The organism is Bradyrhizobium guangdongense, from assembly GCF_006483445.1.
GTDB lineage: Bacteria > Pseudomonadota > Alphaproteobacteria > Rhizobiales > Xanthobacteraceae > Bradyrhizobium > Bradyrhizobium guangdongense_A.
This window is the reverse complement of the sequence record NZ_PPPT01000103.1, coordinates 1-43,333: the sequence shown is the minus strand read 5'-3', so window position 1 is coordinate 43,333 and position 43,333 is coordinate 1. Positions and strand designations below refer to the sequence as shown.

Annotated in this window: 53 protein-coding genes and 1 pseudogene; 23 read left to right on the top strand and 31 right to left on the bottom strand. The window is 64.1% G+C overall.

Features of this window, described 5'->3' with window-relative positions; all coding sequences use genetic code 11:
• The 3 genes from C2U70_RS15250 to C2U70_RS33020 form a co-directional block, all read left to right on the top strand.
• A partial coding sequence (locus C2U70_RS15250; RefSeq protein WP_186294277.1) for a dienelactone hydrolase family protein occupies positions 1-318 on the top strand: 318 nt, incomplete at its 5' end.
• A gap of 91 nt (positions 319-409) precedes the next feature.
• Entirely contained in the window at positions 410-658 is a 249-nt protein-coding gene (locus tag C2U70_RS15245) for a hypothetical protein (RefSeq protein ID WP_140979161.1), read from the top strand.
• Positions 659-743: 85 nt separating this feature from the next.
• Positions 744-884, top strand: coding sequence for a hypothetical protein (locus tag C2U70_RS33020; protein WP_186294276.1), 141 nt, complete (start codon positions 744-746; stop codon positions 882-884).
• 7 nt (positions 885-891) lie between these two features.
• On the opposite strand, the gene C2U70_RS15240 is transcribed toward C2U70_RS33020, so the two are convergent.
• Genes C2U70_RS15240 through C2U70_RS15230 form a run of 3 tightly spaced genes read right to left on the bottom strand, consistent with a single transcriptional unit; the run spans position 892 to position 4,211 of the window.
• Complete coding sequence (locus C2U70_RS15240; protein WP_140979159.1) at positions 892-1,767, bottom strand: MBL fold metallo-hydrolase; 876 nt, start codon at positions 1,765-1,767, stop codon at positions 892-894.
• An 18-nt stretch (positions 1,768-1,785) separates the two neighbouring features.
• Positions 1,786-2,715 carry a CobW family GTP-binding protein gene (locus C2U70_RS15235; protein WP_140979157.1) on the bottom strand — a complete coding sequence of 310 codons (930 nt, stop codon included), beginning with the start codon at positions 2,713-2,715 and terminating at the stop codon, positions 1,786-1,788.
• Positions 2,716-2,720: 5 nt separating this feature from the next.
• A complete protein-coding gene (locus C2U70_RS15230; protein WP_140979155.1) occupies positions 2,721-4,211 on the bottom strand; it encodes an amidohydrolase family protein in 1,491 nt (496 codons plus the stop codon).
• Between the two features lie 185 nt (positions 4,212-4,396).
• On the opposite strand from C2U70_RS15230, the gene C2U70_RS15225 reads away from it, so the two are divergent.
• A complete protein-coding gene (locus C2U70_RS15225) occupies positions 4,397-4,666 on the top strand; it encodes a DUF3551 domain-containing protein (RefSeq protein WP_140979153.1) in 270 nt (89 codons plus the stop codon).
• A gap of 110 nt (positions 4,667-4,776) precedes the next feature.
• On the opposite strand, the gene C2U70_RS15220 is transcribed toward C2U70_RS15225, so the two are convergent.
• Both C2U70_RS15220 and C2U70_RS15215 read right to left on the bottom strand, forming a co-directional pair.
• Positions 4,777-6,399, bottom strand: coding sequence for an ABC-F family ATP-binding cassette domain-containing protein (locus tag C2U70_RS15220; RefSeq protein ID WP_140979151.1), 1,623 nt, complete (start codon positions 6,397-6,399; stop codon positions 4,777-4,779).
• 140 nt (positions 6,400-6,539) lie between these two features.
• A complete protein-coding gene (locus C2U70_RS15215; RefSeq protein ID WP_140979149.1) occupies positions 6,540-6,953 on the bottom strand; it encodes a bleomycin resistance protein in 414 nt (137 codons plus the stop codon).
• A gap of 251 nt (positions 6,954-7,204) precedes the next feature.
• Between C2U70_RS15215 and C2U70_RS15210 the strand changes: the two genes are divergently transcribed.
• A complete protein-coding gene (locus tag C2U70_RS15210) occupies positions 7,205-7,654 on the top strand; it encodes a c-type cytochrome (RefSeq protein ID WP_140979175.1) in 450 nt (149 codons plus the stop codon).
• 304 nt (positions 7,655-7,958) lie between these two features.
• Here C2U70_RS15210 and C2U70_RS15205 read toward each other — a convergent pair whose 3' ends face one another.
• A complete protein-coding gene (locus C2U70_RS15205) occupies positions 7,959-8,882 on the bottom strand; it encodes a transcriptional regulator GcvA (RefSeq protein WP_140979147.1) in 924 nt (307 codons plus the stop codon).
• 117 nt (positions 8,883-8,999) lie between these two features.
• Here C2U70_RS15205 and C2U70_RS33330 point away from each other — a divergent pair, with 117 nt between their 5' ends.
• The 3 genes from C2U70_RS33330 to plsY all read left to right on the top strand — a co-directional run bounded on the left by C2U70_RS33330 (position 9,000) and on the right by plsY (position 10,749).
• The gene (locus C2U70_RS33330) at positions 9,000-9,248 is read left to right on the top strand and encodes a DUF1127 domain-containing protein (protein WP_210243909.1); all 249 of its coding nucleotides are present in this window, start codon (positions 9,000-9,002) and stop codon (positions 9,246-9,248) included.
• Positions 9,249-9,273: 25 nt separating this feature from the next.
• Positions 9,274-9,963: a glutathione S-transferase family protein gene (locus C2U70_RS15195; RefSeq protein WP_140979145.1), complete on the top strand. Its 690-nt coding sequence runs from the start codon at positions 9,274-9,276 to the stop codon at positions 9,961-9,963.
• Between the two features lie 99 nt (positions 9,964-10,062).
• A complete protein-coding gene (gene plsY, locus C2U70_RS15190; RefSeq protein ID WP_140979143.1) occupies positions 10,063-10,749 on the top strand; it encodes a glycerol-3-phosphate 1-O-acyltransferase PlsY in 687 nt (228 codons plus the stop codon).
• Positions 10,750-11,102: 353 nt separating this feature from the next.
• Here plsY and C2U70_RS15185 read toward each other — a convergent pair whose 3' ends face one another.
• The 3 genes from C2U70_RS15185 to C2U70_RS15175 all read right to left on the bottom strand — a co-directional run bounded on the left by C2U70_RS15185 (position 11,103) and on the right by C2U70_RS15175 (position 12,975).
• The gene (locus C2U70_RS15185) at positions 11,103-11,978 is read right to left on the bottom strand and encodes an alpha/beta fold hydrolase (RefSeq protein WP_140979140.1); all 876 of its coding nucleotides are present in this window, start codon (positions 11,976-11,978) and stop codon (positions 11,103-11,105) included.
• A 101-nt stretch (positions 11,979-12,079) separates the two neighbouring features.
• Positions 12,080-12,535, bottom strand: a complete 456-nt coding sequence (locus C2U70_RS15180; RefSeq protein WP_140979137.1) for a carboxymuconolactone decarboxylase family protein — start codon at positions 12,533-12,535, stop codon at positions 12,080-12,082.
• Between the two features lie 23 nt (positions 12,536-12,558).
• A complete protein-coding gene (locus tag C2U70_RS15175; RefSeq protein WP_140979134.1) occupies positions 12,559-12,975 on the bottom strand; it encodes a cupin domain-containing protein in 417 nt (138 codons plus the stop codon).
• An 86-nt stretch (positions 12,976-13,061) separates the two neighbouring features.
• Between C2U70_RS15175 and C2U70_RS15170 the strand changes: the two genes are divergently transcribed.
• The gene (locus tag C2U70_RS15170; RefSeq protein WP_140979131.1) at positions 13,062-14,468 is read left to right on the top strand and encodes a PLP-dependent aminotransferase family protein; all 1,407 of its coding nucleotides are present in this window, start codon (positions 13,062-13,064) and stop codon (positions 14,466-14,468) included.
• A gap of 50 nt (positions 14,469-14,518) precedes the next feature.
• On the opposite strand, the gene C2U70_RS15165 is transcribed toward C2U70_RS15170, so the two are convergent.
• From C2U70_RS15165 to C2U70_RS15125, 9 genes are all read right to left on the bottom strand, one after another.
• A complete protein-coding gene (locus C2U70_RS15165) occupies positions 14,519-14,761 on the bottom strand; it encodes a hypothetical protein (protein ID WP_140979128.1) in 243 nt (80 codons plus the stop codon).
• Positions 14,762-14,797: 36 nt separating this feature from the next.
• Positions 14,798-16,345 carry a winged helix-turn-helix domain-containing tetratricopeptide repeat protein gene (locus C2U70_RS15160; RefSeq protein WP_140979125.1) on the bottom strand — a complete coding sequence of 516 codons (1,548 nt, stop codon included), beginning with the start codon at positions 16,343-16,345 and terminating at the stop codon, positions 14,798-14,800.
• A 130-nt stretch (positions 16,346-16,475) separates the two neighbouring features.
• On the bottom strand, positions 16,476-17,180 hold the full coding sequence (locus C2U70_RS15155; RefSeq protein ID WP_140979123.1) for a GrlR family regulatory protein: 705 nt from the start codon (positions 17,178-17,180) through the stop codon (positions 16,476-16,478).
• Between the two features lie 433 nt (positions 17,181-17,613).
• On the bottom strand, positions 17,614-17,763 hold the full coding sequence (locus tag C2U70_RS15150; RefSeq protein WP_007609497.1) for a hypothetical protein: 150 nt from the start codon (positions 17,761-17,763) through the stop codon (positions 17,614-17,616).
• A 59-nt stretch (positions 17,764-17,822) separates the two neighbouring features.
• Positions 17,823-18,293: a hypothetical protein gene (locus C2U70_RS15145; RefSeq protein ID WP_140979121.1), complete on the bottom strand. Its 471-nt coding sequence runs from the start codon at positions 18,291-18,293 to the stop codon at positions 17,823-17,825.
• A gap of 97 nt (positions 18,294-18,390) precedes the next feature.
• Entirely contained in the window at positions 18,391-19,212 is an 822-nt protein-coding gene (locus C2U70_RS15140; RefSeq protein WP_140979171.1) for a tetratricopeptide repeat protein, read from the bottom strand.
• Between the two features lie 32 nt (positions 19,213-19,244).
• Entirely contained in the window at positions 19,245-19,931 is a 687-nt protein-coding gene (locus C2U70_RS15135; RefSeq protein ID WP_140979119.1) for a substrate-binding domain-containing protein, read from the bottom strand.
• 12 nt (positions 19,932-19,943) lie between these two features.
• Positions 19,944-20,648 carry a GrlR family regulatory protein gene (locus tag C2U70_RS15130; protein WP_186294274.1) on the bottom strand — a complete coding sequence of 235 codons (705 nt, stop codon included), beginning with the start codon at positions 20,646-20,648 and terminating at the stop codon, positions 19,944-19,946.
• 198 nt (positions 20,649-20,846) lie between these two features.
• Positions 20,847-21,881 carry a glutamine synthetase beta-grasp domain-containing protein gene (locus C2U70_RS15125; protein ID WP_140979118.1) on the bottom strand — a complete coding sequence of 345 codons (1,035 nt, stop codon included), beginning with the start codon at positions 21,879-21,881 and terminating at the stop codon, positions 20,847-20,849.
• 539 nt (positions 21,882-22,420) lie between these two features.
• Here C2U70_RS15125 and C2U70_RS15115 point away from each other — a divergent pair.
• Positions 22,421-22,624 carry a DUF2735 domain-containing protein gene (locus C2U70_RS15115; RefSeq protein ID WP_140979117.1) on the top strand — a complete coding sequence of 68 codons (204 nt, stop codon included), beginning with the start codon at positions 22,421-22,423 and terminating at the stop codon, positions 22,622-22,624.
• A gap of 94 nt (positions 22,625-22,718) precedes the next feature.
• Here the strand turns inward: C2U70_RS15115 and C2U70_RS15110 are convergent, their stop codons facing one another.
• Positions 22,719-23,036: an MliC family protein gene (locus C2U70_RS15110; protein ID WP_140979167.1), complete on the bottom strand. Its 318-nt coding sequence runs from the start codon at positions 23,034-23,036 to the stop codon at positions 22,719-22,721.
• Positions 23,037-23,114: 78 nt separating this feature from the next.
• Here C2U70_RS15110 and C2U70_RS15105 point away from each other — a divergent pair, with 78 nt between their 5' ends.
• Complete coding sequence (locus tag C2U70_RS15105; protein ID WP_140979116.1) at positions 23,115-23,858, top strand: tyrosine-protein phosphatase; 744 nt, start codon at positions 23,115-23,117, stop codon at positions 23,856-23,858.
• On the opposite strand, the gene C2U70_RS15100 is transcribed toward C2U70_RS15105, so the two are convergent.
• Positions 23,803-24,594, bottom strand: a complete 792-nt coding sequence (locus C2U70_RS15100; RefSeq protein ID WP_140979115.1) for an SGNH/GDSL hydrolase family protein — start codon at positions 24,592-24,594, stop codon at positions 23,803-23,805. The two genes, C2U70_RS15105 and C2U70_RS15100, sit on opposite strands and share 56 nt — an antisense overlap.
• A 119-nt stretch (positions 24,595-24,713) precedes the next feature.
• Here C2U70_RS15100 and fabG point away from each other — a divergent pair, with 119 nt between their 5' ends.
• The 4 genes from fabG (at position 24,714) to C2U70_RS15080 (ending at position 26,867) form a co-directional block, all read left to right on the top strand.
• Entirely contained in the window at positions 24,714-25,394 is a 681-nt protein-coding gene (gene fabG / locus C2U70_RS15095; protein ID WP_140979114.1) for a 3-oxoacyl-ACP reductase FabG, read from the top strand.
• 85 nt (positions 25,395-25,479) lie between these two features.
• Positions 25,480-26,166: a DUF2161 domain-containing phosphodiesterase gene (locus tag C2U70_RS15090; RefSeq protein WP_140979113.1), complete on the top strand. Its 687-nt coding sequence runs from the start codon at positions 25,480-25,482 to the stop codon at positions 26,164-26,166.
• Positions 26,167-26,177: 11 nt separating this feature from the next.
• Positions 26,178-26,477, top strand: a complete 300-nt coding sequence (locus C2U70_RS15085; protein WP_140979111.1) for a putative quinol monooxygenase — start codon at positions 26,178-26,180, stop codon at positions 26,475-26,477.
• An 84-nt stretch (positions 26,478-26,561) separates the two neighbouring features.
• Positions 26,562-26,867 carry a hypothetical protein gene (locus C2U70_RS15080; protein ID WP_140979109.1) on the top strand — a complete coding sequence of 102 codons (306 nt, stop codon included), beginning with the start codon at positions 26,562-26,564 and terminating at the stop codon, positions 26,865-26,867.
• A 61-nt stretch (positions 26,868-26,928) separates the two neighbouring features.
• On the opposite strand, the gene C2U70_RS15075 is transcribed toward C2U70_RS15080, so the two are convergent.
• Together C2U70_RS15075 and C2U70_RS15070 are read right to left on the bottom strand one after the other, a co-directional pair.
• On the bottom strand, positions 26,929-27,549 hold the full coding sequence (locus tag C2U70_RS15075; protein WP_140979165.1) for a GNAT family N-acetyltransferase: 621 nt from the start codon (positions 27,547-27,549) through the stop codon (positions 26,929-26,931).
• A 164-nt stretch (positions 27,550-27,713) separates the two neighbouring features.
• The gene (locus C2U70_RS15070) at positions 27,714-28,112 is read right to left on the bottom strand and encodes a PaaI family thioesterase (protein ID WP_140979107.1); all 399 of its coding nucleotides are present in this window, start codon (positions 28,110-28,112) and stop codon (positions 27,714-27,716) included.
• 118 nt (positions 28,113-28,230) lie between these two features.
• On the opposite strand from C2U70_RS15070, the gene C2U70_RS15065 reads away from it, so the two are divergent.
• On the top strand, positions 28,231-29,016 hold the full coding sequence (locus C2U70_RS15065) for a cobalamin-binding protein (protein WP_140979105.1): 786 nt from the start codon (positions 28,231-28,233) through the stop codon (positions 29,014-29,016).
• A 9-nt stretch (positions 29,017-29,025) separates the two neighbouring features.
• On the opposite strand, the gene kynU is transcribed toward C2U70_RS15065, so the two are convergent.
• From kynU to C2U70_RS15040, 5 genes are all read right to left on the bottom strand, one after another.
• Positions 29,026-30,234 (bottom strand): kynureninase, encoded by a 1,209-nt coding sequence (kynU, locus tag C2U70_RS15060; protein ID WP_140979103.1) that lies wholly within the window; start codon positions 30,232-30,234, stop codon positions 29,026-29,028.
• Positions 30,235-30,243: 9 nt separating this feature from the next.
• Positions 30,244-31,083 carry a tryptophan 2,3-dioxygenase gene (gene kynA, locus C2U70_RS15055; protein WP_140979101.1) on the bottom strand — a complete coding sequence of 280 codons (840 nt, stop codon included), beginning with the start codon at positions 31,081-31,083 and terminating at the stop codon, positions 30,244-30,246.
• Positions 31,084-31,112: 29 nt separating this feature from the next.
• A complete protein-coding gene (locus C2U70_RS15050) occupies positions 31,113-31,922 on the bottom strand; it encodes an alpha/beta hydrolase (protein WP_140979099.1) in 810 nt (269 codons plus the stop codon).
• A gap of 231 nt (positions 31,923-32,153) precedes the next feature.
• The gene (locus tag C2U70_RS15045) at positions 32,154-33,431 is read right to left on the bottom strand and encodes an ArgE/DapE family deacylase (protein ID WP_140979097.1); all 1,278 of its coding nucleotides are present in this window, start codon (positions 33,429-33,431) and stop codon (positions 32,154-32,156) included.
• Between the two features lie 55 nt (positions 33,432-33,486).
• Complete coding sequence (locus C2U70_RS15040) at positions 33,487-34,212, bottom strand: pyridoxamine 5'-phosphate oxidase family protein (protein WP_140979095.1); 726 nt, start codon at positions 34,210-34,212, stop codon at positions 33,487-33,489.
• A 75-nt stretch (positions 34,213-34,287) separates the two neighbouring features.
• On the opposite strand from C2U70_RS15040, the gene C2U70_RS15035 reads away from it, so the two are divergent.
• Both C2U70_RS15035 and C2U70_RS15030 read left to right on the top strand, forming a co-directional pair.
• Entirely contained in the window at positions 34,288-35,742 is a 1,455-nt protein-coding gene (locus C2U70_RS15035) for a PLP-dependent aminotransferase family protein (protein WP_140979093.1), read from the top strand.
• Positions 35,743-35,809: 67 nt separating this feature from the next.
• Complete coding sequence (locus C2U70_RS15030) at positions 35,810-36,055, top strand: DUF6719 family protein (protein ID WP_140979091.1); 246 nt, start codon at positions 35,810-35,812, stop codon at positions 36,053-36,055.
• A 7-nt stretch (positions 36,056-36,062) separates the two neighbouring features.
• Here the strand turns inward: C2U70_RS15030 and C2U70_RS15025 are convergent, their stop codons facing one another.
• Both C2U70_RS15025 and C2U70_RS33015 read right to left on the bottom strand, forming a co-directional pair.
• Positions 36,063-36,428 carry a hypothetical protein gene (locus C2U70_RS15025; RefSeq protein ID WP_140979089.1) on the bottom strand — a complete coding sequence of 122 codons (366 nt, stop codon included), beginning with the start codon at positions 36,426-36,428 and terminating at the stop codon, positions 36,063-36,065.
• A 24-nt stretch (positions 36,429-36,452) separates the two neighbouring features.
• Positions 36,453-36,611 carry a hypothetical protein gene (locus tag C2U70_RS33015; RefSeq protein ID WP_186294273.1) on the bottom strand — a complete coding sequence of 53 codons (159 nt, stop codon included), beginning with the start codon at positions 36,609-36,611 and terminating at the stop codon, positions 36,453-36,455.
• 413 nt (positions 36,612-37,024) lie between these two features.
• Here C2U70_RS33015 and C2U70_RS15020 point away from each other — a divergent pair, with 413 nt between their 5' ends.
• A complete protein-coding gene (locus C2U70_RS15020; protein ID WP_140979087.1) occupies positions 37,025-37,231 on the top strand; it encodes a hypothetical protein in 207 nt (68 codons plus the stop codon).
• A gap of 3 nt (positions 37,232-37,234) precedes the next feature.
• Here C2U70_RS15020 and C2U70_RS15015 read toward each other — a convergent pair whose 3' ends face one another.
• The gene (locus C2U70_RS15015) at positions 37,235-37,783 is read right to left on the bottom strand and encodes a CreA family protein (RefSeq protein WP_140979085.1); all 549 of its coding nucleotides are present in this window, start codon (positions 37,781-37,783) and stop codon (positions 37,235-37,237) included.
• A 209-nt stretch (positions 37,784-37,992) separates the two neighbouring features.
• Here C2U70_RS15015 and C2U70_RS15010 point away from each other — a divergent pair, with 209 nt between their 5' ends.
• The 4 genes from C2U70_RS15010 to C2U70_RS14995 all read left to right on the top strand — a co-directional run bounded on the left by C2U70_RS15010 (position 37,993) and on the right by C2U70_RS14995 (position 42,088).
• Positions 37,993-39,717 (top strand): L,D-transpeptidase, encoded by a 1,725-nt coding sequence (locus C2U70_RS15010; protein ID WP_186294272.1) that lies wholly within the window; start codon positions 37,993-37,995, stop codon positions 39,715-39,717.
• Positions 39,718-39,810: 93 nt separating this feature from the next.
• Positions 39,811-40,377, top strand: a complete 567-nt coding sequence (locus C2U70_RS15005) for a glutathione peroxidase (protein ID WP_140979081.1) — start codon at positions 39,811-39,813, stop codon at positions 40,375-40,377.
• 183 nt (positions 40,378-40,560) lie between these two features.
• A complete protein-coding gene (locus C2U70_RS15000; RefSeq protein ID WP_140979079.1) occupies positions 40,561-41,529 on the top strand; it encodes a polysaccharide deacetylase family protein in 969 nt (322 codons plus the stop codon).
• A 7-nt stretch (positions 41,530-41,536) separates the two neighbouring features.
• Entirely contained in the window at positions 41,537-42,088 is a 552-nt protein-coding gene (locus C2U70_RS14995) for a dihydrofolate reductase (protein ID WP_186294271.1), read from the top strand.
• 316 nt (positions 42,089-42,404) lie between these two features.
• On the opposite strand, the pseudogene C2U70_RS14990 reads toward C2U70_RS14995, so the two are convergent.
• Positions 42,405-43,333, bottom strand: a pseudogene (locus C2U70_RS14990) (caspase family protein); the annotation flags it as partial.

Genomic DNA, 43,333 nt, shown 5'->3' with positions numbered 1-43,333 from the left:
GCCGCGGGCTTTCGCGGCGCGCTGGTAATCTATCCCGGTTGCGGCGTGAAGGCGCTGCTTCAGCAGACCATCGTCACGACCACGCCCATCGCGATCTTCCACGGCAGCAGTGACGAGGAGGTGTCGGCGGTGAAATGCCAGGACGTCGCCGGGCGCTCGCGGGCGGCCGGCACGCCGATCGACCTCACGCTCTATCCCGGCGCGACCCATGATTTCGATGATCCCGGCGCGCGGCGGCAGGCCGTCTCCGCCAACCAGGCAGCATTCGCCGACGTGCGGCCCAAGGCGCTTGCGACCGTCGAGCGCTGGAAGAAGTGAATATGAACGGCGCATTCATCCGATCCTGCTTGATTGCGCCACGATTCGGCGTTCCAATTCGCAACGCCAATTCTGGTTTAGGGAGACACCCATGATGAAGCGGATTTTCCTGGCTGCGGTCCTCGCCACCTTCGCGGCCGGCTCGGCATTCGCGGACGACACCTGCGAAAGCAAGGCAGTCGGCAAGGACGGCAAGACGCTGGCGGGCGCGGCAAAGACCTCGTTCCTGAAGAAGTGCAAGGAAGACGCCTGCACGCCGAAGGCCGTCGGCTCCGACGGCAAGCCGCTCGCCGGCGCTGCCAAGAACAGTTTTATGAAGAAGTGCGAGACCAGCGCGTAAGCACTGCGCGGATATTGCAACAACCGATAAGCCCGCCCCTGGCGGGCTTATCCTTGCCGGCTCATCGCGCCGACGAGGTGATGACATGAAGCCAACCGAACGTGACCGCCGGCCGATCCATCATTCGCCGATCTTCTGGATCGGCATTGCCCTGTGCCTTGCAGCCATCGCGATCTATCTCTGGTCCGACGATCTCTCATGGCGACCGATGCCCGCCAAGCGATGAACGCGCCCTAACCCCGCTTGAAGCGATAGTCGAAGGCGGCGCCCAGCGGCTTGATCAAGCCCACCGTCGGCGCGGGAAAATGCACCGGGAGGATCAGCGTGTCGGTGTCGGCGACGGAAGCGAAGAATTTTCGCCGCGACACCGCCGACTGCTTTGGATCCCAGTCCGGCTTTGCCGACCAGTCCGGCTCGCGGCACTGGATCTGGTGATGCATGAGATCGCCGGCGACCACCGCGCGTTGGCCTTTTGAGAAGATGTTGACGCAGCAATGGCAGGGCGAATGGCCCGGCGTCGGCGTCAGTGTGACGGTGTCGTCGAGCGCGTAGTCGTCGTCGACCAGCAGCGCCTGGCCGGCCTCGACGATCGGCAGGCAGTTGTCACGAAACACCGTGCCGGGCGGGTTGTTGCCCTTGGCGTGCTCGGCTTCCCAGGCGGCATATTCGCCCTTGTGAAAAATGTATTTCGCGTTCGGGAACGTCGGGACCCAGCGGCCGTCGCGCAAGCTCGTATTCCAGCCGGTGTGATCGATGTGCAGGTGGGTGCAGAAGACGTAGTCGATCTGCTCGAAGCTGACGCCGAGCGCGAACAGCTCCTTGCGCCAGCGCTCCTTGCCGGGAAAGTCGAACGGCGGCGGATGGCCCTTGTCTTCGCCGGTGCAGGTATCGACCAGGATGGTGTAGCGCGGCGTTCGCACCACAAAAGTCTGGTAGGTGATCACCATCATGCCGCGCGCGGCATCGAAAACTTCCGGCTCCATCGTCGGCAAATGACGTTTGAAGACTTCATCATCATAGGCCGGGAAAAAATCCTGCGGCCGGCGCCATGGCCCCTCCCGCTCGATCACGGCATCAATGGTGATATCGCCGATCCTGATCTGCTTCATCGTCGTTTCGCTCCCGTCTCACGGTGCACCTTGTTCGATGCATCCTTGCATGATCCCGTCGACCTCCTCGCGCGTGAGCGCGCCGAGCTCCGCGATGAAGACGATCCGCGTTCGCGGCACCCCGTCGGCTCGCGTCCCACCGGCGGCGAGCGTCGCCCGCCCGCCGGCGAGCTGAAACACCATTGCGCGGCCCGGCTGCTCGACCGCCTCGAAAATCCCCTTGGCCCGCGCGAGTTTTGGCGCGAGCCGGCCGATCGCCGCCTGCAGCCGCGACAGCGACAGCGGCCTGTCCGACGTCCAGCTCAACGTCTCGAACCGCTCCACAGCCGGCCGGCGCGGCCCCGGCTCGCGCAGCACGCGATCGATTTCGGGCGCAAACAGCAGCGCCGCGGGCACCTCGCCATTGACGGCATCGATCACCACCGCCGACGGGCGCAGCGCGCGGACCGCATCGCGTATCAGCGCGGCGCCGGCCGCATCAACCAGATCGACCTTGCTCAGCGCAATGATATCGGCGGCGCGCACCTGGGAGCGCAGCAGCGCATCATCCAGCCTGGCGACCGGCATCGACGCATCGACCACGCACAGCACCGTCTCCAGCGGCGCTTCGCGAAAGATCACGGGATCCATCAGATTGCGCACGATGTCGGCGGGATCGGCGACGCCGCTGGTCTCGATCACGATGACATCAGGCCGCGGATCACGCTGCAACAGCGTCGCGAGCGTGCGCAAGAGATCGCCCTCCAGGGTGCAGCAGATGCAGCCATTGGCGAGGCTCACCACGCCGTCGGCGGTGTCAGCGATCAGCTCGGCATCGATATTGACGGCGCCGAAATCGTTGACCACGGCGGCGATCCGCCGTCCCTCGGCATGCTGCAGCAGATGGTTCACGACCGTGGTCTTGCCCGCCCCGAGGAAGCCCGCAACGAGCAGAACCGGGACGGCCACGCGCTTCAGGCCTCGGCGAAAGGCCGGCGCACCGGCTTGCCTGGGCGCGCGGCGAGATCCAGCACGCCGTCGGATATCAGCGGATGGCCGCTGACCACGAGATGGCGCACGCCTTCCGACGGCCGGTTCATCGCCGAGAACTCGGCACGGTCCGTCAGCGTGTTGTAGTCGAACACCACGATGTCGGCGTCGGCACCGGTCGCGAGCCGTCCCTTGGCACGCATCGCGGGCGTCGAGTGCTCGAGGATTTGCGCCGGGATCAGCGTGCATTTGCGGATGCCTTCGAGCAGCGAGATCTTTCGCCGCTCGCGCACCCATTCGCGGATGAAGCGCGTGAAGCAGCCGGCCGAGCGCGGATGGGACGTCGCATCCTTCGGCAGCGGCCACGCGTCTCCGGTATAGGGTTTTCCGTCCGATAGCGTCCACGGCATTGCGTCGGAGGCGATCGCGCCGCCGGGATACAGCACCGCCATATCGAGGAGATCGCGATGATGCGCGTTGTTCTCGATGTCGAGCACGTGCCACAGCACCAGCGTGGAGGGTTCGGCCGCCTGCGCCGCCAGCAGCTCCTCACGGTCGCGAAAGCGCCGTCCGTCGGTGACACGCTGCACGCTGTCATAGCCCGTGCCGTTGCGCTCCTCGAATTTGGGGTCGCTGAAGAACGCCGCGGCGAGCACGGTCGAACCGGTGCCGTAAGGATAGGACTCCACCGTGATCGGAAGCCCCTGCGCCTGTGCCTTCGCCACCAGCGCGATGCAGCGCTCGATGTCGGTCTTGCTCGACGAGTTGAAGTGGCAGATATGCATATGCGCGCCGGTGGCGCCGGCATAGCCGATCAGGCGGATATAGGCCTCCGCCGCGCTCTCGGGATCGATGCGCGACATGAAGGCGACGTGGGTGAAGGTCGGCACGTCGTGGCTGGCCGCGAGCTGGCACACCGCGGTCAGCTCCTGCACGCCGGCGCCCGGCGCATAGGCGTTGAGGATGCCGATCCCGATGCCGCCCTCGTTCAACCCGCCGGCGAGACGGTCGAGGATGCCGGCGACTTCGGTCTCGCTGGCCACGTTCTCGATCCAGCGCCGGTCGCGCATGGCATTGCCAAAAGCTTCCAGCGAGCTCTCGGAGTTGGAGCCGGTCATCGCACCGATGCGCGCAAAGGCCCAGTTGACCGCCGAGCCGTAGTTGAGCGCGCGTCCCCGGCTCGCCTGCTTGCGATACCAGGTGGCGACCGGCAGCACGCCGGCTTCGAGATCGAGCGTCGTCGTCACGCCGTCAAAGGCCTGCATGCGGTCGGCGGGCAGCGACTGGCCATGCGCGTGCAGATCGATGAAGCCGGGCGTCACCACCAGCCCGGTCGCGTCGATGGTCCGCTCGGCGCCGCCGAGGGCCGTGCCGACGGCCGCGATCTTGCCGTCCATCACGGCGACATCGCCGACGGCATCCATTCCGCTGGCCGGATCAACCACCCGGCCACCCGCGATCACCATGCCGCCCATCCAAACACTCCCGCATTCCCAAAAGCCGGGCGAGGGTAACGGCGCGCGTCAACGCGTCAAGGCGCGGCTCCGCATGGCATCTCAAACGCCGGCGCATCGGCGGACCTCTCGTCACCGTGACAATCGAACGCCTTGCGCAGGCCAACGACGTCCCCACCTACCCCACGGGTTAGAACGAGGTCGCGATGCGCACGCTTGGTTTGATTCTTATAGCGATCACCACAACGCTGGCCGCCGCCCCGGCCACGGCCCAGCGCTATGATCCGCGATATCCGGTTTGCCTGCAGAAATGGGGAGAGGCCGGCGCCACCGGCATAGACTGCAGCTATACATCCCTGGAACAATGCAAGGCGACGGCGTCGGGACTCTCTGCGTCGTGCTTCGCCAACCCCTATTCGCCGCCGCCGCATCAGACACCGCCGGGGCCCGTTAGCAGGCAACGTACTCGACCGTAGCCCGGATGAAGCGCAGCGCAATCCGGGGCAGGACTAACCACATCGCCAGACTGCCGACGTGGCACGAGCCCGGATTTCGCTTTCGCTCCATCCGGGCTACGGATCGCCGGCTACGACCGCAACCCCGGCGCTTCCTGCCCGGTGCGCGCGACGTATTCGGTGTAGCCGCCGCCATATTGGTGGATGCCATCAGGCGTCAGCTCGAGCACGCGGTTGGACAGCGTCGCCAGAAAATGCCGGTCGTGCGAGACGAACAGCATGGTGCCCTCGAAATCCGACAGCGCCGTGATCAGCATCTCCTTGGTGGCGAGGTCGAGATGGTTGGTCGGCTCGTCCAGCACCAGAAAGTTCGGCGGGTCGAACAGCATCTTGGCCATCACGAGGCGTGCCTTCTCGCCGCCCGAGAGCACGCGGCAGCGCTTTTCGACATCGTCGCCGGAGAAGCCGAAGCAGCCGGCGAGCGCGCGCAAAGAACCCTGCCCGGCGGTCGGGAATGCGTATTCGAGCGATTCGAACACCGTCTGCTCGCCGTCGAGCAGGTCCATCGCGTGCTGAGCAAAGTAGCCCATCTTGACGCTGCCCCCCAACGCCACCGTGCCCTCGTCCGGCTCGCTGGCGCCCGCGACGAGTTTTAGCAGCGTCGACTTGCCGGCGCCGTTGACGCCCATCACGCACCAGCGCTCGCGCCGGCGGATCATGAAATCGAGCCCGTCATAGATCCGCTTGGTCCCATAACCCTTGAAGACGTTCTTCAGCGCCACGACGTCCTCGCCGGAGCGCGGCGCCGGCGGAAAATCGAACGCAACGGTCTGGCGTCTCCGCGGCGGCTCGACCCGCTCGATCTTGTCGAGCTTTTTCACCCGGCTCTGCACCTGAGCCGCATGCGAAGCGCGCGCCTTGAAACGCTCGATGAACTTGATCTCCTTGGCGAGCATGGCCTGCTGGCGCTCGAACTGCGCCTGCTGCTGCTTCTCGTTCTGCGCGCGCTGCTGCTCGTAGAACTCGTAATCGCCGGTATAGGTCGTGAGCGAGCCGGAATCGATTTCGATCACTTTTGAGATTACGCGGTTGATGAACTCGCGATCATGCGAGGTCATCAGCAGCGTGCCTTCGTAATCGTGCAAAAACTTTTCCAGCCAGATCAGGCTTTCGAGATCGAGATGGTTGCTCGGCTCGTCGAGCAGCATCACGTCGGGCCGCATCAAGAGGATACGCGCCAGCGCCACGCGCATCTTCCAGCCGCCGGAGAGCGCGCCGACGTCGCCCTCCATCATCTCCTGGCTGAAGCCGAGGCCGTTGAGCGCCTCGCGCGCGCGGCCGTCGAGCGCATAGCCGTCGAGCTCCTCGAAGCGGTGCTGCACCTCGCCATAGCGCGTGATGATCTCGTCCATCTCGTCGGCTTTTTCGGGGTCGGCCATCGCGGCCTCGAGCTCGCGCAGCTCGGCCGCGACCTCGCTGACCGGGCCCGCGCCGTTCATGACCTCGGCAACCGCGCTGTGGCCAGACATCTCGCCGACGTCCTGGCTGAAATAGCCGATGGTGATGCCGCGATCGGTCGAGACCTGGCCCTCATCGGGCAGCTCTTCGCCCGCGATCATCCGGAACAGCGTGGTCTTGCCGGCGCCGTTGGGGCCGACCAGCCCGATCTTCTCGCCCTTGTTGAGGGCCGCGGAGGCTTCAATGAATAGGATCTGGTGGCCAGCCTGCTTGCTGACGTTATCAAGGCGGATCATGAGGTCTTTTCGGGGGAATTTTTAAGTTGCCGCCTCTTAATCCATATGGGCGGCAAGGGGAAGCCCGGCAAGATCCTGGGTTCGCGCCCGGGTCAGGCGTCCCTGGCGCACGGATGCGCCCGGGAAGCAGCAGCCTGCGATCACCTGCTGCCGAGATCCTCCGCAAAGCGCAGCAGGTAACCATCGGGGTCCTGCACCAGAAACTGCCTGTTGCCCCGCTCCTCGCCCGCAATCCTGTACCAGGCCACGTGACATTCCCTGAACAGCGGCCAATTCGCCCGCCCGAGGACTTCGAGCAGCGGGTCCACGGAATTGACGAACATCTGAAAATTGATCCCGCGCCCCAGCGGGCGTTCGAGGGGCCCCGTCTCCCAATTGCCGTTGCGCTGGCACAGCATGACCTGGGCGCCCCTTAGCTCCAGATACACAAAGCGGCTTTCGGGCCGCTGATAGGCGATCTGGAAACCCAGGATCCCGCACCAGAATGCAACACTGTGCTCCAGGTCGAACACGTCGAGCTCGGGGACCAGCCGCGCGAAGCCGCCGGTCGGCAATCGATTTCCCGGTGTTTCCATGCCCCGCCCGCTCTCTATCCCGCGCTGTCTTGCGCAGCGATCTCCTTACCATCGCCGCCGCGCGGTGACGAACGCGCCTCAAGCCCGGGAGGCCGGCGCGGCGGCTGACCGACCAGTGACCCCATCCTCTTGATCTCAATCAACACCGGGGGATCGCGATCGTGATCCCAATGGCCCGGCAAGACCGAGACCGTTCGCATGATCCCAAAACCTGCCGCCGGGGAATTGAAATGATCGCAGATGTCCTGAAGCGGTTGATGATTGCCGCTCTCGCTGCCGGGTTTGCATCCGCGGTCCAGGCCGAGGACCTCGACATCGGCAAAGCGGAATTTCAGTCGTCCTGCGCGAGCTGTCACGGTGCGGATGGACGCGGCAAGGGACCGGTCAGCGGCCAGCTCAAGGTCCCGCCTTCCGATTTGACGGTTTTGGCGAAAACCAATGGCGGGGTTTTTCCCACCAACGCCGTCTTTGAAGTCATCCACGGCGCGAAAGCGGTTGCCGCTCACGGCACGCGCGACATGCCGATCTGGGGGGAGCGCTTCAACCCCATCGTCGGCTTGCCCCACACTGTCGATCCCTCCTATTGGAAGCTGGCCGGACCGGACAAGGCCCCCGAAGTCGTGGTGCGCATGCGCATTCTCGCCGTCGTCGATTATCTCAGCCGCATTCAGCAGAAATAGCGAGTGTCCGGCTGCCATATTTTGCCGGTGCCCGGCTTTTCTCGAGTGCGAGTTTGATCTCGCTCAACATGGGCAGCAATCCCAGGCCTAAAAGAGGCAATGCGTAGTCCCCCCACTACGCAAGTGACCCCAAACCAAAGCCGCTAGCTTGCCCCAAGTTAGCGGCTTCCTTTTTGGAGCCGACATGAGCACCGATGTCGTCTTTGCAGCCGTCGTCGTCACTCTTGGCGCCATGACCGTCACCTTGTCGGCGATGGTGATCTTCTTGTACTAAAGCCGGCGCGGCCGGCACCCGACGACTTCGTCAGGTTTTCCGCCCGCCCTTCTTCTGGAGCTGCCGCAGGTCGCGTGCGGCCTCAGCCAGCAGCCAGTCGCGAAAGGTGACGATCTTGGGCAGGTTCGCCGTCGCCTTCGGACACACGATCCAGTAGGTCTTCTTCAGCGGCAGCGACAGCGCGAACGGCCGCACGAGGCGGCCGTTGAGGAGATCCCACGCCGCAAGCGTGGTCCGCGCCAGCGCAATCCCCTGCCCGTTGATCGCCGCATCGATCACCATGCTGGCGCGGTTGAGCACCGGCCCATGCGTGACCGCCTCACCATCGAACCCGGCCTCCTGCAGCCAGCTGGTCCATTCCGCCCGGCTGTCCATGTGGATCAGCGGAAACTTCAGAAGATCTGCGGGCCTCGCGAGGCGCTTGCGGCTGGACAGCAGCTTTGGGCTACAGACGGCAAAGAGCTGCTCCGGGCTCAGCCGCACCGCATCCAGCCCCGGCCAGTTGCCGTCGCCATGACGCACGGCGAGGTCGACGTCCTCGCGGGCGAAGTCGACATGATGCAGCGTCGCGGAGACCCGCAGGTCGATCCCGGTATGCGCCTCGACGAAATGGCCGAGCCGGTGCACCAGCCATTTGGCGGCGAAGTCCGGCGAGGTCGACACCGTCAGCACGCCGGAGTTCTGCCGCTGCAACAGCCGGTCGGTCCCGATCGCGATCCGATCCAGCGCATCGCGCACGACGGCGAGATATTCGCGGCCGGCCTCGGTGATGATCAGGCGCTGCCGCTCGCGGTTGAACAGTTTTAACGCAAGCTCGGCCTCGAGCGCCTTGACCTGGTGGCTGACCGCGCCTTGCGTGACGCAGAGCTCCTCCGCGGCGCGCGTAAAACTTTCGTGCCGCGCGGCGGCTTCAAAGGCCTTCAGGGCGTTGAGCGGCGGCAGGCGCGGGCGCATCTGACGACTTCATGAGAAAAACTAGGGCAGGCAAGAGAAACGATGCTTTGCGGGACGGCGGCCCGCGGCACTATTGAACAGCTCCAGCAGCCATTTTCAAGCCATTTGGAGCCTTCGATGTCCATCCTGTTAACTGACGCTTTTTCGATCCCGCCACCCCAGTCTGCCGACCCGACCGTCCGGAGTCATCAATCCGGCTCAGGACCGTCAGCCGCCGTTCGCCGGCCGGCATGGTGGAACTGGCTCGACCGGCCGTTTCAACGCATGGCGCTGCGCGACATCGCTGACAACCCGCATCTGCTCAGGGACATCGGCCTGACGCGCGACGAGGCGCTCCGCGAAGCCGAAAAGCCGTTCTGGCGCTGAGACAAGATTCAAGAGGAGGAAATCGATGTCCGAGCCGATCGTCTACGGCTTTCCACGCAGCACGTTCGTCAACATCATCAGGTTGATCCTGACGCACAAGGGCGTCGCCTATCGCTTTCACGACCTCGAGCCCGTGATGGGCAAGCCGGAGCATCTGGCGCTGCATCCGTTCGACCGGGTGCCGATCCTCAAGCACGGCGACTTCACCGTCTACGAGACGAGCGCAATCGCAGCTTACGTCGACGAAGCCTTCGACGGCCCGCGCCTGACGCCCCAGGACATTCGTGTGCGCGCGCGCATGAACCAATGGATCGGCGCGGTCAATTCCTACTACTACCCCTACATGATCTACCACGTCACCCATGAGCGTCTGGTGTTTCCCGAGCTCGGCATCGCATCCGACGAAAAGGTCGTCGCGCATGCGCTCCCCAAGGTCGAGACCGCGCTTGGCGTTGTCGAGCGCGAGCTCGCTCACGGCAAGAACTATCTGCTGGGCGACCAGCTCTCGATCGCCGATTTCTATCTGCTGCCGAGCACCTTTGCGTTCAGCCTGACCGCGGAAGGACAGGCGATGTATCCAAAATTTCCCGCATTCTGCCGCTGGCGGGAGCGGATGGACAATCTGCCCGCGACGCAGAAGGTCCGCGCCGCCGTTCCGCGCATCCCGATCGAGCACGCACGGGAATGGGCCAGCTCGCACCGGCCGAAATACTGAGGGCGAAACTTCCTGCGGCGGGCAACGTCAGTTTCTGACCGGTAGCCGCCGAACGAAGTCAGCGATAAAAGACCAGATGCGAAACTGGTAACTGGATCGATGGCTTTCTGGATAACGGGCACAGTGGGACTGGTGATCGCCTATCTCCTGGGGTCAGTGCCCACCGGGTATCTGGCAGGAAAGTTGCTCAGGGGCATCGACATTCGAGAGCACGGCTCCAAATCGACGGGCGCCACGAATGTCCTGCGCACTCTCGGAAAATGGCCGGCGTTGGTCGTCCTCATCGCCGACGTGCTCAAAGGCGTCGCAGCCATCGCCGTTGCCCGCTCGCTCGAGCCCTGGCTCTATGCCGAACTCTCCCCGACACCGCCGACAGCATCTGATTTGCAAACCTGGGTGCCATGGGCCGTTTGCCTCGCCGGCATGGCCGCGCTGCTGGGGCATGGTCGCTCGATCTGGTTGAACTTTTCGGGCGGCAAATCCGCGGCGACCGGGCTCGGCGTGCTGCTGGCGATGTCATGGCCGGTGGGATTGGGCGCCGCGGTGGTTTTCGGCATCGTGCTGGCGATCGTGCGGATCGTGTCGCTCGGCTCGATCCTCGCAGCGTTGACGGCGATCGTTCTCGTCTGCGCTCTCGAGCACCCCTTGCCCTATCGGCTGCTGGTGATCGCAGGCGGTCTCTACGTCATCGTTCGTCATCGCGCCAACATTCAACGGCTTCTTGCGGGGACTGAGCCGCGGCTGGGTCAAGCGAGCCCGGACGCGAATGCGGCAGCGCAGGTCTAGCGCCCGGTGTGCGCCTACGAGCGCATCGCCATTGGCGCGAAGCTCAAGCCCGCCGCATCAACATCAGCGACCCGCCAGCCGCAGGCTGCCAGCAGCATGACGCCGGAGATCCCGGCATCGACGCCGTCGAGCGCGCTGAGATGGATCGCATAGAGCCCATTCGCGATGGGTGAACAGCGATGTAGAGAACCATCACAACGAACTGCTCGTCGACTTCCTTGGTTGTCACTTGAGCTAGGAAGCGTACCTATAAACCCGGCGGCCTCATGTGACCGGTGACTACGTCCGCTGCTACCGTAGCGACCAAGTTCGTGCGGCAGCCCGGCAAGGTGCAGCGATGGGTCATTGCGGACTCATCGGAATGCGGCCCGAACCTCTTCGACGGTCTGCTTCGGATCCTGGAGGTGAGGAAAGTGGCCAATACCGGGAAGAAGCGCGAGTTCGGCATGGACCCTTTCGGCGAATTCTGCGCCCATCTCCTTCTTGATGTAGAGGTCTTTCTCACCCCAAACCACCTTCACCGGCGTTTTAAGCCGGGCGAGTTGCGATTCGAAACGGTCTTGGTCCCGCGTAAAGTGCGAGTAATAGTGGCAGAAAGCGTCTACTGTCGTCATGGAGCCATGGCTCCATCCGCGGGACATGTCATCCCTGAATTCCTGCGCAACTTCGAATTGCGCTTCCCTGGGCAAGCCTCTTGTGAAGGTGTTTGCGAGGATCTCGTCGCGATTCCTGTTCATGTTGGCGCGTATCTGATCCATTGCAGGTCCTGCCTTCAGGCCTTGCAGGCTCTCATACATGAACTGGGGCCTGTCAAACGGGGCAAAGTCGCCAACGATAATAGTCCTTGCGATATCAGGTTTTTCCACCGCCAGCAGGAGTGCCGGCAGCGCTCCGATGTCGGTCGCGTAGATCGTGAGCCTCGAGGTGTCGATGCCTGCCTTCACGATGTACTGATCCAGAATATGCGCGTAGTCCTTCGGCGCATAGGAGAACCTGTCGACCGCTGGCCTCGATGAAAGACCGTAGCCCGGCCAGTCGAAAGCGTGGACGTCGTAGTCGTTGGCGAGAGCCGCGGCAATATCCTTCCAGGCGTACAGGGTTTCCGGAAACCCGTGCAGGAAGAGAACAATCCCCTTCCGTCCCGGATTACGCAAAACCATCCTTCTGAGCGCGATATCTTCGTTGATCTGGACGAAGTCGATCGTAATGTCGTTGATCCGGTGTGACATGATGTGTGTCCTTTCGTCCGGTTACCTCATCAGCGTGCAAGCAGAAGTGATCTGGAGGCTGAACGAAGCTCGGCGGAGAAGAGTTCCGACTCCTCCAAGGCTTACTGTCCGAGCGCAGCCTGCGGCGTGTTCCGAAAACTGATGGCCATGCGGTTGTAGGCGTTCATCAAGCCGATCGCGATCGTCAGGTCCACGAGTTCTCGCTCGTCGAACACGGCGCGAGCGGCCTGATAGGCTTCATCCGGCACGTTGGTCTCCGCGACGCGCGTCACCGTTTCGGCCCACGTAAGGGCGGCGCGCTCGCGCTCGTCGAAGAGGTTACCGGCTTCCCTCCACGCCTGTACCAGCGCCAGCTTTTCGATCTTCACTCCCTTCTTGAGCAGGTCGCGCGTGTGCGAGTCGAGACAGTACGCGCAGTTGTTGATCTGGGAAATTCGCAGGTAGACCAGGTCGACCAGTGCGGGTGGAAGGCTGCTCTGCATGATGTAACCGTAGACGCCGCCGAGCGCTTTCACGCCTGCCGGTGCAATCTGATTGTAGTCGAGACGCTTACTCATTTCTTGCTCCTTGATGACGAGTGTTATTTGACGGGGGTAGTCAGTTCTTTTTCGTCGGTATCGACGACGAACACGGCGAGCAGCCTCGCTGGCCTGGTCTTGCTGGCATTGCGGCTGATTGAATGGCGCGAGCCTGGCGTCTCGAAAAAACTTTCGCCGGCGCGGTAGACCCGCCTGTGTCCGTCATTCACCTGGGACTCGATTTGTCCCGACAGGACGTAACCGAAGATGAAAGCCGACTTGGCGTGGATGTGCGGAGGTGACGCCCCGCCCGGCGTATAGTCGACGATCAGGGCCTTCAGCGACTTGCCGGGAATGTTGGGTATCGTCTGTTGAAAGTGCGGCGTGACCGTTTCGCCGCCGCCATGGGCTGCGGCAGGTGTTGCAGCGGCGATAGCAATCGCAGCGAAAGCCGCGCTAAGGATGGATCGTATTTTCATGATGTTCTCCTTTCCCCGGATAGGTGCCCTCGCCCTGGTCCGAAAAAAGCACCAAGAACGCACAAAAATCGTGTACCAAGGGGGGCATGACCAAGCCGCTGCGGTTGGAGCTTGATCGATCTGCGAAGACGCCGCTGGGCGAGCAGATCCGCAATGGCATCAGCGCCGCCATCGAGAGCGGAGTGCTCGCTCCGGGAGCGCGTCTGCCGTCCTGGCAGGATCTGGCAGCCCAACTTGGCGTGGCTCGAGGCACGGTGCGTTCAGCCTACGAAAAACTGTCCGCAGCTCAACTCATCGTCGCTTCCCGCGCGACCGGAACGCATGTGGCGGACCGGCCTCCCATCACCATTCGACAGGACGAAGCACCCGATCCGGGCTCGTTCATGGAGATGTATCGGGAGCTCATTGCGGGGCCGGCGATCTTCCAGATGGGCGTGCCCGCGCATGATTCCTTCCCTGCCAAGCTCGTCGCTCGACTTCGTTCCTCCGCTATTCGCGTGGAAATGAGTGGGCCGGCCATATATCCGGACGCGCGTGGTGAGCTGGAACTACGGCGGGAGATCGCGGCGTATCTTGCCATCGCGCGCGGTATAGAATGTACGCCTTCCCAGATCATCATCACCGGCGGCTACTGCAGCGGCCTTGGACTGGCGCTCCGTGTGCTCGGCCTCGAGCGGGGAAAGGTCTGGATGGAGGATCCAGGTTACCCAATCACCCGGCATGGCCTCGAGCTCGCAGGATTGTCGCTCGCCCCGATCCCGGTTGATGCGAACGGCCTTGATGTCAGCCATGGCCTGAACCATGAGCCAGATGCGGCACTGGTTGTGGTAACTCCAGGGCAACAGGCGCCGCTCGGGTGCACGTTGTCACTGGAGAGGCGCTTGCACCTTCTCGACTGGGCCGCTCAAAAAGGGACGTGGGTGATCGAGGATGACTATCTGAGCGAGCTTCAACTGAAAGGTCGGGCCACACCGGCACTTGCCTCGCTCGATCGCGCCGGGCGCGTGATTCACATTGGATCTTTCAGCAAGACTCTGACCCCCACCTTGCGGCTGGGCTTTCTGGTCGCTCCCCCGTCGCTGACGTCGCGGTTCGCCGAGGTCGCGGCGTGTCTCGCGCCGGCGCCTGGGCCATCGGTGCAACTCGCGACTGCGAAATTCATGCGTGACGGCCACTATATGCGGCATCTTCGACGCACGAAGCGTGCCTATGCAGCGCAAGGCGACGCGCTGCTGAAGACCCTTCGGCCGCGCGCCAAGGACGTTACGATCGCCGGATTGGCGGTGCTACTGCAATTGCCGGACGCAACGCCAGACCTCTCCATCGCCAGGGAAATGCTGCCGTTTGGATTGGCGCCCGCTCCGCTGTCGCTCTGGTATGCGAGGGCAGCTTCGGCGCGGTCCGGTCTACTGCTAGGTATCGCGACAGCTCCCAACAAGCGTCTCGCGGCATCCTGCGACCGCCTGCTTGAGATCATCGATCGCCTTACGTGACGAACGCAAAGGGCGCTGGTAGAGCAAGGATTGTGATCTGAGAAGGTCCGCTACGGGTCATCTTCGACGGTTTCAGCGGAGATTGTCGGCTGGCTGACATCCGCTTGTTCCCCGTAAGCGTCCAACCGGCGCCACATCTGTCCGGCAATGGCTGGCCGCGCGATGAGGTCACGCCCTCGAAACGACGTCTGCTCGCGGACACGCTTCTCGCCCATCGCGTCATTTGCTGCGCCGATGCTATCAGAGCGAAACGGACATTGGCCGAATTTATGAATACGGCCCAGAATGCTCACCCTATGGATCCGCCAGTCTGCGCGAACGAACACAGCTCATTCGCTCAATCCCGCTTTCCGAAAACCCTCGATCATCAGGTCAGCGGTTTTCGATATCTGGCTCCGGGCGCTCCACGCCGAGATCGTGAAGGCGGGATCGAGCTCGAGCATACGAGCCGCCGCCTCACGGGCCTCGGCGTCGCGTCCGAGATGGGCGAAAGCGGATGCGAGGCATCGGTAGGGTCCTGGATAGCATGGGTTTAGACGCTGGGCTTTCTTCGCTGCAATGATGGCCTCGTCAAAGCGACGAAGCTCGAGAAGGGCAAATCCCATTCCGGTCAGCGCTGCGAATGTTTCCGGGTCCAGCGGGCTCATTCGCATGGCACGTTCAAGGCTCCGGATCGCTTCCTCTGGCTGCCCCGCAATCTTGAGGACCCAACCTCTGCAGTGCCACGCGCGATATGAATTCGGGTTGAGCTTCACGGCCCGGTCGGACATCTCGATCTCGGTTTCGCAATCGCCGACCAGGAGTGCCGAGATCAAGGCCGCACTTGCCAACGTGTCCGGATCGCCATCGTCGAGGCTGAGCGCCAGGCGCATGAGCCGAACGGCTTCCTCGCGTTCGAATTGAGGCTCGGTGGTATAGTTCCTGACCACGTTTTCCGCGTGGCAGGCACCTGCGAGAGCGGCGGCAGCAGCAAACCGGGGGTAGAGCTCCAGCGCGCGGTGGATCAGCCGGAGCCCCTGGGCCAACCCTTCGCGGGTCGATGGGCCGACCTGCTGCAGCGCCCGGAGAAAAAGATCATAGGCGGTGAGGTCTTCCGGTCGCCGCCGCGACGCCAGTGCAATTTCTGCTTGGACCAGCTTTGGCCGAATGGCCGAGACAACGGCGAGCGTGAACTCGTCCTGCAGCGCGAAAATGTCGGTCATGTCGCGCTCGAACCTGTCCGCCCAGATGTGCGTGCCTGTTGCCGCATTGATCAACCGGCCCGTGATGCGAACTCTCCCCGCCGCCTTGCGCACCTCCCCCTCGAGGACATAGCGCACGCCAAGCCGGCGCCCGACGTCCTTGATGTCGACCGCTTTGCCCTTGAAGGTGAAACTCGAATTGCGCGCGATCACGAACAGCCCCTTGAACCGCGAAAGCGCGGTCGTGATCTCATCAACCATCCCGTCTGCGAAGTACTCCTGCTCGGGATCGCCGGACATGTTCGCGAACGGCAGCACGGCGATGGAGGGCCTGTCAGGTATTGCAGGAGCGCGCTCGGGCGCATCGTCCGCACCCGCAACCTCTCGCTCCTCACGCACCTCGCCGACGAAACGAAACCCCTTTCGCGGCAACGTCCTGATCAGACGCTGCGCCTCGCCGGAATCGCCGATGGCGCTGCGGACGGCGTTCAGGCGCGTCGTCAGGGCCGCATCGGACACGACGCGTCCTTGCCAGATCGCGCCGATGAGATTGTCCTTGGTGACGACGCGATCCCGGTGACGGATCAGGTAATCGAGGAGATCGAACACCTGTGGGCTGACGGCAACCGCATCCGTTCCGCGATAGAGTTCGCGGCGGGCGGTGTCGAACGCGTACTCCTCGAAGAGATAGCGCATGTTGCAGCCCCTGATGCGACCGCCGATTGGCAGGCCGCCGACGCGAGCAGAAACCTTCAGGATAGGCTGCGGGTGCGGCGCACGTCCAGCGCTTGGTGCACGGTACGAAAGCGTGCCATTGGAACGACGTTCACGCCCGCCGCATCAGCTTCAGCGACGCCGCCAGCCGCAAACTGCGCTTGCCCGCGAGCGCGATGCCTTCGAGGTCGCCGCCCTCGTCGTTGCAGTGGCCGGAGAAACCGATCCCGACCTCGTAGCCGCCGAACACCGGGTTCTCGCCCTTTGCCGGCGTGTGTTCCTGGTTGAGGATTTCGCCCTTCCAGCGGCCGTTCTCCGACGCATAGGAGCCGAGATAGTAGAAGAACGCATCGCCGCCGAGGATGCGGCCGTCCATCAGCAGCATGACGCCGGACAGGCCGGCATCGACGCCGTCGAGTGCGTTGAGATGGATCGCATAGAGCCCGTTCACGATGCCGCCGGCTCCGACCGTGCCCCGTGGCGGCAGGGCATCGTCCTCGAGCCGCGTCAGATCGGCCCAGAACATCGCACCCGGCACCGGAGTGGCCTCGCCTTCGAAACGGATGCCGCGGCTGGTGGTCTTGCCACGCACGCTGATGGTGGCAACGTCGATGCCCATCAGCGGCTTGTAGTGGGGATCGTCATTGTGACGTTCGGTGATGACCTCGCCGACGATCTCGCCATCGCGCTCCTGATAGCTGCCGAGATGGGCAAAGGCGGAGTTGCCGCCCAGGAGCTTGCCGTTATGCATGCACATGATGCTGCGGCCGAACGCATCGTTGACGCCGTATTCGACCTTGTAGAGCCCGTTCAGCAACGAAACATTCCCGGAAAAACAACGCGAGTCGCGGCGCTACCTAGCACCGCCGCCGCACCGAATCTATCAGGCTTTTCCGCGCAGGCCCGTCAGTGAGCCCCAACCCTCGCGATGATGACGATATACACCTGATTTGCCCGACGGGTCAAGCGGTTTTTCGCAAAATACGAAATCGCTGGGCGAAAACGCGAAACGCGTTTGCGCAGAAATCATGCGCAGACGAGAGCCGAAGTGCGCGATGATGATCGATCCTGACCGCATCGCGCGCCCCGCGCTGTTTCGTGCCGATGGACCCGGCAAGAGGCTGCAGAGTCCTGTTCTGACACGCCTTCCCCGCGCCGACCGGCATCGCTTCGCGTAGAAGCGTTCTACTGTGCATGGGGTTGTTTTCGACGTCATTTTTGTCGGCTCCCGCCGGAACGTCGATCACGCGTTAGTGACGCTTGAAATACTGCACCTCGCGCTCGTGCTTCTCGGCCGCCGCGCGGCTCTTGAAAGTGCCGAGGTTGCGCCGCTTGCCCGTCTTCGGGTTCACCTTGCGCGAATAGAGCCGGTATTCGCCGGATGCCAGCTTGCGGATCATCGCCACTCCCCTTGCCTGCAGCCCCTCAGATCAAGCGCGAGCGCGCATGGCAAGTTCCTTCACGGCTTGCCTTGCGGCTGGAACGCCTGGTTGCCGAACGGCTGCTGATCGGCAGGAACCCGCATCACGACAAAGCCCCGTCCCATCGACCGGTGGCAGCCATTGCAGCCTTCGGTGAGGTCGCCGAAGGCCTTTGCGAGCTTGCGGCCGTCCTTTGCCGCGATCGCGTCGGCAGCCGCCTGCAGCGGCGTCTCCAGCGTGGTGACGTTCGTGACGGGAATGCCCGAATACAGCAAGGCGGCCTCGACGAGGCCTGCCTTGAGCTGGCGCAGCTCGAAGGCCGCGAGCTCCCAGTTCTGCGCCCTGCCCGCGAGCCACAGCTTCTGGTGACGCGCCTGCGCCGCGCCCATGATGTCGCCGAGCCGGGGCACATAGTCGCCGGCGGTCGGCGATTTCAGATCCTGGGCCGTCGCAACGACCGTTGAGGCCGCAAGGCACGCCAGCAGCGCCGTTCCACGTCGAAGTTTCATCGCAAGCTCCATTGTTCTTCTTGCGACGTACTTTATCGCGACGTGGCTGCGCCGGGTCTTGCGCTCGATCAATGCTGTCGGGATTTGACTGTTGCGATCAGAAGCACAGCGTGGTGACGAGCTGGCCCTGCTTGTTCTTGATCGCATAGGGACAGCGGATCCGCTCCAGCGCCTTCTTGGCGTCTTCGTCGCCGAGCGCCGCGGCGCGTTCGTAATAAGCCTTTGCGGCATCCTTGTCCTTTGGACCGCCGCGGCCCTCCTGCGCGAAGGCGCCCATCCGCTCCAGTGCGCCGGGATGGTTTTGTGCGGCCGCCTTTTCGAACATCGCGCGCGCGGCGACATCGTCCTGCTGGCCGCCGCTGCCGTTCGACAGCATCAGGCCGAGCTGATACTGCGCCTCCGCATTGGTCTCGGCCGCCCGGCCGAGCAGTTCGCGCGAGCGCGCAGGATTGGCTGACGCGCCCGGGCTGCCGCCGCCGAGCGCGGCGAGATTGCTGACGCCACGGGGGTTGCCGGCTTCCGCCGCCTTCTCGAACAGCTTTCGCGCCTGCGCCTCGTCCTTTGCAACGCCGGCGCCCGTGCCGTAGAGCACACCAAGTTCGACCATCGCCGAGGTCGAGCCCTTGTCGGCAGCCTTGCGCCAGGCGGCCATGGCTTCGGGCATCTGCCGGTTGGCGGCATAGGCGCGGCCGAGCTGGAACATCGCGCGCCGCGAGCCGCCGGACGCTGTCTTGCAGAACTTGATCGCAGTGGGAATGTCGGCGGGCGCGACGTCGGCCACGCCGCGGACATCGGCCGGCTTGTCGGGATCGCTGGGATCGGCGGCCAGCCGGTCGCACAGCACGAGGTCGGCCGATTGCGCGTGGGCCTGAAAGGGCGACGCGAGAGCGATGAGGATGGCGAGCGCGATTTTTCGCATGGCGCGCAGGTTGCGTCCGGCGGTCGGCAAATTCAAGGCTCGAGTCCGGACTCTCGCAGGGCGGGCGCGACCTCAGCGGAGGCGAGATAGCGCAGCAGCCGGTCGGCGGCCGCAGCGTTCTTCGCATCAACCATGCGGCCGGCCGAAAACACCGCCGGCGTCTGCATGTCGGGTGGTATGGGGCCTATGACCTCGATGCCCGCGATCTGCTTCAGCTCGCTGATCTGCTGCACGGCGAGGTCAGCCTCGCCGCTCACCAGACGCCCGGCCGTAAAACCCTGCGGCACGATGACGGCGCGGGCATTGATCTCGGCGGCAATGCCGAGCCGCTCGATCAATTGCGCGAAGTAGATGCCGCTGGCTCCCAGCCGCGAATAGGCGACCGCGCGCGAGGCCAGCAACGTCTTGCGGAGCGCAGCTTCGCTGGCGATGTCGGGATGCGCGTCCCCTGCCCTGACGGCGATGCCGACATAGGAGCGCGCCAAATCGACCGCGCTGTCCGCGGCGACGCGGCCCTCGGCGATGACATCGTCGAGCCCCTCGCGGGTGAGGATCACGAGATCGGCCGCCTCGCCCTCACGCAACCGCTTCAAGAGCGCCATGGTCGGCGCGTAATCGGCATCGATCCGGACGCCCGCCGCAAGCTCGGCGGCCTCCGAAAGGCTGCGCATCGCGCCCATCAGGCCGAGCGTCGAGAGCATGCGGATAGCATTGTCCATGACGTTGCCTGATCAGGCGCGTTGCATCAGCCGCAGCGCGGCGGTCATGCGCAGACTGCGCTTGCCGGCAAGCGCGGTTGCCTCCAGCACCGCGTGATCGTCGTCATAGGTGCCGGAGAAGCCGATGCCGACCTCATGGCCGCCGAACACGGGGTTCTCGTCGCGGGCCGCCGTGTGCTCCTGGTTGAGGATCTGCCCCTTCCAGCGGCCGTTCGCGGCCGTGTAGCTGCCAAGATAGTAGTACGAGGCATCGCCGCCGAGGATGCGGCCCTGGTTGAGCAGCATCACGCCGGTCAGCCCTCCGTCGACGCCGTCGAGCATGCGCAAATGGATGGAGTAGAGCCCGTTGACGATGCCGCCCTCGCCGACGACGCCGGCGGCCGGCGCCTCGTCCTCCCTGAGCGGCGTCATCACCGACTCGAACGGGACGCCGGGCAGTTCCTTCATCTCGCCCTTGAAGCGCACGAGATCGCCGTCCGCCCAACCCTTGGCGATCAGGGTCGCGTTGTCGGTCCCGGCCATCGCGCGATAGTGGGGATCGGGATTGTGGCGATAGGTCTTGATCTCGATCGTGAGCCCGTCGGCCGTCTTCTCGTAGGTGCCGATATGGGCAAAGGCCGAGTTGCCGCCCAGCATCTTGCCGTTGCCGACATGCATCACGCTCCGGCCGACGGCGCCGGCCATCCCATATCGAACCTTGTAGAAACCTTCAAACACCAGCCGTGTCCCCGGCCCGCGCACATCCGCAACGCCAGTTTATCCGCGCGCGGGCGGGCTGGATATAGCGCGCTCCGCCAATTTCGCCGCGCGGGCCACGTTGTCATCAGAATGCAAAAATCCGCCAAGGCCTTTCGGCCTCGGCGGATTTGATTGCCAGCCCGGGCAAAGCCCCCCAAGCCCGGGCCGGAAGATGCGTTAGGCGGCGGCCTTCTTGTCGGTCGGCACGGCAGCGATCGTCTTCAGGATCTGCGAAGCGATCTGGTATGGGTCGCCCTGCGAGTTCGGACGGCGGTCTTCCAGATAGCCCTTGTAGCCGTTGTTGACGAAGGAGTGCGGAACGCGGATCGAAGCACCGCGGTCGGCCACGCCGTAGCTGAACTTGTTCCAGGGCGCAGTCTCGTGCTTGCCGGTCAGACGCTTGTCGTTGTCCGGGCCGTAGACGGCGATGTGGTCCATCAGGTTCTTGTCGAACTCGGCCATCAGCGCCTCGAAATACTCCTTGCCGCCGACCGTACGCATGTACTCGGTCGAGAAGTTGGCGTGCATGCCGGAGCCATTCCAGTCGGTGTCGCCGAGCGGCTTGCAGTGGAACTCGATGTCGATGCCGTACTTCTCGGTCAGGCGCAGCATCAGGTAGCGGGCCATCCACATCTCGTCAGCGGCCTTCTTGGAGCCCTTGCCGAAGATCTGGAATTCCCACTGGCCCTTCGCGACTTCCGCGTTGATGCCTTCGTGGTTGATGCCAGCCGCGAGGCAGAGATCGAGATGCTCTTCGACGATCTTGCGGGCGACGTCGCCGACGAACTTGTAGCCGACGCCGGTGTAATACGGGCCCTGCGGGGCCGGATAGCCGTACTCGGGGAAGCCCAGCGGACGGCCGTCCTTGTAGAAGAAGTATTCCTGCTCGAAGCCGAACCAGGCGCCGGCGTCGTCGAGGATCGTGGCGCGCTTGTTGGACGGATGCGGGGTCTTGCCGTCAGGCATCATGACTTCGCACATCACGAGCACGCCGTTGGTGCGCGCGCCATCCGGGAAGACGGCGACCGGCTTCAGCACGCAATCGGAGCTGTGGCCTTCGGCCTGCTGGGTGGAGGAGCCGTCAAAGCCCCAGAGCGGAAGCTGCTCGAGCGTGGGGAACGACGAAAATTCCTTGATCTGAGTTTTGCCGCGCAAATTCGGAGTCGGCGTATATCCGTCGAGCCAAATGTACTCGAGCTTGTACTTGGTCATTGAGCCTCTCTGTAGATGATGCGAAAGGTTGGGGACCTCGGGCCCCCGCACGATTGTTACCCGGCCACCATCGGCCGACCGCTTCTAAGCATTTTGCGTGCCAAAACGCCGCATTGCAGGCGGTTTTCCACTGCGGTGAACCCCGCCTCCGGGTGGGCGGCAATTCACAGGCGAGTGCGTCATAGCGGCGCACGTTGTCGTGACGCCGCACCGCAAAAATCCCGAGAAAATCGCTCGATTCTGGTGCACCTTGGGTTGTGCACCGCGCTGCCGATGAAACGCGCATCAGCCGCCCGCAATATTTGCGAAGGCGACGCCGGTCTGCCCGCAACCTTCGGAATGGCCCATGCGTTAGTCAGACAGGGGCTGCCTTGGAGGGTGCAGAACCCTCACTGCTCAAAAATTAGGCCAGAAGTGATTTCCTTTTCAGCACTTTGAATTTCGCGAGGGGCGGCCGATATGGGGAGTCCAGTAACCACTAGCGAACGAGTCGGGCGCACCATGGAGGCCAACCGCTCCGATTCAAGGAGACTACCGCAATGATGAACAATGGTCTGAGTATCGGATCTGCCAAGATCTATCAGTTCCCGGTCGGGGGCCGTTCCGCCCTCGTGGGTCGCCGCTACGGCGACGCCAGGTTGCCGGCCAATCAGGGCTCCACCCCCGTCGTCGAAACGGTGTGCAGCGGAAGCTGGTATCACCAGGATGCGATCGAGGAAGCCAAGCCGAAATGGGATCGCTGATGTCTGTACCGGTCTCGATATTACCGCCCTGCGCGAAGCGCCCGGCGGACGTTTGAAAAAGGGTCGAAACAACGGCGTTTCGACCCTTTTTGATTCATGAGCGCTGGACCTGTTCGCAGGCCGTCACCGGCCGCTTGAGATGCTGCACCGTCGTGCCGCTCTTGCCGATCTTCAGCGTAATTCCCGCCCCCGAATAGCGCGCGCCCGAGAGCGTGACCCGCTTCTTGAGCGGCAGCGACGTCCCGTCGATCTGCACGAAGGCGCGTTTGTCGTAGTCATAAAATGCGACGATAAAGTTGGTACCGTCGGCGCAACGATAGTTCTGGAATGTCTGCGCCGCCGCCGGCCGCGCGCACAATGTTCCGCCCGCCAGAACGACCGCAGCCAAAAGAATGGCCTTGTGCCGGCCCATGTTCGCCCCCTGTAATAGACCGCCCGACGCGCCAGCCGCGCGCCGCTCCTCGCCAACAAGATAGCTCAAGCTGCTCCGATGTCAGACTCCCCTTCCCGTCACCTCGCCCTGCAAGGCGCCAGCAATTTTCGCGACCTCGGCGGCTATCCGACCGCCGACGGCCGCCTGACGCGCTGGCGGCAGATCTTTCGCTCCAACCATCTCGGCCAGCTCACCGAGGCCGACGTCGAGATCGTCCGCGGCCTCGGCGTGACGCGCGCATTCGACTTCCGCGGCGTCGAGGAGCGGATGTCTGGCGTCTGCGGCATGGCCGAGATCACCGTGCATTCGCTCCCGATAGAGCCGACGGTGATCGCCGCGCTCCGCGCGCGGCTCGCTGCCGGCACGCTCACGGCGTCCGTTGCGCTGGAGCTCATGCGCGAGTCCTATCGCAACTATGTCCGCCACAACACGCACAGCTTCCGCGCGCTGTTCGGCCATCTGCTCGACGACCACGCGCCGTTCGTGATCCACTGCACCGCAGGCAAGGACCGCACCGGCTTTGCCAGCGCGCTGATCCTCCACGCCCTCGGCGTGTCAGACGACATCATCGCGGAGGATTATCTGCTGACGAACCGGTTCTACCGGCGCGATCTCTCGACCGTGACTGATCTACCCGACGAGGTGCTCAACGCGATCGGAAGCGTCGAGGCGTCCTACCTCAACGCCGGCTTCGAGGCAGTCAGTGCCGAGTATGGCGATCTCGAAGCCTATTTGCGCGACGGCCTCAAGATTGGCCCGGCGGAGCGGGAGGCGCTGCGGGCGCGCTATCTGCAGTCGTAATCAGGCATCCGCATGTCTGTGTGGCTCCGACGGCCTTCAGAATCGCCGAACGAAGGGCCCGCGCGACGTGCATGGTGCTCCAGTCGCTCTGATGCAGCAGCAGCCCGTCGTCCGGTGCGACGAGTTGCTCGAACGACGCGTTGTTTCGGACGTGCCAGTGCCGCATCAGCGCCCAGCGCTGGAACAAATTGACCCTGGCGTTTTGCGCCGCGGTCCGGATTGCCAAGACCATCTTTTCGGCCAGTTCGGCGCTTTCGTCGAACAGCATGGCTGTCGTGTATTGCGGATCGATCAGCACGACATCCATGGTCGGATGGTCGCCCAGGACTTTCAATCCCTCGACAATCTTGCTGACGACCTCGTCGAAGTTGAACTCCTTCTGGCGGAAGACGGCGTTTGTTCCGACCTGCCAGAGCACCAGCGAAGGATGATCGGCGAAGATGTCGGCATCAAACCGCTTCACTTCCTGCGGCGCTTCCTCGCCGCCCTTGCCGCGGTTGAGCACGTCGATCCGGATGTTCGGACGCTGATCGTGATCCTTGAAGTGTCTTCTCAAATACAGTTCGAGCCGTGCGGGATAGGCAACGACATTATCAAGTCCGGCCGTCGATGATGATCCCATCGCCACGATGCGCACCGGGCCGGTTCCAGCGAGCGCGGTCTTGAAATTCTCCAGGGGATGCTTGAGATCGACGATCGCTGCGGGAAATTCGAGGGTTGGAAAATTGTCGGGCATGAAACAACCTCATCTACGATCTAAAGTTGTATCTATACCCCAGTCCTGAAGTCACCGCCATTGCAAGTCCAGTTCACGGGGCGCAATAGTCGACGTGAACTGAACCGACGGAGAGGCTTGTGCAGGGAAAAGCCATCGTCATCACCGGCGCGCTCGGTGCGCTGGGCAAGGTGGTCGCCGAGACGGCCCTGTCGCGCGGCGCGCGCGTTGCAGGCATCGACCACGCGCCGTCGCAAGCGCCCGCAACCGCGGACCGTCTCGAGATCGGCGGCGTCGATCTATCCGATGAGGCACAAGCGAAGAACGCGATCGAGGCCACCGCAAAGCATTTCGGCCGGCTGGACGCGCTGATCAACATCGCCGGCGGCTTTTCCTTCGAGACGGTCGGCGACGGCGACATCAAGACCTGGCAACGCATGTATGCGCTCAACGTGCTGACCGCGCTTAACACCTCGCGCGCCGCGCTGCCGCATCTCGCCGCCTCGCAGGCCGGCCGCATCGTCAATGTCGGCGCCATGGGTGCGCTGCAGGCCGGCTCCGGCATGGGTCCCTATGCGGCCTCGAAGGCCGGCGTGCATCGCCTGACCGAGGCGCTCGCCAACGAGTGGAAGGGCAAGGTCACCGTCAATGCGGTGCTGCCCTCGATCATCGACACGCAGGCCAACCGCGCCAGCATGCCGAATGCTGATTTCGCCAAGTGGGTCACCCCGCTGGAGCTCGCCGAGGTGATCCTGTTCCTGGCCAGCGACGCCTCGAGCGCCGTAACCGGCGCGCTGATCCCGGTCAGCGGGCGGGTGTAGCGATCCCCCGCCTCCGAAAGGGCCGATCAGCGCGGGAGCAATCCGGGCTAAGCTGCCCACACTGATTCTCCGCCCTGGGCCGCCCGTGGAAACCGCGCTCTACCTCCCCGTCAAACGCTTCCTCGAAAAGCTCGGCTTCACCGTGAAGGGCGAGATCGGCGGTTGCGATCTCGTGGGCCTCAGCGCCGATGATCCGCCCGTCGTGGTGATCGGCGAGCTGAAGCTCGCCTTCAATCTTGAACTGATCTTGCAAGCGGTCGATCGCGCGCCGAAGGGCGACGAGGTCTGGATCGCGGCAAAGATGTCGGCGCGCGGCAAGGGACGCGAGAGCGACGCGCGCTATCGCAATCTCTGCCGCCGCCTCGGCTTCGGCATGCTCGGCGTCACCGATCGCGGGCAGGTCGAGGTCTTGGTGAAGCCGCCGACAGCAGCACCGCGCCGCGAGCCGAAGAAGCGCTCGCGGCTCGTTTCCGAACATCAGCGCCGCCAGGGCGATCCCGTGCTCGGCGGTAGCACGCGCTCGCCGATCATGACCGCCTATCGCCAGCAGGCGCTGGCCTGCGCGTCCCAGCTTGCCGCAGGCCCGCGCAAAGTGCGCGAGCTGCGCGTGCAGTGTCCCGATGCCGGCAAGATTCTTCTGCACAACGTCTACGGCTGGTTCGCGCGCGCCGAGCGCGGGATCTATGAGCTGACAGACGCGGGCCATGCCGCACTGAAGCGTTGGCCGCAACAGCCGGCGGTCGAGATGGCACTGGACGCCGCAGCAAAATAACGGAGCGCACAATGATCGTGGTGACAGGAAGCGTGACGGCCCGGCCCGAGACGTTCGACGAGGTGCGCCGGCTGAGCCTCGAGCATGTGCATCGCTCGCGGGCCGAACCCGGCTGCATCTCGCATTCCGTCCAGGTCGACTGTGAAAACCCGCTGCGGTTGGTTTTTTTCGAGCAATGGGCTGACAGGGCGGCCCTCGCCACCCATTTCCAGGTGCCGGCGTCGGGCGACTTCGTCCGGGCCCTGCGGTCGCTTGCCGCAGGGGCGACGACGATCGAGCTCTATGATGCGAGCCGGATTGAGAAATTGTGAGTGCATGGCTGGATTGCCATCCCAAATTCATATTGCAATGCAACATGGTCGGCACTAGGTATCCCGGATCGAAACGAGGCCCCTATGAGCGCAGACTGGAATACCAAGTACGGCACGCGGCGCGTCCGCCACGATCCCCCCACCCTGGACGAGGCGATTTTCGCCGCCATCGGGATTACCGACGACCAGGAGCAGCAGGCTGAGATCGCAGCGTCCCTGATGGGCATGCCGCTGGATGTCGTGCAGGCCGAGGTCAAGAAGCAGGCGCGCGTCAACAACCGCATCACCGCAACCCGCGTGATCGCCGGCGAACAGGGCGCGCAGCGCTCGGTGGTGGTCGAACGCCGCGTCGTGCGCCGTTTCGGCAACGACAAGCGTACCGGCACCTGAAGCCGGGCTTAAAAGTTCGAAATTTCAAAAGCGGACCGGCCTTGCCGGTCCGCTTTTTTGTTCAGGCGGCGCGGTTCGAGCCGACCATGCTGGAAAACAACTTCCACCAGGTCGAGTTGAAGCTGAGCATCGCGCGGCCCGCGCGGAAAGGCGCAGCCGCAAGATCGGCGAGCTCGGCTTCAGGTGTCCTGGTCAGATCGATCGTGCCGGTCGACTCGCCGTGACGGAACGCCAGATGCGCGCCGAACTTCCTGGCGAGCGCGCGCATCGCCTGGTTGTCCGCACCTGTCGTGATGCGCAGGCTCTTGTATCCCTTCCAGCGCGCTTCCGCGATCAGGCGGCGGAACAGCACGGTGCCGACGCCCTGGCGGCGCGCGGAGGCTTCGACGCTGAATGCGACCTCAGGCAGGGAATCGCCCTCCGGCGGATGAAGCTCGGCCGCGCCGCGGACCATGCCGTCGACGATGTAGGCAACGATGACGGTGCCGTCGTCCGCACAGCGGGCGGCGTAACGCTCGATAAAGCTGTCGTCGAGAAAACCGTTGAAGCGGTCGTGCCGGCTTTCGGGATCGAGCCTCAGCAGATGATCGCGCAGCAGCGGCAGTTCTTCCTGCTGGATCAAGGTCCGCACATAGCCCGACGCGGTGCCCGGCTCGGTGTGGATGGTTTCTTCAAGTGCCAAATCTGGTGACAAGTCATAACTCCTCTTGGTGTCCCTCGAGGAGGCGTTCGAATCCCTAGGCCCCCAATATTGTGCGTCGCAGCATCTTTTTCAAGACGGGAACATGCCCAATCTAGCGGCAGGGGTAACGACCAATTCGTTAACAAAATCAAGGACCCGTAATCTTACAGGACCATCTGCGTCTGGGTCACGACGGCTACCAATTTACCGTCCTCGGTCTCCAGCCGGGTGGTCCAAACCTGGGTCCGGCGCCCCCGGTGGATCGGCGTCGCGGTGGCTATGATGGTGGCTCCCTCCTTGGCGCCGCCGATGAAGTTGGTCTTGCTCTCCAGCGTCGTGGTGCCCTTGGCGTCTTCAGGCAGGTTGATCACGGTTGCCGCAGCACCAACGGAATCGGCGAACGCCATGATGGCCCCGCCATGGATGGTGTGGTGGAGCGTGCAGAGATCGGGGCGAACCGTCATCCGCGCCACCACGCGATCCTTCTCGGCCTCCACGAACTGCACGCCCTTGAGCTCGGCGAACGGCATTTTCATCGCGTGAAGTTTCTCAAGCAGCGTCATCGTTTCCTCTCCCAATCTCTTGAAGGCTCAAGGTGAATTGCCCGGCGCGGCAAAGCAATGACGTCTGAGGTCATGGCCGTAATGACATTGGCGCGGACATCAGGGCATATGCTTAGCCATGCGCCACTTCCCGCCCCGCCGCATCGTCTGCCTGACCGAGGAGACCGTCGAGACGCTGTACCTGCTCGGCGAGCAGGACCGCATCGTCGGCGTCTCCGGCTATGCGGTGCGGCCGCCGCAGGTGCGCCGGGAGAAGCCGCGGGTATCGGCGTTCATCTCGGCCGATGTTCCCAAGATCCTGGCGTTGGAACCGGACCTGGTGCTCGCTTTCTCCGATCTCCAGGCCGGCATCGTCGCCGACCTCGTCCGCGCCGGCGTCAACGTCCACGTCTTCAACCAACGCGACATCGCCGGCATTTTTGCGATGATCCGCACGCTTGGTGCGCTGGTCGGATGCGCGGATCGCGCCGATCAACTCGCCAAGGGTTTTGAGACGCGGCTTGCGCAGATCGCGACGACGCCCCGGCCCTCACCGAAACCGCGCGTCTATTTCGAGGAGTGGGACGATCCGCTCATCTCCGGCATCGGTTGGGTCTCCGAGCTGATCGAGATCGCCGGTGGCGAAGATATTTTACCGGAGTTGCGGCATCGGCAGTCCGCTAAAGACCGCATCATTGCTCCCGACGCGGTGCGAATAGCAGCGCCCGACGTGATCCTCGCGTCCTGGTGCGGCAAGAAGGTCGTGCCCGATCGCATTCGCAGACGCGACGGCTGGGATCAGGTCCCGGCCGTGCGCGAGGGGCGCATCGTCGAGATCAAGTCGCCGATCATCCTGCAGCCGGGGCCAGCCGCGCTGACTGACGGGCTCGATGCGATCGTGAAGGCGCTATGGCCGTCGGGTTGACGACCTTCATCACGTCACCGCATTGACGACCTGATATTCCGGCCGCCGCCACACCTCGCCATTGATCACTTCATCGATGATCTCGGCCGCCTTCAGCACTTCGCCCTCGCCGATATAGAGCGGCGTGATACCAAAACGCATGATGTCGGGCGCGCGGAAATCGCCGATCACGCCGCGGGCGATCAGGGCTTGCATGGCCGCGTAACCGCCTTCAAATGCAAAAGAGACCTGCGAGCCGCGCTGCTCATGGACGCGCGGCGTGACCAGCTTCAGAGACGGGCAGTGCCGTTCGACCTCAGCAATCAGGAGATCGCCGAGTGCAAGCGAACGAGCGCGAACCTCTCCAAGGTCGACGCGATCCCAGATGTCAAGCGAGGCTTCGAGTGCGGCCATCGCTAGCACCGGCGGCGTGCCGACGCGCATGCGTTCGACACCATCAGCAGGCTGATAGCCGAGATCGAACGCAAAGGGTTTCGCGTGGCCCATCCAACCAGAGAGCGCAGCCCGCGCGCGATCGGCATGGCGCGGCGCCACGTAGAGAAACGCTGGCGCGCCGGGGCCGGCATTGAGATATTTGTAGGTACAGCCGGCCGCGAAGTCGGCGCCGACGCTTGCGAGTTCGACCGGCAAGGCGCCGGCGGAATGTGCGAGGTCCCACACCGTCACGATGCCGAGCGCATGCGCCTTCGCCGTCAGTTTTGCCATGTCGTGGCGGCGGCCAGTTCGGTAGTCGACCTCGGTGACGTAGAGAACCGCGATCTCGTCCGTGAGCTGCGCCTCGACATCTTCGGGCGCAGCCAGTTGCAGGCGATGGCCGCGCCCGAGCGTCGCGATCAACCCTTCCGCCATATAGAGATCGGTCGGAAAGTTGCCGGTGTCTGACAGCACGACCTTCCGCCCCGGGTTCAGGTCCAGCGCGGCCGCGAGCGCCTGATAGACCTTTAGCGACAGCGTATCGCCCATCATCACCGAACCGGCTTCCGCCCCGATCAGCCGCGCGACGCGGTCGCCGACGCGGCGCGGCTGCACATACCAGCCGGCGGTGTTCCAGGCGCGGATGAGCTCATTGCCCCACTCGGCCCTGATGACGTGATCAACGCGCTCGGCGACGCCTGATGGCAGCGCACCGAGCGAATTGCCGTCGAGGTAGATGACGCCCTCGGGCAGATGGAAGAGCGCTTTGGTGTCGTCGTAGACGCGCAGGCGGGTCTCGGTCATGGGTACAGCTCAAAGAATCGTGCGGACGCGCCAGAGCTCGGGGAACAGCTCGATCTCCAGCATGCGCTTGAGATAGCTGACGCCGCCGGTGCCGCCGGTACCGCGCTTGAAGCCGATGACGCGCTCGACCGTGGTCACATGGTTGAAGCGCCAGCGGCGAAAGTAATCCTCGAAGTCGACCATCTTCTCGGCGAGCTCATAGAGCGTCCAGTTCTGTTCCGGCGCCTCGTAGACCCGACGCCAGGCCTGCAGCACGCCCTCGTCGAAATGATGGGTGTTGCGGACGTCGCGCGCCAGTACGGTGGCCGGCATCTTCAGGCCCTTGCGGTCGGCGAGCCGCAGGACCTCGTCGTAGAGACTCGGCGTTGCAAGCTCGGCTTCGAGCAAAGCCATGACCTCCGCGTCATGCGCGTGCGGCTTGAGCATCGCATGGTTGCGGTTGCCGAGGAGGTATTCGATCAGCCGGTACTGGTGCGACTGGAAGCCCGAGGATTGCCCCAGCCGCGAGCGGAAATGGGTGTATTCGCTCGGCGTCATCGTGCGCAGCACGTCCCAGGCGCTGTTCAACTGCTCGAAGATACGGGAGACGCGGGCCAGCATCTTCATTGCCGGCGGCACCTCGTCGCGCGCAATCGCGCGGCGGGCGGCACTGATCTCGTGGATCGCAAGCCGCATCCACAGTTCGGAGGTCTGGTGCTGGATGATGAACAGCATCTCGTCATGCGCGTCCGAGATCGGATGCTGCGCGCCGAGCAGCGCATCAAGCTGAAGATAGTCACCGTAGGACATCTTCCTGGCGAAATCGGTCTCGGCGCCTTCGCTCGCAGGATCGTAGTCTTTGCTGGTCATGCCGCGTCCTCCGATCCTCAGCCCCGCCGTCAGTCGAGACCGACCAGGCTCTTCGTGATGGCGGAGGCTGGATCCTTCAACCCGTCAACGACGGTAAAATGGTTATGTCCGGGCTCGACGACGAGGCGTGTCGGTACGTCAAAACCGATCCAGACGTTCGCCATCAGCTCCGACTGGCGGATGAACTCGGGGCGCTCGCTGCCGCCGACCCAGGCGGTGACCGGCGACGTGCCGCGCGGCATATGCAACGCGGCACTCTCCAGCGTCGCCTCCTCCAGGCTCATGCGAAGCGTGTCGTTCATCTTCGTCTTCAACAGCGGGCGCAGATCGTGTAGCCCGCTGATCGACAGCGTCGAGGCGATGCGGTATTGGACGGCTGGTTCGAGCCGACTGTCGTCACACAACATGCGTGTGACGAGATGGCCGCCGGCGGAATGGCCGGCCAGCCGGATCGGGCCCGACACCTGTGCCGCAGCGGCAGCGATCGCAGCCGCGATCTCAGCGGTAATGTCGGAGACGCGCGCGGCCGGCGTCAACGTGTAGCTCGGCAGCGCCACCGTCCAACCGTGGTGCCGCGCGCCCTCGGCGAGATCGGTCCAGGACGATTTGTCGAACCGCATCCAGTACCCGCCATGCACGAACACGACGAGACCCTTGCTGTCGCCGTCCGGCTGGATCAGATCGAAGCGCTGCCGCTCGCCCACGCCATAGGTGATGTCGGGCGTGAAGGATTTTAGCCCGGCACGGTAGACCGCCGCCCGTTCCGCCCACAGCGCCGGCAGCTTGTCCGACCCCGGCACATGCGCCGAGTTGGCATAGGCATCGTCCCAATCGCGCATCGCTATCCCCTCGCGGACTCGGCGGTGGTCGGATGACAGTCTGCCACCGGCGCGGCCGCGGGAACAGTCTTTATTTTAAGCTTAAAGCAATTGGATGTGCCGGTAAGCTGGGCGTTGGCCCTCACCAAGTGTCATTGCGAGCGCAGCGAAGCAATCCAGACTGCCTCCCCGGAAACAGCCTGGATTGCTTCGTCGCTCCGCTCCTCGCAATGACAGAGGAAAGGGCGAGCCTTACGCCTTCTCCAGCCCGCACCATTCCGCAATGAAGAGTGCTGTGGCCTTGGTCGACTTCCTGAGCGACTCCAGATCGACATATTCGTTGAAGCCGTGCATCTCGGCACCGGTCGCGCCGAAACACAGGCTCGGGATGTCGTAGTTAAGGCCGTAGAAGCGCGTATCCGTCAGCGCCGTGAAGACGAGGTCTTCCACCGCACCACCATAGACCGCATTGAACGCCTTGCCGAAGGCGGCCTCGGGCGCGGCGGAGTTCGTCAGCTCGTAGCCCTCCGACAAAAAGCCCGACCACTCGACCTCCGGCGGGTTGTTGGCGAGGAATCCGTGGCCGCGCGCGGCAGCGGACACGCAGGCCAGAATCTCCTTCTGGTGATCGGCGACCGACCAGCCCGGCAGCACCGCGATACGGCAATCGACCTCGCACCAGGCCGGCACGCTGGAGGCCCAGTCGCCGCCCTTGATGATGCCCGGATTGAAGTTGATGGGATGATTGAGAGCCTTGAAGTGGCGATCCTGTTTGGCGCGCTCGTTCCATTCGATCTCGAGCTTTTGCAGCGCCTGGATCAGGTGATAGGCCGCCATGATGGCGTTCGAGCCCGAACCGGCATGGGCGACGTGGACGGGATAACCACGCACTTTGAGACGGAACCAGATCACGCCGACCTGCGAGCGCACCATCTTGCCGTTGGTCGGCTCCGGAATGAAGCAGGCATCGGCACGATAGCCGCGCTGCAGGGTCGAGAGCGCACCGACGCCGGTGCTCTCCTCTTCGATGACCGACTGGAAATGGATCCGCCCCGTCGGCTTGAAGCCGGCGGCCTTGATCGCGTCCAGCGCATAGAGCGCACCGATCGTGCCCGACTTCATGTCGCAGGCGCCGCGGCCATACATCTTGCCGTCCTTGATGACGGGCGAGAATGGCGGCGTCTCCCAGAGATCGAGCGGGCCCGCCGGCACCACGTCGCAGTGGCCCTGCAGGATCAGCGATTTGCCGCCATTGGTCGTCGGCCGGTACGTGCCGACGACGCTGCGTGCCCTAGAGAAGTCGTGCAGGATCGGGCCGAACTGGCGCAGGTCCTTCAGATCCTCGATATCGATGTGCCAGTCGTCGACCTCGTAGCCGCGTTCGCGCAGGAGATCGCCGATCATGTCCTGGCAGGGTCCCTCCGCACCACGGGTCGAGGGGATCGCGACGAAATCGCGCGTCGTCGCCAACTGGGCGTCGAAACCGGCGTCGACGGCGTCCAAGATGCTCTGCTGCGTATCGGCATTCATGCGGCTACTCCAATTGGCCTTTTCTCGTTTTTTGGGAGCCGCAAGCTAACCGATTTCAGCCCTTCGGGTACTGCAGAAAATAGGCATCCCGCAATGCATCTTCGAGCAGTCGGCCTTCCCTGTAGCCATTCAGCGTCTCCGGCCGCGTGACACCCGGGAGTAGCCGCGTGCATGGCTCCGGCGCGCCGAGCACGGTGCGCACGGGAATGCGCTCGGCATAAACAGGCAATTCGTAATCTTCATCGTCGTCGGCCACACCCTTGGCGCGGATTTTTGCCGAGGCTTCCTCGATCTCCATGGCGATGAAGGAGGTCGCCTTGATCTCCTGCGTGTTGCTCGCGCGAAGGCTCGCGGTGCGATCCGGGAAAAAGCGGTCGACCATGGCGACGACAGCGCGCTCCTTCTCGTCCGCGTCGGTAACGAGATAGGCCGTGCCGAACGCCATCACCGCGCGATAGTCGGCCGAATGGTTGAAGCCACAGCGCGCCAGCACCAGGCTGTCGAGATGGGCGACCGTCAGGCACACGCGCTCGCCCTTCGACTGGTTGCGCAGCATGCGGCTCGCGCTCGAGCCGTGCCAATAGAGCTTCGTGCCCTCGCGCCAGAAGAAGGTCGGTGTGCAATAGGGCTGGCCGTCGATCACATAGGAGACGTGGCACATCATCGAGGCGTCGAGGATGCGGTGGACGGTCGCGTGATCGTAGAAGCCGCGGTCGTGACGCCGCTTCACCTGGTTGCGCGACGAGGTCGGATAGGACGCGAGGTTTTCGCCGTCAGACACGGATGGCTCCTGTCGAGAATTCGATTCTTGAAGCCAGTTGTAGCGTCCGGTTTGGTCTGCGATAGTTCCAATTCCATGCGAAATATTCCGACCAATTCTCCCGGCAAGGCCGAGCTGCCGCTGGACCTCACCGGCCCGCATGTCACGCAAGGCGCCGCTTCGGCACACCGGCTGTACCAGGCGCTCTGCGAGATGATCGTCGCCGGTCTCGTGAAGCCCGGCGAACCGCTACCGCCCTCGCGAGCGCTAGCGAGGCAGACGGGCTTCCGGCGCAATGCGGTCGTCACCGCCTACGAACGGCTGATCGCCGACGGCTTTGCGCAGGCCACCGTCGGCTCCGGCACATTCGTTGCCGATCGAATTCCGGCGCGCGGTAGCGAGGCACGGAAGCCGAAGGTCGAAGTCGATGCGCCGCGGCAAGGCGCATTCGCGCTCGGCTGCACCCATATCGACGAGCGCGCGCTGCAGCGCTTCCGCGGCTTCGTCGGCCGGCGCATGCGCGCCTTCGGCGACCAGCATCTGCATTATGGCGATCCCCGCGGCAGCCACGAACTGCGCGTCGCCATCGCCGATCATCTGTTGTCGGCGCGTGGCCTGCGCTGTGATCCCGAGCAGATCATGCTGACCTCGGGCACGCTGCACGCGCTGCGCATCGTGATGAGCGCGATCCTCAGGCCCAACGACCAGGTCTGGTGCGAGGACCCCGGCTACCCTGCCGCATTGAAGACCATCGCGCATTGCGGCTATCGCGCCGTCTCGGTGCCGGTGGACGAGCACGGCCTGCGCGTCGCCAAGGGTCGCGCTGCCGCGCCCTCTGCGCGCGCCGCCTATGTCACACCATCGCACCAGTTTCCGCTGGGCGTGCAGATGTCGATGCCGCGGCGGCTCGAGCTGCTCGACTGGGCCAGGGACGCCGGCGCCTTTGTGCTCGAGGACGATTACGACAGCGAGTTTCGGTACGACGGCGCGCCGCTGATGTCGCTTGCCGGCATCGATCGCCTCCGGCGCGTGATCTATATGGGCACTTTTGCCAAGACACTGTTTCCGGGCCTTCGCATCGGCTATTGCGCGGTCCCCGAGCAACTCATGGGCCAGGTCGCGGCGGCGCGTGCCGCGCTCGACCGGTTTCCCGCGACGCTGATGGAAGGCGCCGTCGCCGACATGTTGAACTCGGGTGCGTTCGCGCAGAATCTCAAGCGGGTGCGAAAACTCTATCGCGAGGCGCGCGACGCGCTTGCGACGACGCTAAAGGAGGCTTCCGACGGGCGCCTGTCCGTTCCAGTGCCTTCGCAAGGCCTGCATCTCGTCGCGCGGTTCGATCCATCGGTCGAGCTCGCCGTGGCCTCGCGCGCGAAACAAGCCGCTGGCGCCGAAGGCTGGCTGCTGGCCGACACCTATAGCCGCGCGCGGCCCCTGCCGGGCTTCGTGCTGGGATTTTCGGGGCATCAGATTCCGCAACTCGTGACCGCAACCGAAAGGCTCGCAAAGGAATCGCTCGCTGCGCTCCGCGCCACTGCACGGCGGCGGTGACGAAGGTTGACTATCAGAATCGCTGACAGGTCCCTAGATTGCGGCATCGCTCTCGGAGCTCCGCACCATGCTTCCTGTTCGCACGCTTTGCCTCGCTGCCCTGCTCGCCATGATCGCGACGTCATCCGTGCACGCCCAAACGGTTGGGCGCGAGCAGGACATTCCCAATTTGCGGCTGGGTCAGCGCGCACTCGTCGATGACGGCACCTGCCCTGCAGGACAGATCAAGGAAGTGCGCGGCTCGAAGATGACGGGAAGCGGCATCTTGGTCACACGGACCTGTGTGCCGCGGATTGGTCCGAAGACCAAATGAACAAAGCTTACTGCTTCGCGGGGTCGAACATGCACTGAAGCGTCGGCTTGGCGATCTTGGTGAAGGTCGGGCCGATTTCGCTCTGCTTTGACGCCGGTACCCAGTCGGTTTCGATGGTGGGGACGCCGGTTTCGCTGATGCCGCGCAGCAGCGCCTCGCGCAGATCGCGATCCTCAACGACGGATGCAGCATGATCATGCAGGCACCCGCAAACCTCTTCCGGATGCTCCCAGCGGCCGAGCATGTGCGGCGCGCACTGGCGCACGAACTCGCCACGCGGATCCGGCAAACGGTTGGGAGAGCGCACCTGCGCCTGGACTGAACTGATCGTCAGGAGGGAGACGAAAACCGCGGCGCAGAGACGATAAAGCATGATGGCCTGAATTTCTTGTTCTGATCAGAAACGCGACGCGACGACCATCGCCTGCGACGTCGCGACCGGAGCGCCATTGTAGGCGAAGGTTCCGACGCCCGGCAGGCCGCTGTCGGCAGAGCCGGCAATCGAGGAGCCGGCGATCACGAAGCCGAAGGCGAGGATGAAGCTGAGCGCGCGCATTGACTGTCTCCAGGTTCGGTCGGTCGGCTGAGCGCCGTTGTCGTTGCCCGCGGTGATAACCATGGGCCGTTTCGGCCGTGATGCGCCAAAAGCGGAAAATGGTTTCATCTTCGTGAGAATTGTTTCGTCGTCCCCCTGGCGACGAAACATTGGGGGAAAAAGCCCAATCATTTCAGAGCAGCGCCGGACCTGCCTCCGTGACAAAAAAGTTCCCTCACGACCTCCGGCGGCGGTGAAAACCGACAGCGTCATCTCGGGGATTCAGGGGCTTCATCGGCATTTTACGTTTCTCTGCGCATAAGAGCCGCCAACGAAGGCTGGTCGCACTGAACCGGAGACACCCCGGCGGCGACTGAGGCCTTCGACACCAACAAGTCCGGACAACCGGGCTCGCAGATTCAGGGATGGCCAGAATGACGGCGGCAAACAGCGCAGCGGCGCGCGACACGGATCAAGCCGTGGACCGCACCAAACCGCGATCGACCACTTCAACCGCGATGGCGTTGCAGACGCAGCGTGCTTACGACGCAACCCCGCAGATGTTCGTGCGGCTGACCGGCTCGCATCATGCCAAGCCCCGCGCGGCAACCGTCACGCACCGCGCGAAGGCGAGTGCCTGATCGCTACTGCGTAAAGAACTCTCCGCACTTCTGGACGTTCGCGTCGGCAGCACCCCACGGCATGATCGGCACGGTCGAGGTCGAGTTCTTCGGCGATCCCTCGATCAGCTTGTCCGAATAGACCATGTAGACGAGCACATTGCGCTTGGCGTCGCAGCCGCGCACGATCTGCATCTTCTTGAAGAACAGCGAGCGGCGCTTGCGGAACATGTCGTCGCCCTGCTCCATCTTGTCCTTGAACCTGATGGGACCGACCTGGCGGCAGGCGAGCGAGATATCGGAGACCTCCTCGGCGAGCCCGAGCCAGCCCTTGAAGCCACCCTTTTCCGGCACCGTGAAATGGCAGGCCACGCCCTCGACCTCGGGGTCGTCGAGACCATAGGTCGCAAGCTTGTCGTTCGGGCTGACCCATTTGAACACCGTCGAGCGGCGGAAGATCAGGTCAGGCTCATCCGCAGCGGACACGGCGCCACCCGGTACCGCCACGAGCAGGAGGAATAAAGCGAGGCCTTTCAAGCCGATGTCACGAAGGCCGAGGAAGCTGGATGACATAAAATTCTCCGCTAGGACGTCCCTCGGCATGTAGGTGTTCCCGAGCCGGTCAGGAAGACGGCAGGGCCCATCCGGGCGGTCGGCGTTTACCGCAATGTGAGGCTTTTTTGCTACGGCTAGGCCAAAAGTAGCGGACTGTGAACCGCGTCACTGGTGAACGCGGACCCCCTCTGTAACACTAACCACTGATTTGGATTATGGATTCGATGATGACTGGCGTGAACGGGTCGGGTTCTTCTGCCGCAACGGCGCGGCTGTGGCGGCTTGCCATTTTCACCGCGGCAGGCGCGATCGGCACGACGAGCCAGGCGGAAGCGGCCCTGTACTACTGGCCCGACTACTCCGGCGGCGCCCACTACTATGCCCGGCCGCAGTCTCCCGAAATGCAGCGGCCAAAGCGCAAGCGCAATGCGGTGAAGGAGGTGCCGGAGAAGGAAACCGGTGCCAAGCCGCAAGGACCGCTCGTCATCGCCGTCTCGATCGAACGGCAGAAGGTCACGATCTACGATTCCAACGGCGTGTTCGCGGAATCGCCGGTCTCGACCGGCATGAAGGGCCACGCCACGCCGATGGGCGTGTTCAGCATCATCCAGAAGCACAAATTCCACCACTCCAACATCTATAGCGGCGCGCCGATGCCGTACATGCAGCGCATCACCTGGTCGGGTGTGGCGATGCATGCGGGCGTCCTGCCGGGCTATCCGGCCTCGCACGGTTGCATCCGCATGCCGATGGCCTTTGCCACCAAGATGTGGAATTGGACCAAGATGGGCGCGCGCGTCATCGTCGCGCCCGGCGAGATGTCGCCGATGAGCTTTTCTCATCCCCTGCTCGCCACCCTGCGCGTGCCGCCGCAGCCGGCGGCGAGCGCGGAGCCGCAGACCAATGTCGCCGACAAGGCCGACAAGGGCGCGGAGATCAAGAGCGCGAGCGCCGACCAGATCCTCGAGTTGCGTTCGACGGTCGGCCACGTGATGTCGGATGCGACGACCGGCAATGCACTCGCACGCGCGGAGATGCCAGCCGACAAGGTCGACGTTCCGAAGGCCGAGACCACCAAGACTGCAGATGCGTCCGAAGCCGCGAAGCCGCAGGCCGACGAGGCTACAGCCAAGGCCGATGACGCAAAGCCCGCCGACGCTGCGAGCACCGAGGCAAAACCGACCGACACTGCGGATGCGCCAAAAGCAGCTTCGGTTGGCGAGGAAAAGCCCGCCGACAAGATCGAGCCTGCGGTGACCGCGCAGGCCGAGCCCGCGAAGCCGGAGCCCGCAAAGGACGAGACTGCCAAGTCCGAGCCGGCCAAATCCGAACCTGCAAAGACCGAACCTGCGAAGACCGAAGCCGTCGAGGTGAAGAAGCCTGACGCGCCCGCGACCGCCGCGGCGCCGACGCAGCCGGCTGCCTCCGACGCCAAGAAGGACCAGACCCGCGTCGCCGATCCGGCGCCGGCCGCAAAGCCGGAGCCGCCGAAGCGCGCGGGCCAGATCGCCGTGTTCATCAGCCGCAAGGATTCCAAGCTCTATGTGCGGCAGAACTTTGCGCCGCTGTTCGACGTGCCCGTGACGATTGCGGCGAGCGATCGTCCGCTCGGCACGCATGTGTTCACCGCCGAGGTCGACAAGGCCGATTCCAACGCGCTGCGCTGGTCGGTGGTGTCGCTGCCGGTGAACGTCCGCGCCGTCGAGCGCGAGGACGAGGTTCGCACCACGCGCCGTCAACGGATGGGCGCCGCCGTCATTCCGGTCGCAGCCAAACCGGTGATCGTGCCGAACAGCCCGGCGGAAGCGCTGGACCGCCTCCAGATCCCCGCCGACACCATGGCGAGGATCAACGAGATGCTGACCACGGGCGGCTCGATCGTCGTGTCCGACCAGGGCATCAATCAGGGCGAGACCGGCGAAGGCACCGACTTCATCGTCCGTCTGCGCTAAGCAGGCTCGGGCCCCCATAACGCGTTGTTGAGCATCGCCACCCGGCGGTGCGCGCTATGATGCGCACGGATCAGAAGTGGGGACGAGATCGCCATGTTGAACCGCAGGGGATTTGTCAGCACTGCACTCGCGGCCATCGCCGCGCCCCTCGCGACGCGCGCGTTTGCGCAAGCCAGCCGGATCCCGGCCTACGCATTCTCCTTCCCGGCGCTGTCAGGCGAAGACATCCGCCTCGCCGCCTTCAGCGGCCGTCCGTTCATCGTCGTCAACACCGCCTCGCTCTGCGGCTACACCCCGCAATATGCCGGCCTGCAGGAGCTCTGGAGCGAGTTCCGTGCGCGCGGGCTAACCATCATCGGCGTACCGTCGAATGATTTCGGCGGCCAGGAGCCGGGCGGCGTCACCGAGATTTCAGAGACGGCACACCACCAATATGGCGTTACCTTTCCGATCACGGCCAAAGCCGTCGTGGTCGGCCCGAAGGCGCATCCGTTCTACAAATGGGCCGCCGAGGCGCGCCCGAAGGATGTTCCGCGCTGGAACTTCCACAAATACCTCATCGGCCGCGACGGCCTGATCGCCGAGGTGTTCCCCTCTGCGGTCGACCCGACCGACACGCGGGTCAAGACGGCCGTGGCCAAGGCGCTCACCGAGAGCTGACGCGAGAGGCTTAGGTACAAGAGGCTTGGGCACAATTGGCCCGCGATCCCAAACGGCCGTTGCATTGGCGACGGCGCAGCATCTAGGCTAGGATTACAACAAGGATCGTCCGGGCAGGACAGGTTCGGCCGAGGGTAAAAAGCTACGGCCGAACAACGGGATCATTCCACGGGGATAACGACCATGCGTGTTGCGGCAAAACTGATTTTGGCAAGCGCTCTCACGATGGCGTTGGCAAGCGCGGCGTGGTCGCAGACCCCTCCCGCCAAGCCCGCGGCTGCGGCGGCCGCCGCGCCTGCGGCCCAGCCTGCCGCCGCCCCTGCTCCGGCTGCGCCCAAGCAGCCACCGCAGCCGGCCCGCGCGGCCTGCAACACGCCCGGCGCGCTCGGCGTCGCGCGCACCGTCGAGATCGACACCACCGGCGGTCCCGGCTTCGGCTTCGAGCATTTCAAGGAGCTCGACTTCCTGAAGGAGCACGAGGTCGTCCTGACCTTCGACGACGGCCCCTGGCCGCGCAACACGCCCGCGGTTCTGAAGGCGCTGGCGGACGAATGCACCACCGGCATCTTCTTCCCGATCGGCAAGCACGCGACCTATGAGCCCGAGATCCTGAAACAGGTCTATGCGGCCGGCCACACCGTGGGCTCGCACACCTGGTCGCACGCCAATCTCAACAACAAGAAGCTCACCGAGCAGCAGCGCAAGGACGAGATCGAGAAGGGCTTTGCCGCGGTGAAATGGGCGCTCGGCGGCATCGCGCCCTCGCCGTTCTTCCGCTTCCCGGCACTGCAGCACCCGCCGGAGATGGTCACCTATCTCGGCAACCGCAACATCGCGATCTTCTCCTGCGACCTCGACTCCTTCGACTTCAAGGCGTCGAAGCCCGAGAAGGTCGTCGACACCGTGATGAAGAAGCTCGAGAAGACCGGCAAGGGCATCATCCTGATGCACGACTTCCAGAAGCACACCGCCGAGGCGCTGCCGGCCCTGCTGCAAAAGCTGAAGGCCGGCGGCTTCAAGGTGGTGGCGATGCGCGCCAAGTCGCCGGTCGCAACGATGCCCGAGTACGACCAGGAGCTGCTGAAGGACGTCAAGCTGCCGACGGTGAGCCAGCGTCCGGTCAATTCGGTGGTGACGACGGTTTCGGAATAGAAGGCCGTTGTCATTCCGCATCGAAGGCTACGTCATCGTCTCCGCGGACGGCATGCTTGCCGACGCTGAGCATGTCATGCCCGACAGCCTGAAATTCGAGGGCGACAAGCGCTTCTTCGAACAGGCGCTCGACCGTGCCGATCTGATCGTGCACGGCCGGCACTCCCATGAGCAGCAGCCGAACTCGCCAAGACGCCGGCGCATCATCCTCACGCGCAAGATCAAGTCGCTGGCGGTCGATCCGGAGCTGCCGAATGCGAGCCTGTGGAATCCGCTTGGCGCCTCCTTCGAGGAGGCGGCCGACTTCGCCGGCGTCAGCTCAGGCGCGGTCGCCGTGATCGGCGGGCCCGTCGTGTTCGACATGTTCATGGACCGCTACGACACGTTCTGGCTCTCGGAAGCGCCACACGTCCGCCTGCCCGGCGGCGAAGGCTGCTTTACGCAAGTCCCCGCGCGCACCCCACGCGAGGTGCTCGCCTCGCACGGCCTGAAAGCCGGCGAACCGCAGATGCTCGATGCGGCGCATGGCGTGATTGTGACGCCGTGGCGGCGGGGCTGATATGGGGTCGAAAACAACCCCATGCACAGTAGAAGGCGCCCAGGGGTGCGGGGCCTTGCGGATTTCGCGAACTCACTGACAGATCAGACAGATCGATAATCCCGGCGCAAATGCCGCCATCGCACGCGAAAATGGCTGAGGTCGCTTTTTCCGATCCATTCTCGATCGCCCCTGGCAAAACGGATCAAAACGACGCGCGTTCCGGAAACGGGGTCGGAGTTAAGCGACTACGGATTTTACGAAATAGCGCTTGACCCGTCGGGCAAATCAGGTGTATGTTGGCATCATCGCAAGGCGCGCGCCGGAGTCCCGCCGCTCAGTCGCACACTTCCGCTATTCCTCCCGATGTAATGGTTGCTGCGCCTGCCGCAGTTTGTGCTTTAGCGCCTCCAAGACGGCAGCCCGGTCGGACCGGGCGGCAGACCGCGTTGTTGCAAAAAATCTGGCCAGCCGCCTGTGGCTTCGCGGGCGCAGCCTCGCTTTTCTTCCTTTGGTCGTCTCGCGGCTTGGCATCCTCGCGGGTCGCGACGGGTTTCTTCTCCTGGATCTTCTCGCACTCGTTGTCGTCGTTGACGCGATAGCCCGCGCGGCAGGCGATCTTCACGCAAGCGTCGCCATCCGCTCTGAAGCCGTGGTCGCAGACAAGCGGGCAGACGCGGCCCGGCTTGCTCTTGATTGCGTCGAGGGCATCGAAGCTTGCAAGCTTGGTGTCGAGCTTCATCCCGGCGTGCTTGTTGAACAGGGTCAGCGAGCGCTGCGCGGCGGCGTTCCAGTCGCCATCCGATGCCCCGGTCAGACATCCGACGCGACGGAGCTCTGACTGCACCAGCTTGGCCGTCTCCTGCGGCGAGAGAGCAGGCGCCGTCTGGGTTGGAGCGACGGCAGCGACCTTGTCGTTCGCGATCTTGTCGGTGAGCGCCTTCTCGGCGGCCTGCTTGTCGGCCAGCGCCTTGGCGACGGCGGCCTCGGCATCCTTCCTGCGCTGCTCGGCAGCGGCCGCCTTGGTTTCCTCGATCTGCTTGGCCTTCTCGGCCGCAAGCCGGGCGGTCTCTGCGGCCTTGGCGGCGGCCGCCGCCTTCTCCTGTTCGGCCTTGTTGGCGCGTTCGGCCGCGAGGCGCGCCTTTTCATCTTCAGCCTGGCGCGCCTTCGCCGCCGCCAAGGCCGCAGAGACCGCCCGGCTTGCGGCCGAGAAGGCCAAGCAGATCGAGGAAACCAAGGCGGCCGCTGCCGAGCAGCGCAGGAAGG

Excerpts from the sequence above, each read along its gene's own strand:
- C2U70_RS15105 (WP_140979116.1), top strand. The coding sequence starts at position 23,115 with ATGTCAGACTCCCCTTCCCGTCACCTCGCCCTGCAAGGCGCCAGCAAT.
- C2U70_RS15210 (WP_140979175.1), top strand. The coding sequence starts at position 7,205 with ATGATCGCAGATGTCCTGAAGCGGTTGATGATTGCCGCTCTCGCTGCC.
- C2U70_RS15220 (WP_140979151.1), bottom strand. The coding sequence starts at position 6,399 with ATGATCCGCCTTGATAACGTCAGCAAGCAGGCTGGCCACCAGATCCTA.
- C2U70_RS33015 (WP_186294273.1), bottom strand. The coding sequence starts at position 36,611 with ATGCGCGCGCTCAGCTTCATCCTCGCCTTCGGCTTCGTGATCGCCGGC.
- kynA (WP_140979101.1), bottom strand. The coding sequence starts at position 31,083 with ATGACCAGCAAAGACTACGATCCTGCGAGCGAAGGCGCCGAGACCGAT.
- C2U70_RS15000 (WP_140979079.1), top strand. The coding sequence starts at position 40,561 with ATGCGTGTTGCGGCAAAACTGATTTTGGCAAGCGCTCTCACGATGGCG.
- C2U70_RS15160 (WP_140979125.1), bottom strand. The coding sequence starts at position 16,345 with ATGCGCTATCTCTTCGAGGAGTACGCGTTCGACACCGCCCGCCGCGAA.
- C2U70_RS15195 (WP_140979145.1), top strand. The coding sequence starts at position 9,274 with ATGTCCGAGCCGATCGTCTACGGCTTTCCACGCAGCACGTTCGTCAAC.
- C2U70_RS15180 (WP_140979137.1), bottom strand. The coding sequence starts at position 12,535 with ATGAGTAAGCGTCTCGACTACAATCAGATTGCACCGGCAGGCGTGAAA.
- C2U70_RS15150 (WP_007609497.1), bottom strand. The coding sequence starts at position 17,763 with ATGATCCGCAAGCTGGCATCCGGCGAATACCGGCTCTATTCGCGCAAG.
- C2U70_RS15175 (WP_140979134.1), bottom strand. The coding sequence starts at position 12,975 with ATGAAAATACGATCCATCCTTAGCGCGGCTTTCGCTGCGATTGCTATC.
- C2U70_RS15145 (WP_140979121.1), bottom strand. The coding sequence starts at position 18,293 with ATGAAACTTCGACGTGGAACGGCGCTGCTGGCGTGCCTTGCGGCCTCA.
- C2U70_RS15045 (WP_140979097.1), bottom strand. The coding sequence starts at position 33,431 with ATGAATGCCGATACGCAGCAGAGCATCTTGGACGCCGTCGACGCCGGT.
- C2U70_RS15110 (WP_140979167.1), bottom strand. The coding sequence starts at position 23,036 with ATGGGCCGGCACAAGGCCATTCTTTTGGCTGCGGTCGTTCTGGCGGGC.
- C2U70_RS15085 (WP_140979111.1), top strand. The coding sequence starts at position 26,178 with ATGATCGTGGTGACAGGAAGCGTGACGGCCCGGCCCGAGACGTTCGAC.
- C2U70_RS15245 (WP_140979161.1), top strand. The coding sequence starts at position 410 with ATGATGAAGCGGATTTTCCTGGCTGCGGTCCTCGCCACCTTCGCGGCC.
- kynU (WP_140979103.1), bottom strand. The coding sequence starts at position 30,234 with ATGACCGAGACCCGCCTGCGCGTCTACGACGACACCAAAGCGCTCTTC.
- C2U70_RS15230 (WP_140979155.1), bottom strand. The coding sequence starts at position 4,211 with ATGGGCGGCATGGTGATCGCGGGTGGCCGGGTGGTTGATCCGGCCAGC.
- C2U70_RS15065 (WP_140979105.1), top strand. The coding sequence starts at position 28,231 with ATGCGCCACTTCCCGCCCCGCCGCATCGTCTGCCTGACCGAGGAGACC.
- C2U70_RS33330 (WP_210243909.1), top strand. The coding sequence starts at position 9,000 with ATGTCCATCCTGTTAACTGACGCTTTTTCGATCCCGCCACCCCAGTCT.
- C2U70_RS15050 (WP_140979099.1), bottom strand. The coding sequence starts at position 31,922 with ATGCGCGATTGGGACGATGCCTATGCCAACTCGGCGCATGTGCCGGGG.
- C2U70_RS15185 (WP_140979140.1), bottom strand. The coding sequence starts at position 11,978 with ATGTCACACCGGATCAACGACATTACGATCGACTTCGTCCAGATCAAC.
- C2U70_RS15100 (WP_140979115.1), bottom strand. The coding sequence starts at position 24,594 with ATGCCCGACAATTTTCCAACCCTCGAATTTCCCGCAGCGATCGTCGAT.
- plsY (WP_140979143.1), top strand. The coding sequence starts at position 10,063 with ATGGCTTTCTGGATAACGGGCACAGTGGGACTGGTGATCGCCTATCTC.
- C2U70_RS15125 (WP_140979118.1), bottom strand. The coding sequence starts at position 21,881 with ATGACCAAGTACAAGCTCGAGTACATTTGGCTCGACGGATATACGCCG.
- C2U70_RS15240 (WP_140979159.1), bottom strand. The coding sequence starts at position 1,767 with ATGAAGCAGATCAGGATCGGCGATATCACCATTGATGCCGTGATCGAG.
- C2U70_RS15030 (WP_140979091.1), top strand. The coding sequence starts at position 35,810 with ATGCTTCCTGTTCGCACGCTTTGCCTCGCTGCCCTGCTCGCCATGATC.
- C2U70_RS15080 (WP_140979109.1), top strand. The coding sequence starts at position 26,562 with ATGAGCGCAGACTGGAATACCAAGTACGGCACGCGGCGCGTCCGCCAC.
- C2U70_RS15010 (WP_186294272.1), top strand. The coding sequence starts at position 37,993 with ATGACTGGCGTGAACGGGTCGGGTTCTTCTGCCGCAACGGCGCGGCTG.
- C2U70_RS15035 (WP_140979093.1), top strand. The coding sequence starts at position 34,288 with ATGCGAAATATTCCGACCAATTCTCCCGGCAAGGCCGAGCTGCCGCTG.
- C2U70_RS15115 (WP_140979117.1), top strand. The coding sequence starts at position 22,421 with ATGATGAACAATGGTCTGAGTATCGGATCTGCCAAGATCTATCAGTTC.
- C2U70_RS15225 (WP_140979153.1), top strand. The coding sequence starts at position 4,397 with ATGCGCACGCTTGGTTTGATTCTTATAGCGATCACCACAACGCTGGCC.
- C2U70_RS15070 (WP_140979107.1), bottom strand. The coding sequence starts at position 28,112 with ATGACGCTGCTTGAGAAACTTCACGCGATGAAAATGCCGTTCGCCGAG.
- C2U70_RS15140 (WP_140979171.1), bottom strand. The coding sequence starts at position 19,212 with ATGCGAAAAATCGCGCTCGCCATCCTCATCGCTCTCGCGTCGCCCTTT.
- C2U70_RS15025 (WP_140979089.1), bottom strand. The coding sequence starts at position 36,428 with ATGCTTTATCGTCTCTGCGCCGCGGTTTTCGTCTCCCTCCTGACGATC.
- C2U70_RS15170 (WP_140979131.1), top strand. The coding sequence starts at position 13,062 with ATGACCAAGCCGCTGCGGTTGGAGCTTGATCGATCTGCGAAGACGCCG.
- C2U70_RS15135 (WP_140979119.1), bottom strand. The coding sequence starts at position 19,931 with ATGGACAATGCTATCCGCATGCTCTCGACGCTCGGCCTGATGGGCGCG.
- C2U70_RS15005 (WP_140979081.1), top strand. The coding sequence starts at position 39,811 with ATGTTGAACCGCAGGGGATTTGTCAGCACTGCACTCGCGGCCATCGCC.
- C2U70_RS33020 (WP_186294276.1), top strand. The coding sequence starts at position 744 with ATGAAGCCAACCGAACGTGACCGCCGGCCGATCCATCATTCGCCGATC.
- C2U70_RS15205 (WP_140979147.1), bottom strand. The coding sequence starts at position 8,882 with ATGCGCCCGCGCCTGCCGCCGCTCAACGCCCTGAAGGCCTTTGAAGCC.
- C2U70_RS15015 (WP_140979085.1), bottom strand. The coding sequence starts at position 37,783 with ATGTCATCCAGCTTCCTCGGCCTTCGTGACATCGGCTTGAAAGGCCTC.
- C2U70_RS15020 (WP_140979087.1), top strand. The coding sequence starts at position 37,025 with ATGACGGCGGCAAACAGCGCAGCGGCGCGCGACACGGATCAAGCCGTG.